Below are 56,701 nucleotides of genomic sequence, written 5' to 3'. Positions count from 1 at the left end.
AACAAGCAGCGCTAGCTCGTCAGGCAGCGGCCCAGCAGGCCGCAGCCGCCAATCAAGCTGCGATTGCGGGGGCAATTATTGCGCGAGGCCCTCCGCAGTATAATCCGGTTGCCGTGCAGCCATTCCCAAAGATTGAGCCCTACATGATACCTCCAGCGCCAAGGCCAATCACAACAGATTGCAGACGTGATCCAGTTCTCACCGGCAACGTGACCTGCACTTCTCGGTGAAAAATCAAAAAATTCCCGCGCCCCCTGGCTTCGGCATTTGCGGCTCAGCGTGGACCACTCCCCCGGGGGGTCTGCTGGGCGTTCGATCCCGCCAGCCGGATCGGCTGGAGAATTCGACGGATCGGCAAGGTGAGCCGCCGGGTGTCGGACTGCTTGGCGGAGATCGCGTTAGAGCAGCCGCGGGGCTAGATCTGGTCGATAATGCTCGTAACCTGATCATCAGCAGCAACTGATCCGGCGCTTGGGCTTCCGATCTGATGCCTATCTGATGCTTGATTGTTCGGTAGCTACTCTACCGCGTCACCAATCTAACCGTAACCCTTTGGTATCCTTGGTGGGCGATGTAGGACTCGAACCTACGACCCGCTGATTAAGAGTCAGCTGCTCTACCACCTGAGCTAATCGCCCGCCCTTTGAAGGACGTACGGCCCCGAGAAGTCCGGAGCCGACGGCGGGTTAGTACATCGCCCGCCGCCCCCCGTCTAGTGCTTTTTTAGTGCCCTGTTGACACCCGAAATCACCGCCTTGAGCGAGGCGACGACGATGTTCTTGTCGATGCCCACGCCGAACAGGCTGGAGCCGTCAGGCAGCCGGAGTTCCACATATGCGATGGCCGCCGCATTGGCGCCCATGCCGATGGCGTGCTCGCGGTAATCGGCAACATCAAAGTTGAGGCCCGATTCCCTGCGGATGGCGTCGACAAAGCCATCGACCGGTCCATTGCCATGGCCGAGGATGGTCTTGAGGTTGCCGTCCACCGTGATCTTGGCGACCACGTCCTGTTCGGCCTGGTCCGCACTCGCGGAATGCGACACGAAGCCGTAGCGACCGTTGCCTTCGAGGTACTCCAACTGGAAGGCGCCCCACAGCCTGTCGGCCGCAAGCTCCACCCCCTCGCCGTCGGCGATGGCCTGGACGACCTTCGAGAACTCGATCTGCAGGCGGCGCGGCAGCTCGATGCCATGTTCCTTCTCGAGAATGTAGGCGATGCCGCCCTTGCCCGACTGCGAGTTGATGCGGATCACCGCCTCGTAGGAGCGGCCAAGGTCCATCGGGTCGATGGGGAGATAGGGAACTTCCCACAGCGGCGAGTTCGACGCCGCCATGGCCTTGAAGCCCTTGTTGATCGCATCCTGGTGCGAGCCCGAGAAGGCAGTGAAGACGAGCTCACCCGCGTAAGGATGACGCGGGTGAATGGGCAGCTGGTTGCAGTACTCCGCCATGCGCACGAGCTCGTTGATGTTCGAGCAGTCGAGGCCGGGGTCAACGCCCTGACTATAGAGGTTCATGGCCAGCGTGACGAGATCGACGTTGCCGGTGCGCTCGCCATTGCCGAATAGCGTGCCTTCCACGCGGTCCGCACCCGCCAGCAGGCCGAGCTCGGTCGCCGCAACAGCGCAGCCGCGGTCATTGTGCGGGTGCAGCGAGATCAGCAGCGCGTCGCGCTTCTTGATGTTGCGGCAGAACCACTCGATCTGGTCGGCGTGGACGTTGGGGGTGCACATCTCAACCGTGGCCGGCAGGTTGAGGATGAGCTTCTTACTGGGCGTCGGCTCATAGGCATCGATCACCGCCTCGCAGATTTCCTTGGCGAATTCGAGCTCGGTGCCGGTGAAGCTCTCGGGCGAGTATTCATGGCGGGTCACGCCCTCGAGGCCATATTCGCGCTCGAGCTTGCGGATGAGGGTCGCACCCTTCACGGCGATGTCGATGATCCCTGCCTTGTCGAGCTTGAAGACGACGCGGCGCTGCAATTCGGAGGTCGAGTTGTAGAGATGCACGATGGCGCTCTTCACACCCTTCAGGCTCTCGAAGGTGCGGCGGATCAGCTCCTCGCGCGACTGCGTGAGCACCTGGATGGTGACGCCGTCGGGGATCCGGTTGCCCTCGATCAGGTAGCGCACGAAGTCGAAGTCGGTCTGTGAGGCCGAGGGGAAGCCCACCTCGATCTCCTTGAAGCCCATCTTCAACAGCGCGTCGAACATCCGCATCTTGCGGTCGAGGCCCATCGGCTCGATGAGCGACTGGTTGCCGTCACGGAGATCGACCGAGCACCAGATCGGCGGCTCTGTGATGGTCCTGTTCGGCCATTGCCGGTCGGTCAACTGGACCTGCGGAAACGGGCGGTACTTCTCGCGGGGGGAAATCATCATGGGAGGGTTCTTTCGGAAATGCCTGGCTTAGCTGGTTTGTCGGTGCGAGACCCCCGGAGAGCCAGGGCAGATGCCCGGCCGGCCCTCAGGGGCAGCTAAGAAGGAGGCGGCCAAGCGCAAGCGGCAGCGGCAGGGCTGCTGGACTGAACAGAATGTTCCGCGCGTTGGACATGGCCGAAACCTATAATGCAGGATGCAGAAAGGTGCAACCCGCGCCGATTTCGCGTCTTTTGGGCATCTGGCATGCCCGCCCGGCATTGCCCTCCGCAACTGATATGTTAGCATGTTGGCATGAGCTCCGAACCAGAGGGCTCCAAACCGGTCACGGGAGGACCCAGACATGCTCAAGAAGACACTCGCCTGCACCATCGCGCTTGCCGCCCTGATGGCGGCCGGGCCGGCCATGGCCGACACCAAGGACAAGAAGATCGCGCTGTCCAACAACTACGCCGGCAACTCCTGGCGCCAGGCCATGCTGAAGAGCTGGGACAAGGTGACGAAGCAGGCCGTCGCCGACGGTGTCGTCGCCGCAGCCGATCCCTTCACCACATCGGAAAACCAGGTGACGGAACAGGCCGCCCAGATCCAGAACCTGATCCTGCAGGGCTACAATGCCATCGTCATCAACGCCGCCTCGCCGGACGCGCTGAACGGCGTGGTCAAGCAGGCCTGCGACGCCGGTATCACGGTTGTCTCCTTCGACGGCATCGTGACCGAGCCCTGCGCCTGGCGCATCGCCGTCGATTTCGAAAAGATGGGCGCTTCGGAAGTCGAATACCTTGCCAAGAAGATGCCGGACGGAGGCAACCTGCTTGAGATCCGCGGCCTCGCCGGCGTGTTCGTCGATGACGCCATCTCCAAGGGCATCAACAGCGAAGTGGCCAAGAACCCGCAGTTCAAGGTCGTCGGCTCCGTGCACGGCGACTGGGCGCAGGAAGTGGCGCAGAAGGCCGTTGCCGGCATCCTGCCGTCGCTGCCGGAGATCAAGGCCGTGGTGACGCAGGGTGGTGACGGCTATGGCGCCGCACAGGCCTTCGCCGCTGCCGGCCGCCCCACCCCCACCATCATCATGGGCAACCGCCAGGATGAGCTGCAGTGGTGGAAGGAACAGAAGGACAAGAACGGCTACGAGACCATGTCCGTCTCGATCGCGCCGGGCGTGTCCACGCTGGCCTTCTGGGTCGCCCAGCAGATCCTCGACGGCAAGGAAGTGCCGAAGGACCTGACGGTGCCGTTCCTGCGCATCGACCAGGACAATCTCGAGGCCAACCTCGCCACCACCGAAAAGGGCGGTGTCGCCAACGTCGAGTATTCGCTCGAAGACGCCCAGAAGGTGATCTCAGGCAAGTAAGCGCTTGTCCGAGCAAGCAATCAGACTGGACGGCGTCGAAAAATCATTCGGCGCCGTCCGCGCCTTGGCCGGTGTTGACCTCACGGTCGCCACCGGCGAATGCCTTGGGCTTGTCGGCCACAATGGTGCGGGCAAATCCACCCTCATGCATGTGCTGAGCGGCAACCTGACACCTTCCGCCGGAACGCTTTCGATTGCCGGCAAACCCTATGACCGGCTGTGGACGGCGGCCGCAGCGCAAGCCGAGGGCGTGCGCTGCGTGTTCCAGGAACTCTCGCTCTGCCCCAACCTGACGGTGGCGGAAAACGTGCGCATCGTGCACCGGTCGCTGAAAGGCTTCGGCTGGAAGGGCCGCGCCCATGCACTGATCCGCCAGAAGCTTGACGAAATCTTCCCCAATCACGGGATCTCGCCCGACGACGAGATCGCAGGTCTCGCCATCGGCCAGCGCCAGATGGCGGAAATCGCGCGTGCCTTCACGTTGACCGACGGCAGGCTGCGCCTCGTCATCCTCGACGAGCCGACCTCCTCGCTCGATGCTGTCACCGCGCAGCAACTGCTCGCCTACGTGAAGAAGGAGACGGCGCGCGGCACCGCCATCATCCTCATCTCGCATCTCCTGGGCGAGATCCTGACTACCGCCGATCGCATCTTGGTGATGAAGGACGGCAAGACCGTGGCCGACCGCAAGGCCGCCGACTTCACCCGCAATTCGCTGGTGGCCGCCATGGGCTCCGAAGCGCGCGAGCACACGCGCGGCGTAGCCAAGAATTCCACCGCCGAGGTGATGGTCCGCGCCCAGCCGCGCAGCGGCGGGAGTGCCTCGCTCGAAGCCCGCAAGGGCGAGATCATCGGCCTCACAGGTCTCGCCGGACACGGCCAGACCCGCATGCTGCTGCAGATTTATGAGCGCCGCCAGGCAGAGGTGAAGGGCGCACTCTCCTTCATCGCCGGCGACCGGCAGTCGGACGGCGTGTTCAATCTCTGGTCCATCGGCCGCAACATCACCACGCGCTCGCTTGCGGCTCTCCGCAAGGGCGGCTTGATCGACCTGGCGGCCGAGCAAAGGCTTGCAGAGGACTGGAAGCAGCGGATGGCCATCCGCACGCCAGACGTGAACAACAACATCCTCACGCTGTCGGGCGGCAATCAGCAGAAGGCGCTGTTCGCCCGCGCACTTGCCTCCGACGCGGCCATCATCCTGATGGATGACCCCATGCGCGGCGTGGACATCGGCACCAAGCAGGAAGTCTATGCGATGATCGGTGCGGAAGCCGAAAAGGGCCGCACCTTCATCTGGTACACCACCGAGATCGAGGAACTGACCCATTGCGACCGCGCCTATGTGTTCCGCAATGGCGCCATTGTCGCAGCGCTGGGTTCCGATGAACTGACGGAAGAGAAAGTGCTGCAGGCGTCCTTCGCGGAGCATGCGGCATGAACCGGCGTTTCCTGCGGCAGGCCCTGCCCTTCCTGACACTCGCCGTGGTGCTGGCCGCCACCTTCTATGTGCAACCGCGCACCATGAGCTATTTCGGGCTCAACCTGATGCTGCAATACGCGGTGCCCATCGCGCTCGCGACCATCGCGCAGATGTTCATCATCACGGTGAACGACCTTGACCTTTCCATCGGCCCCTTCGTCGGTCTCGTCTCCTGCATCGGCGCCACGCTGCTGCTCGATAATCCGCTGCTTGGCATCCTCGCCCTGCTGGTGCTCATCGCCGCCTATGGCGCGGTGGGTGCGCTGATCCACATCCGCAACCTGCCCTCCATCGTGGTGACGCTGGGCCTCTCCTTCGTGTGGCTCGGCATCGCGGTGCTGATCCTGCCCTCTCCCGGGGGCAAGGCACCTGTCTGGTTGAAGGCCCTGATGGGCGTGCAAACGCCCTGGGTGCCCTTCCCCATCATCGCCGCCATCGTGATCGGTGTCGTCGTGCACCTGGCCCTCATGCTCTCGTCCTACGGCGTCATCGCGCGCGGTGCCGGCGGCAATCCCAAGGCGCTCACCCGTGCGGGCTGGTCCATGCTGCGGACAAAGGTCGTCATGTACATGCTGGCAGGTTTCTTCGGCGTCCTCTCCGGCCTCGCATTGCTGGGCCTCACCACCTCGGGCGATGCCCATGTGGCGGATCGCTACACGCTCTACTCCATCGCCGGGGTTATCCTGGGCGGCGGCGAGTTCATTGGTGGTCGCGTCTCGCCGCTGGGGGCTGTCGTCGGCGCCTTGACGCTGGCGCTGGCGGGTTCCTTCCTCATCTTCCTCAAGATCTCGCCCGACTGGCAGATCGGCGCACAAGGGGCGATCCTCATCATCGTGCTGGCGCTCAGGGCTCTGGTCTCTTACGGGGAGCAGAAGCGATGATCGGCAAGCTCTTGCGCCAGCCATGGGTGTTCTCCTTCGGGGCCGCCATCGCCGTGTGGCTCGCCACCATCGCCTACACGGGTGGGCAAGGTGCTGGCGCCATCCTCACCGCCGCCTTCTCGTTTGCCACATTCACCATCATCGTCGGCCTTGGCCAGATGATGGTCATCACCACGGGTCCCGGCAACGTGGACCTCTCCATCCCTGCAACCATAACCCTGTCCGGCGTCGTCGCGATGAAGGTGATGGACGAGGACAGCGGCCGCATGCTGATTGGCATCGTCGCGGCCCTTGGTGCGGCCAGTCTGGTGGGTGTTTTCAACTACGGTCTCATCCGCCTGCTGCGCATCCCTCCCATCATCGCCACACTGTCGTCGAGCTTCCTCGTGCTCTCCACCGCCATCTCCTATGGCCGCGGCATCCGCATCAAGCCGCCGGAGCCGCTGGCCGAATTCGCCACCATGCAAATCCTTGGCATCCCCATCATGGCCTTTGCCGTACTGGCTGTATCAATCGGCATGGCGCTGGTCTTGAGTCGCACCGTCTACGGCCGCAGCGTGCTGGCAGTGGGCCAGAACAGCCGTGCGGCATGGCTCGCTGGCCTCAACGTCGACCGTACCCGTTTCCTTACCTATGTGCTGAGTGCCATTCTCGCCGGTGTTTGTGGCATCCTGCTCTCAGGCTTCTCGCGCGGAGCGGCGTTGAACATGGGCGAGGAATTCCTGCTCGCCTCCATCGCCACGGTGGTGATCGGCGGAACTTCGGTGGCTGGTGGCCGCGCCAATGTGCCCGGCATCTGGGGCGCGGCCCTGTTCATGTACCTGCTCGTCACCATGCTCAACACATTCGGCGCGAGCGCGGGCATTCGCCTCATTCTCACAGGCCTCATGATCATCGGCGTCATTGTCGCGGCCGGCGGCGAGGAACAGCGCTAGAGCTTGCCAATCGCGTTGACGAAGAAGCCCTGATCATTGGCGCTGAGGTCCGCAAGGTCGTCCGAGTAGCGGCCGAAGTTGTATCCCACGCCAATGTCGAAATTGTCATTGATCTGGCGGTAGAGTGCCGCCACTGCCCCCCAATTGGCAGACTCGCTAGCGCTCTCCCACAGGCAGCGGCCTTCCAGCATCACGTCCCATTTCTTGACCACATGGAGGTCAGCGCGGACGACGCCGAGCTGGGCCGTGGAGTTCTCCCAGTCATCACCATCTTCCGGCTTCCACTCGCCGATGCGCAGGCCATATTTGCCGCCGATGGACACCATCTGCGTCAGGTCATAGGTGGCGTCGACGCTGAAGATATGGCTCTGCTGGGAGGGCCCGCCGATCTCGCCATCGATGTTCACCTGGTCTGGCCCAGGCACGTCATAGACATAGACGTATTTCGCAAGGGCGTTGAGGCGATCGTTGAGCACCGGGCGATAGGCATAGCCGATGGACGCTTCGACGAAATTGCCGCCGATGGATGAATCCGTTGCATCCGAAACCACCGCGTCGAGTGCAGCGAGCATCCGCCAGTTCTCGTTCAGTGCATTGCTGAGGCGCGCTGCGAGGTAATAGGCCGTCTGGTCACCACCATCCGCCGAATTGCCGTCGTCAAAGCGCACCTCACCCTTCACAGAGGCCGTCGTCTTGTCATTGGGGTTGTAGACAGCGGTGGCCGAGACGGCGTTGCGGTTGAAGTGGGTGTCGTCAAAGCCGAGGTCCGCCGTATCGCCCCAGACCCGGCCAGACTCGACGGCGCCGCCCAGCTTCCACTCCGGCGTGGGCGTGTAGGTCACGCCATAGACCTGGGTCAGGCTCGGCTGGTCTGACCAGAAATTATACTTGTCCTCGGCATAGACGGAAAGCCGTTCGCTGAAGCCATGCTTCACCCCGGCGATGATGCCACCCAGATCATCTGCCTGCTTGCCCGAGAGCAGATCATTGGCCACGTAGTTGCCGGGGGCCAGCGCATAGCCGATGTAATAACGGTCCGCAGCGACCGGCTGGTAGCTTAGCAGCGCCCTGCCCCCAATGCCGCCGTCGCCATAGGAGACTTCCGCCGATCCATCGATCGTATCAGTCAACTGGCGCGTGCCACCCACGCCACCACGGTTGTTGAGGTCCACATTGCCGGTGCGCGCCAGTGTCGCCTGGCCGAAGGCGTAGACGGATGACGTTTCACTCAGGATGCGGGTGAGCTTCACCGCCGTGTCGGTGCGGGTGCCGTTGATGTCATTGTCCGGATTATCGACATCGAGTTGTTGAACCCCGGCGGAGATCAGCAGGTCCCTGGCGAGCTGATAGGTGAGGTCGGCACCCGCCTGGTTCTGGGTGACGTCGCCGCCGCTCTCCAGCCGATCACCATAGAAGTTCAGCGTCAGGCGCTCGGAGAGTTCAAGGTCGCCCTTGAGGCCATATTCATAGCGATCTTCCGTCACCTGCTCGTCCAAGGTTGAGAAACCCGCCTGCTTGTAGGCGAAGCTTGCCTCAAGATCGCCCTTGGCACCGGGGATGATGTCGCCGGGGTCAAGCCGGCCCAGCACGCGATAGGCCATGGCGGGATCGCCTTCATTGCCGACGATGCCTGGATCGGTGATGGTCAGGCCGCCGTTGATCGACTCCGAGAAGCCGAAGCCCGGGCCCTCTGTCACGGCGACTTCGCCTTCGAGGAAGGTCTTCTCTGACTTGTAGACCTGAACATCGGCGCCGCCCAGCTTCTGGTCGGCAGAGCCGGTCTTTTCCAGGGCACCAGTCACGCCGAGGCGCACGTGATCGCCCACCCACTGCTGGGCACGGCCACCATAGACATAGCCATCGACGTCCCCCGCTGTCGGCACGAATTCATAGGCCGCCACGAGATACTGGTCATTGCCGCCCAGCGCCCCGTCACGCACCAGGTTTCCGGCATCGACGCTAGACGACAATGGCTCGTTGAGCAGCACAACGCCCTGCACATAGTCGATGGAATAGTCGCGGCCAAAGACCAGTGTCCTGCGGTCCACCACGCGGCCGGTGACCGGGTTCCGGATCTCGACATAGAGCGTTTCCGAGCCGGTGGTCACGGCCTGGTGGGTGAGGAAATAGGCGGAGCCCCCCGTACCGCGGAACACGTCGCGCTGCGGCAGCGTGCCGGGCTGGGCGGCATAGGCGTGGACCTCGCCGGAGCGCTCGCCCGAGGGCACCATCTTGTCCGTCTTCAATACGACGTTGGCGCCATAAAGCGCACGATCATTGCGCAGGAACTCTGTTCCGCGGATGTCTGTCTTGAAGTTGCCCCACACCACCCGACTGTCACCGCGCTCCACGCGCACATAGAACTTGCCGCTGGTGGGCGCATCCTCGATCGCCACCGAGTCATCGCCATAGACCGGGTAATAATCCTCGGGGTCGATGCGCTTGAGGAAGCTCTGCGGGTTCGTGTCGTCGAGGCCCGTCAGCATGTTCTCGACGCTGCCGTCGCCCGTGTCAGCCGCCGCGGTGAGCAGCCACGAGCCCTTGATCTTGCCCTTCAGGTAGAAGGCCACCCGGCCCTTGTCATAGACGCCGTCATATTCGCCCGGCGCCACGTCCTCGATGTGCTTGGTGCCGCTCTTGGAACCGAGCGTCAAATCCGCGAGGCCAACGTAGAACCACTCCGTCGACGGGATATTGATGCTGCGATCAAAAGCAAGGCTTCCGTCCTTGCCTGCCTTCAGCGCCACGTCAACGTCATGGTCGCCGATCGGCAGGATGCGCTGCACGACGAAGCGACCCTGCCCATCAACCGGGATCTCCTCGCCCAGAACCTTGACGGAGGCCCCCGGAGGCACGTCACGGCCTGCAACGGTGACGGCACCGCCGTCCACCCGGATGTTGCGGAAGGAGGTGTTGTCGTCGCTGAAGCCGGGTGCTGACGGTTCGTCCGCGTCAGGCGCGGTTTCGAGTGACGAGCGGCGCACCAGCGTCAGGGGCCGGGTTTCGTCGAACCGGCCCTTCGCGTCATAGACGCGCAGCACGTAGACGAAGTCATCGAAGCCCTCGGTGGCGGAGGCCTCGGGCATGGTCCAGCGCGCCAGGTTGCCCTTGCCCACGTTCACCACGGCGACCGGCGAGGCAGGCGCGTGCTTGCCGGTGGCGAAGATGCGCACTTCCTGCCGGACGATGTAGGCCGGGTAGTTGCTCGATGCGAGGATCTCCACATCCTCGCCCACCGCGAAAGAGCGGCGCGACGAGGTGGTGGCGGCATTGAGGAAGGGCTTGGCGTTGAGGCCCTCGTATTTCACCTGGATGTCCGCGGCTTCCAGTGCCTTGTCCGTCTTGCGGTTGGGGTCTGGCGTGGACGGCGTTCCGGCCACGTGCTGACCGTCCACGCTGATCGAGAACAATTCCTCGCCGGCTTCCTGTGCACTGGCAAATGATGTGCCACACAGGAGGATTGCGGACAACGCCGCCATGAGCCTCCGCCCCTTCATGGCGCACCTCCGGCAACGAGTCGCGTGTCGATGGCGAGCTCATAATGGTCAGGCACCGCCTTCCAGCGCTGCGCGACCTCGTTCTTCACTGCCCGCAACCGCGCCTTCGCCAGGGCATCGTCGCCGCGATAGGTGATTTCGAGAACGGACGTCTCCGCCGCAAGCGCCGCTATGAGCTTGTCCAGCCCGGCCTGCCATTTGGGGAGCAGATCATTCGAGCCCTTCGTGAAGACCTTGCCGTTCAGCTCCAGCTTGACGAGCCGCGAAATCGAGGCGCCGAAGTTGAGCTTCACCACCTTGCCCCGCGTCATGCGAACGCGGCGCGGGTTTTCGGTCGTCACGTGATAGCCGGTGGGCAGTGTGCGGGTGTCCAGCTTCAGGATGAAGTTGGAGCCGATGTCGGCATCCGGAATGTCTGCGCAGGGAATGTTGAAGCGGCCATCGGGATCGGTGGTGACCAGCAGGCCATTCACGGTAGCGACCCGAACGGCGGGCAAGCCTGGCTCGCCCTCGTCCTGGTAGCCATTGCGGTTCTTGTCGTCGAACACCTTGCCGATGATGTCACCGCAGTCGAATATGGCTTCCGCGAGAATGGTGACCTTCGCCTTGGCAGTGGCCACCACCTGCCCCCTCGCCGGATTCACCAGTTGCGCCTGGTTCACCGCCGTGCCGGGGTTGACCGACGCGGAAACGACCAGCGTCAGTTCCAGCTTGATGCTGCCCCCCTTGTCCGGCACCAGGCCGTCGAATATCAGTCGGCGGCCATCGACTGTGGGCGCCACCTTGCTGCCATTGGCAACGGCACTTCCCTCGATGAAGGCAAAGCCGGGTGGCATCACGTCGACGATGCGGGCCGGATTGAACGGCACCTTCTGCGCCACGATGACGTAGGGCACCTTCTCGCCGCGCTTCGCCGTGCTGATGAGCGCGGTCTTGGACAGGGTGTTCTCGTCGACCACGGCAACGACGGGCGTGGTCACTGTGGCAGTCAGCGGGCCGGTCACCGGGTTTGTCTCGGAGCTGTCGGCGCTGGCCGTATTCACGACCGATCCCGCTTGCACATCCGCAATGGTGACCGTGTAGGTGCCGGTGAGAACACAAGCCTCGTCCGGTTGCAGCACTGGGCAGGCGGTGCTGTCCGGGCTGATCATGGGGTCGCTCACAACGACATCATTCAGGGTCGCGCTGCCCGCGTTGGTGGCGGTGATCCTGAAGGTCAGAACATCGCCAAGAGTGATGCTGCCGCTGTTGTCGAGGTCGGAATATCCGGTCATCACCTTTGCGATGGTGAGCTGCGGCAGGTTGGGTGACAGCGGCACGAGATTGGAGTCGCCGCTCACGTCCGTGCCGGATTGCGTGCCGGTTCCGCTGGCGGAAGCCTTGTTGATGTAGCGCCCGCCGTTCACCACCGGCGGCAGTGGCACGGTGGGCATGACGCGGATGGCGAAGTCGATGGTGCAGCTGGCTCCCGCGGCAAGGCCCGCGCCCTGCGCGGCCGCCGTGTCGCTGCTGCCGTTGAAGCCGGCGTTCAACCCGCTGCAGGTGCCGCTGGGCGCCGTGGTGATGCCATATGTGCCGGGTGCCGTGGGGCTGGCGGCGAAGGTGCCGAACAGCGGCGGCGCACCGGCCAGCACATCGGTAACGGAAATGTTCTGCAGAGCCTCCGGGCTAGGGTTGGAGACAGTGAGGCGGAAGCCCGCGTCGAAGCTGCCGTCGCTGTTCGCCGTCGGGCCGCTGAGCAGCGCCTTGGTAATGGCGATGCCGGTGTTGGGGATCAGGGTAAAGTCGTAGCCCGCAGCTGCCTGGGTGGCGAGCGTGATCCCTATGATCTCGGTCGGCCCCTGCGCGGTGCCGCCGGCCGTTCCCGGCTTGGCAATCCCGTTGGACAGGGCCGGATCGCTGACGAGGCCGCGGGTGAGGCCATAGGTTCCGGCCGGGAGGAAGCTGAAGTCATAGTTGCCGTTGCTGGCCGTGGCGGCGGTAAGGCTCACCGGCGCGCCATCGGTAGTGGTGCCGGTGATGGTCACCGGCACCCCGGCAACCCCCGTGTCACCCGGATCCTGCACGCCGTTGCCGTTGAAATCCCGGAACACGGTGCCGGTGAGCGAGGCGGCGCTGCCGACAACCACGTAGCCCGAATTGCTGTTGTTCGAGAGGTCCTCGTCGAAGGACGTGGTGCTGACGGTGGCCACGTTGGTGAAGGTCTGCGGAACGCTGGTGAGTGCCGTGATGATCACCGGCACGGTGACCAGCACCTCGGCCCCGCTGCTGAGCGTGCCGAAGCTGCAGGAGAAGGACGTCCTGTTGCCCGCGGCGCGGCAGACATTCTCGGTGGCCGTTCCAGTGGTTACGGAGGCGCTGACCGTGCCGGCGATTTCCATGCCCGCCGGCAGCGGGTCGGTCAGCGTGACGCCCTCTGCCTCGGCGAGCTGCGGCCCGGTCCTGTTGCGCACGAGGATGGCGAAGGTGAAAGGCTCGCGCAGCGCCACGCTGGGGCTGGACGGAACCTTGGAGGCGACCTCGACATCAGCGCGCGCCCGCACCGTGGTGTCCTCGGTCACGGACTCGTTTCCGGGAAGGGTATCGAACCCAGCCTTCACCTCGTCCGACGTGACGCTCGCGGCATTGGTCCAGCGGCCGCGCTTCAGACCTTCCATCACCACCTTGATCTCGCGCGTCTGGCCGGCGGAGATCGTGTCGAAGTAACAGACCAGCGTGCCGGCCACGCTGCGGGTGACGGGAATGGTGCTGCAGCTTCCGCCCGATCCGACAATGCTGGAGGAAATGTAGAGCAGACCGTCGGTGGGCATGGTGTCCGTGACGATCACGTTCTCCGCCGCCGATGGACCACGATTGGTGGCGCGCAGCGTGTATTTGGTCGTCTCGCCCACAGCCGTGGGATCCGGCATGTCTGTTTTGTTGATGAGGAGGTCGAGAGAGGGATCGGTCACGCTCAGGGATGCAGTGGCCGTGTTGTCGGCGGTGTCATCGCCCTGGGTGGAGGTGCTCACTACGGCCGTGTTGACGAGCGGCGGCTGACCGCTGGTCGCGTTGCGCGGCCGCGCCACGATGGTCATCGAGCGCACGCCGCCCTGGGCGATGGTGCCGAGGTTGCACTTCACGATGTTGTTGCCCGGAGTTGTGACGGACCCGGCCGCCGGAGGCGCCTGGTCGACGGCGGGCGGGATGCAGGAGCCCGCCGACGGCGTGACGGAGATGAAGGTGAGATCACCGGGCAAGGTGTCGGTGACAGTCACGTTTTCGGCGGGGCCGCGGTTATCGCTCGTGGTGCGGGCATTGATCGTGTAGATGATGTTCTGACCCGCCCGCACCGTGGCGGGGTTCACCGTCTTTTGAACCCACACATTGGCGCGCGGCTCGACCTGATAGGTGGAGACGCCCTCGTTGTTGTCGAGGTTGGGGTCGGCGACCTGATTCGACACGGCCTGCGCCCTGTTGCTGCGGGTCACCGGTGTTGTCGCGGCCGTCGTCCAGCCGCGCGGCCGCACCTGGACGGTAATCAGGGGACAGTCCACCCCGGGCGTGCAGACAGGGAGCGTTGCAATGCTGCAACTGAGGCGGCGTGACGTCGAGGTGAGGGGCAACGTGCTGCACGTCATGCCGCTTGCGGAGGCGGGGACGTAGCTGACGTCTACAATTCCATCGTTGACGCCAACTTCGCCGTTGATCAGGTTCTCGACGTCGTCCGAGGCGACCAAGTCCGTCGCCACCACCGGACCGGAATTGCTGATCTCGATGGCGAAGGTCTGGATTTCGCCCGCCCCGACGGCGGGGAGAGCCGCCGTCTTGGTGGTGCGCACGTCGGCGGAGAATTCAAAGTCAGACGTGCCGGAGCCGAAGTCGATGACGTTGTTGGGGGTATAGCCGTCGGTGTAGATCGGATTCTTCGGCTGCACCTCGAGCCTGTTGTTGATCGGCGCCGTCACCGTGTCCGCCACCTTGGTCCGCAGCACCACGGGCGGGGTCTCCGCATCGATCTGCAAGGGCGCTGCCTGGGTATAGGTCCGTATGCAGGAGACCTTGGTGGGGTTCTTGACCGGCGAGGCCACCGAGGCGGGCGGAGTGCAGGACCAGCCGTTCAGCGCGCTGTAGCCTGTGACCTCCAGCCCTACCGGCAGCGTGTCCACCATCTCGATCTCGCCGACATAGGGCACCGAGGCTATGTTGGCGGAGGTGTTCCGCGTGCTGATGCTGAAGTCGTAGCTATTGCCCGGCACCACCAGCGGCGGCCCCACCTTCTGCGCCGCAAGGTCGACGATGGGCGCCTGGATCAGCGTGCCGCCGTCGGTTGCAGTGTCATTCTCGGGCCGGGGGTCGATGGGAGAGGTTGCCGATATGGTAGCGGTGTTGGTGGCCTGCCCCGTGGCCTTCACGCGGGTGCTGATGGTGATGGCGCCGAGCGACTGGTTGCCGGATCCGCCAGGCCCCGAGGCCCTGTCGCAGGTGACCGTCTGGCCCGCCGCGCCGCACACCCACTGCCCGGCGGGCGTCGCCGTCGCGCTCACGAATTCATACTGGACCGGCAGCTCGTCGACGACCTTGATGCCGGTGGGCGAGGATCCGGTGAAGCTGGCGTTGAGCGTGAAGGTCACGTCTTGGCCCAACACCAGCACGCCGGCGGGGGCGCGACTCTTGGTCAGCGCCAGGTCGGAGCCGGAGAGCACATTGGTCTTCAGCGAGGTGGTGTTGTTGCCGGGCACCGGGTCGTCGGGGTCGGAAGGAAGCGAGCCAACGGTGACCGCACCCGACATGGTGATCTGCGACGACGGCGGAACGAAAGCCTGGCCGGTGAAGGAGAAGGTGCGCGGCGCGCCGTTGGCGGCAAGCGGACCCGGCACCGTGCAGGTGTAGTTGCCACTGGCGAGGACACAGCCCGCGGGCGTGACGATGTTGGTGAGGCCCAGCGGTGCCGGCACCGTGAGGGTCAGATTGCGGGCTGCATCCGGCCCGAGATTGCTGAGCGTGTAAACATAGGTCGCCATGCTGCCCGCAGTGGCCGTTGCGGGGCCGGCGATGGTGAGTTCAACATCCGCGCCGTCGGACACGGTGGTGAGTTCTGTCTTCTTGTTATTGCCGGGGTTGAGGTCGGGATCGCCCGGTGGACTCATTACCTCGGCCGTGAAGTAGATCAGCCCGGCGGCGGTAGTCTTCACCGACGCGGAGAGCGAGGCCTCCTGGCCCGGCGCGAGCGGCGGTATCTGGCAGGTTACCGTGCCGACACCCACAGCAGGCACGGGGGTGCAGCCGGTGATGGTTCCGGTTCCGCCGGTGAAGGAGGTGGTCGCAGGGACAGAGAGGGTGATGGTGTTGGCGCTGGCCGCCACCGGCGAGCCATTGCCCACCGTGATGCTGTAGACGATCGTGCCACCAGCCGCCGTGGGGTCGTAGCCTGTGTCATCGAGGTTCAGAACCCAGTCGGCCGCGGCCGCCGGCGATGCCAACAGCACCTGCGGCACCAGCGAAGCGCACAGCAGTGCCAACAGGCCAAGCAACCGAACCGCCGCAGGCCGGCGCTGCGCGACATCCGGCCGCGCTGGCGTTGGGTTGCCCCGCGGCACTGTTCGCCGCCGTTCCGCGTCATGACTCTTTCTGGTGAAACCCTGCATGCCGTCCCGCAAACCTCGTCTGGCTTGAGGAAAAGCCTTCCTGTTGCCGGGCAATGCGAATTGCCGGCGTCCCTCAACCCTGTTCTGTCATGACTTAGACCCTGCGCACTTAGCGGCGCCTTCGCCTCAGCCCCCCGCAACCGGGACCGCATTCGGCCCTTCTTGCTTGCGCTCCAGATTGGATGTTTTTGGCAAAATGGTCAACGATAGATTGCTTTCTCTACCAGCGGGAGGATTGGCGCGGGCAGCGCGCCGGTCTATAAAGTGCCAAAGCGCTCCCATGAGGTTTTGCGAAATGAAGTCCGCCCTGCTCGTGCTTGGTTTTCTCGCCGCCCTGTCCGCCCCGGCTTTCGCTGGCCCCTGCGATACGGAACTTCCGGCCCTCAAGGCCGCATTTGCCGCCGCGACCCTGCAGCCCGATGTGAAAACCCAGGTTCAGGACATGGTGGCCCAGGCCGAGAAGCTCTGTGCAGCGGGCAACGAGGAAGAGGCGGCCGACGTCATCTCCGACGCCAGCTCCATGCTTGCGCAGTAAGGCGCTTCCTTAGGTTTCGAAGGCCAGCACGGCGAGGATGATGGCGGCCAGCGCCGACATCCACACGCCTGACACCAGCAGCTCCATACGCGGATAGAGCGACTGGTCGCCGGTTCGCATCATCTTACCGGCAGTCATGCGGGCAAGGCCGTGGCAGATGGTGAGCAGCACCACGAAGCCGATCTTCACCATGAACCAGCTGTTGGGCTCGTCCTGCGGCGGCAGGCTGTAGAACAGGCCGATGCCGGTGATCCAGATCGCCAGGATGACGATATCGCCGATGCGCGCCAGGATGCGCCGGAGGAAGGCAAGTGCGGCCCGACGGTCACCCGTTTCGCCCGCCGCGATCCGGATGTTGATGTAGTTGGCGATGCTCATGCCCGTGCCGGTGGCAATCGCGATCAGGTGGGCGATGAGCAGAATGATCTTCATGTGGCGTTCGGCCCTCCCCTTGGCCGGTGTCGCGCTGTGCCTGGTTCCCGGCTAGATGTCTAGCACGCCTGAACTGATTTGCACGGCCTGACCTGCCACCCGCACCGCAAGCAGCTTCGCACCGGCAACATCGGCTTCGAGCCACAGGTCGGAGGGGCGGCCCATCTCATAGCCCTGCTCCAGCTTCCAGCGGTGCGTGCCGTCGCCCAATGTTTCCGCAGCAAGCAGCTGCGCGGCAAGGATGGCGGTGGCGGAACCCGTCGCCGGGTCCTCCGGTATGCCGTCGAGCGGGGCATAGGCGCGGGCGCGAAAGGCCGTTCCGGCACCATCGCCGCCGCGCGTGTACATATAGGCCATGCGCGTGCCGAGATTGGCGAAGACGTTGGACCAGTGGGGCTCGATCACCCGGGCGCGTGCCAGCGCGTCGCGGCTGCCAAGCGGCACATAGAGGAAGCTGGGGCCGCCCTTGAACAGGCCCGGCCGGTGGCCGTCGAAGCCGATGTCCGAGGCCGCAAGGCCCAGTGCCTTCGCGATCTCCTCTGCGGAAGGCGCCGGACCGTCCACGGCAAAGGGCGTGACGGGTGCGGTGAACTGGGCGCGCGGCACATCGCCGATGCGCGACACCTTCACGGGCACGAGGCCCGCCACCTCCTCCAGCCTGATCGTCGTTTCGAAGGAACAGCCCGCCTTGTATTTCTTCTGCGCGAGGTGGATGGCGCAGCCCACCGTCGGGTGGCCTGCGAAGGGAATCTCGGCGGTGGGGAAAAAGATGCGCACGCTTGCCGTATTGGCGGAGTCCCTTGGCTTCATCACGAAGATCGTTTCGGAGAGGTTGAACTCACGTGCGATGACCTGCATCTCTGCGGTCGAAAGGCCATCCGCCTCCTCGACGATGGCAAGGGGATTGCCGCCGAACCGCGCGTTGGTGAAGACGTCATAGGTGGCGAAGGGGAGTTTCATGAAAGACAGAGTAGCGTGATCCAAATGCTCTTGCATCCCCTTTCAATCCCGCCCCCGAGGGTGAGGGAAATGAGTCAGGCAAAGTGCCTCAACAGCTGGGCCACATAACCCGGCATTCTTGGATCAACCTGTGAGGCATTGCGGAGGGGCTCGACCGCGGAAAGCTCGGCATGCGCATCCTGCGCCGCATGGGCGGCGAAGTGACGCTCGATCTCGGCGAAGCTGAGCGGAACGTCGAAGCGCTGGACCACGGCGAGGCGCGGACCCTCGAAGATCACCATCATCGGGCCCGGGGTGGCCTCGGCAAGATCAAGGCCCGTTTCCTCCAGCAGTTCGATGCGCATGTTCCCCAGAATGTCGACCGTTCCATCGGGCCTCACGTCCTTCGGCTCCAGCGAGCCCGAGGGCGGATAGGCCATGCCGGCATTGAGGGTGGTGGGGCTCATCACGCCAATCAGCAGCGCGCCATCCGACGCGAACACGGCGGGCACGCCGAAGCAGTTGACGACACTCTGGTCCGGCCGGCCCCAGTCGCGCCAGGCGACGAAGCTCGCATAGTCGATCTCGCTCAATTCAGCGCGGAACACGCCATGCTCCACCGTGGCACTGGTGCAGATCAGCGTGCGACCGTTCCACAGCGTGGGCTTGGCCGCCACCATCGCGTCCCAGTGGCGGGCGATCGCCGCGCGGTTGGCAGCCTCGAAGGCCCAGGGCCTGCCGGTGCAGCGCAGGTCCAGCGCGGTGACGATCTCGGCACGGATCATTTGAACAGCGCGTCGTAGATGAGTTTGAGCGAGATGATGAACAGCGCCACCTCGACGAGGCGGTAGAACAGCTGCTCGGGCAGCTTCTTCGTTCCCTTGTAGCCCACCACCGCGCCGATGATCGCAACGGGCGACAGCATGGCCGCCATCTCGAGGTTGCCGGGGTTGAACTGGCCCAGCGCCCAATAGGGCACGAGCTTCACCACGTTGATGATGGCGAAGGCGATGGTGCTGGTTCCGGCAAAAACCATCTTCGGCAGCTTCTGCGGAAGCACATAGGTCTGGAACGGTGGGCCGCCAGTGTGGCTCACGAAACTGGTGAAGCCGGTGAGGGTTCCCCAGAACAGCCCGCGCGGCACATCCGCCCGGTGCGGTGGCGCATTGGCCTTCCGGAACACAACTGTGCCGCAGTAGTACAATCCGACCAAGCCCACCAGAAGCGTCACCATCCACTCCGGCGTGATCCGGGCGGTGGCCCAGCCGACGCCGACGCCGAAGATCATGGCGGGCAGCAGGATCGCGAGGTTGCGCTTGCTGAATTCATGGCGATAGGCCCAAAGCCCAACCCAGTCGCTGACGATATAGACCGGCAGCAGAAGTGCAGCAGCGGCGACCGGAGACATGACCAGCGCCAGCAGCGGCACGCCCAAGGCCCCCACCATCGGCAGCCCGCCCTTGGAGGCGCCGACCAGGAATGCGGCGGCGCCTGCCATCAGGAAAAAACCGAGGCTGTAGTCCATCAGTTGGTTTCGGGGCCCAGCTCCAGCATCGCGTGCTCGACGCCGAGGAAGCGGCACAGCATCTCGACCACGAAGCCGTGGTCCTCCCGCTGCGGCACGCCGGAGACGGTGACCACGCCGACAACGCCCGTTCCTTTCAGGTAAATCGGGAAGCCGCCACCGGCACTGGCATAGTCCATCGGGTCCAGCCCGCGCGAGGCATCGAAGGCCTTTCCGGAAAGCTGGTATTCGCGGCCCACGCGATAGGACGACTTGTGGAAGCGATAAACCGTGTTCACCTTGCGCCGCACCCAGTCCGGGTTTTCCGGAGTCGAACCCGGAAGGGCTGTGTAGAACAGCGGCCGGTCACCGATGCGGATGTCGATGACGAAGGGGATCTTCCGCTCTTCGGCCTTGGCGCGCATGAGGGAGCCCAGCGCCCAGGCATCCGCCTCGCTGAAATGCGCGAAGCGGAGCTCTTCCTCCTGCCGCGTGATCTTTGCGATGTCGCTTTCTAGGCTCATGCGTGTTCCCCCATAATTTTTCATGCCCGTCACCCCGGCGAAAGCCGGGGACCCGCTTCTCGCTCCCAAAGCTGGGTCCCGGCTTTCGCCGGGATGACGGTCGTTGGTGTCGCTTAAAGCAGAAGGGCGGTTTCGTGGAAACCGCCCTTCATTCGTCCGTGCTATGCGGAAATGACTAGTTGCGGGCCTTGTCGACCAGCTTGTTCTTGGCGATCCACGGCATCATGGCGCGGAGCTTGGCGCCCACTTCCTCGATGTTGTGGCTGTCGTTCATGCGGCGGATGCCCTTGAAGCGGGCGGCACCGGCGCGATATTCCTGCATCCAGTCGGACGTGAACTTGCCGGTCTGGATGTCGGTGAGAACGCGCTTCATTTCCTTCTTGGTGTCTTCGGTGATGATGCGCGGGCCGGTGACGTATTCGCCCCACTCGGCGGTGTTCGAGATCGAGTAGTTCATGTTGGCGATGCCGCCTTCATAGATCAGGTCGACGATCAGCTTCACTTCGTGCAGGCACTCGAAATAGGCCATCTCGGGGGCGTAGCCCGCCTCGACCAGGGTTTCGTAGCCGGCGCGGATCAGCTCGACGAGGCCGCCGCAGAGCACGACCTGCTCGCCGAAGAGATCGGTCTCGCACTCTTCCTTGAAGGTGGTCTCGATGATGCCGGAGCGGCCGCCGCCCACGCCTGAGGCGTAAGACAGGGCAAGGTCATGGGCATTGCCCGAGGCATCCTGGTGGATGGCGATGAGGCAGGGCACGCCGCCGCCCTTCTGGTATTCGCCGCGCACCGTGTGGCCGGGGCCCTTCGGCGCGATCATGACGACGTCGATGGTCTTCTTCGGCTCGATCAGGTTGAAGTGCACGTTGAGGCCGTGGGCGAAGGCGATCGCAGCACCATCACGGATGTTCGGGGCGATCTCGTCGCGGTAGATGTCGGCCTGGAGCTCGTCCGGTGTGGCCATCATCATCAGGTCGGCCCACTTGGCGGCTTCCGCCACGGTCATCACCTTGAGGCCGTCGGCCTCCACCTTCTTGGCGGTGGGCGAACCTGCCTTGAGCGCAACCACGAGGTTGGTGGCGCCGGAATCCTTGAGGTTCAGCGCGTGGGCGCGGCCCTGGCTGCCATAACCGACGATCGCCACCTTCTTGGACTTGATCAGGTTCACGTCGGCATCACGGTCATAATAAACGCGCATTGGCTTGGTCCATCCCATTGGAATTTGAATTGGGCGGGAATAGCGCGGGGGCAGCCCCCAAGGCAAGCGGCAAAAGGCATGGGCGCCATGCCCCCGACGGCCTGCCCGGCCCCCTTCCCAGCCGCCCGGCGGGTGCTAATCTGGGCAGGAAACGGGGAGCCTTGGATGACGCCGGAACAGCAGATCGAGAAAATGGGCCTGACGCTGCCGCAAGCGGCGGGGGCGGTGGCCAATTACGTGCCCTGGGCGATTTCCGGGAACGTGGTGATGACGTCCGGCAACCTGCCCTGGCGGGACGGGAAGCTGGCCTATGTAGGTCGGATCGGGCGCGAGCTTACGGGGGAGGACGGCTACGGCTCCTGCCAGCTCTCCTGCCTCAATGCCATTGCCCAGATCAGGCAGGCGGTGGGCGAGCTTTCGAAGGTGACGCGCATCATCCGGCTCGAGGGCACCCTTTGGGTGGACGAGAGCTTCAAGGAACACCCCAAGTGCCTGAACGGCGCCTCGGACCTCATCAACGAGGCGTTCGGGGACAAGGGGCGGCACACGCGGATGATCTATACCAACCCGGTGATGCCCTTGGACTGCACTTCGCTCGTCGTGCTCTACGCGGAGATCTGAGATGGACCGCAAGGAGGAACTCGAACGCGCGCTGGGCCCGGGCCATGGCATGGTGGGCCAGCGGCTGCTGTCGGAGACCGACGCGGTGCGCGTCTGGCGGATCGAGCTCGCACCCGGCGAGCGCGTCGCTTTCCATACCCATGTGCTGAATTATTTCTGGACCGCCCTCTCGCCCGGCCGCTCGCGCTCCACCATGGGCGACGGGCGCGTGGTTGAGACCGCCTACGAAACGGGCACCACGAAGCACTTCACCTATGGCAAGGGCGAGAAGATGGTGCATGATCTCGAGAACATCGGCAACACCACGCTGGCCTTCACCACCGTGGAACTGAAACTCGGCAGCGCCAACGCACCGCTGCCGCTGGGCGTCACTCCGGAAAACTAAAGCGCGTCGCGCGCCGACCACAGCAGGCGCAGGCCGAGGCCGCCGAGGAACAAGCCCGTCACCCGGTCGATCCAGACCTTGGCCCTGAGGTAGAAGCGCCGCACCGGGCCCGAGCCGAAAAACAGTGCCACAACCGTGTACCACCACACCTCGTTGAGGCTGAAGATGGCGATCAGCGCCACCGTCATCCAGGGTGACAGCTGGGCCGGCAGCATGGCGAGGATGATGGAGCCGAAGAACACCGCGACCTTGGGGTTCGAAATCTGGGTGAGGAAACCCTTGACGAAGGGACTGCCGGTTGGCCCCTCGCCACCCTCCATGTTCAAGGGCTCCGCCGCGTGGCGGAAGATCTTGTAGGCGATGTAAAGCAGGAACAGCGCACCGGCGATCTTCATGCCGATGAACAGCACGGGCACCGCATGGAACACTGCATTCAGGCCGAGGAGAGCTGCGGTGGACCACACCACAGTGCCGGTACCGAGGCCCAGGGCCACCTTGACGCCGTCGCGATGCGACTTGGCCACGGCGGTGCGCGCGGTGATGAGGAAACTCGGCCCCGGGGAGATCACCGCGAGGAGCTGAACGAAGCCGACAGAGAGCAGCGTGAAGAGATCAGAGGTCGCCAATGGCCGTCCTGAATTTCCTGACCGTCTCGCCCATGCCGAACATCAAGGCATCGGCGACGACGGCGTGTCCGATGGAGACTTCCTGAAGGTTCGGCAGCGCCTTGACAAGGGCCGGCAGGTTGTCCCGCGTGAGGTCATGCCCGGCGTTGAGGCCGAGGCCCGCCGCTTCCGCCGCCTTACCGGTGGCCACCACTTTCGCGAATTCGCGTTCGACATCGGCGGGGGTGAAGGCGCCGCCATAGGGGCCGGTATAGATTTCCACCCGGTCGGCGCCGATGACCCTGGCGAGCGCCGGCGCCGCAGGGTCCGGGTCGACGAACAGCGAAACGCGCATGCCGCCCATGTGGAGGCGGGCGATGATGCCGGTCAGCAGCTCGCGGTTGGCGGCAATGTCCCAGCCGTGGTCAGAGGTTCCTTGCGTGGGATCATCCGGCACCAGCGTCACCTGCTCCGGCTTCTCCGCCTCGCACAGGCTGAGGAAGCGCTCGTCCGGGTAGCCCTCGATATTGAATTCCCGGCCCGGGCACTCGGCGCGCAGCAGGCGGTTGATGTCACTGACATCAGTGCGGCGGATGTGGCGCTCGTCGGGGCGGGGGTGAACGGTAATGCCGACCGAGCCATTGTCGAGCGCCACCCGGCAGAGATCGACTACCGACGGCCACGGCACGTGGCGGCGGTTCCGGAGATAGGCAATGGCATTGACGTTGACGGACAGCTTGCACGGCACGGCGGGAACGCTCCTTCGATGACACGGTTCTAGCCGAGGATGGTCCGGAGAAAAAAGCCGGTTGGAAGGAAAATGGGCAGACCGCTTTGGGGGAGTCTATACTGGCGCTTCTTGAGCGGGGGATGTGGGGGCGGACGCACCGACCCGCCTTGCCCCGCCTCCCCTCACCTCCCCCAACTGCGTTGGGGCCCCTTCCTCTCCCGCGGAGCGGGAGAGGACGAGAGGCGGAGGTACGGATTTTTTTCCTTTACTTTCTTTCTGTCCTGTGCTAGGTATGTATTCTTCACCGTGCCTGCTGCTGATTGACATTGTGAATCTGTTTTCGAGGCCACCCGGCCTCCCCTCCCGTTCCTCCGCGTGGCCGCGTGGGGGAGCGCGAGGCGGAGCTTTGGCAGAGGCTCTCACGCTCCTCCATCCGCTTTCTTTGGCGTCACCCCGGCGAGGGCCGGATTGAGGGAGTGTACGGTGGCCGCCAAAAAGAATGGCCGGGACAACCCGGCCATGACGGGTGGTGGAGGATGTGAGGACCGGGCCTCAGACCTTCATGCCCTCTGCACCGCGGGTGATGCCGGCAACGCCGGTGCGGGCCACTTCAACCAGGCCCAGCGGTACCATGAGCGAGATGAACTGTTCCACCTTGTCGCTCTTGCCGGTGATCTCGAAGATGAAGCTGGTGGTGCCAGCGTCGATAACGCGGGCGCGGAAGGCATCCGCCAGGCGCAGCGCCTCGACGCGCTTTTCGCCCGAACCCGCCACCTTGACCATGGCGAGCTCGCGGGTGACCGAATTGCCCTGCACCGTGAGGTCGGCCACGGAGTGGACAGGCACCATGCGACCGAGCTGGTTCTTGATCTGCTCGATCACCGCAGGCGTTGCACTGGTCACGATGGTGATGCGCGAGACGTGCTTCTCATGCTGCGTCTCGGACACGGTGAGCGAGTCGATGTTGTAGCCACGACCCGAGAACAGGCCGATGACGCGGGCCAGTACGCCCGGCTCGTTGTCGACCACCACGGCGAGCGTGTGGGTTTCGACCAGCGGCTTGGCGCTGTCGAGGAAGTAGGCTGAGCCCGAGGGCTGAAGATGAGCGTTCATGTCTTTTCTCCGTCCCTTAAACCAGCATCTTGCCCTTGGCGTCGATCACCGAGCCGACGTCCTCGTCGGCCACGTCCTCGCCAAGGATCATCTCGTTATGGGCCTTGCCCGAGGGGATCATCGGGAAGCAGTTGGTGAGCGCGGCCACGCGGCAATCGAACAGCACCGGATGCGGCGTCTTGATCATCTCCTTGATGGCATCGTCGAGCTCATGGGGCTTGGTGGCGCGCATGCCGACGCAGCCATAGGCTTCCGCAAGCTTAACGAAGTCAGGCAGTGCTTCCGTGTAGGAGTGCGACAGGCGGTTGCCGTGCAGCAGCTGCTGCCACTGGCGCACCATGCCCATGTGCTGGTTGTTGAGGATGAAGATCTTGATCGGCAGCTCATACTGGATGGCCGTCGACATCTCCTGCATGGTCATCAGCACCGAGGCATCGCCAGCGATGTCGATGACCAGCGCATCCGGATGAGCCTGCTGTACGCCAACCGCGGCGGGCAAGCCATAGCCCATGGTGCCGAGGCCACCCGACGTCATCCAGCGGTTCGGCTCCTCGAAGCGATAGAACTGTGCCGCCCACATCTGGTGCTGGCCCACTTCCGTGGTGATGTAGGTGTTCTTGTCCTTGGTCAGCTCATAGAGACGCTCGACCGCGTATTGCGGCATGATGACGTCGGCGTTCTTCTTGTACTTGAGGCAATCCTTGGCGCGCCAGCCGTCGATCTGCTTCCACCAGGTATCGAGCGACTTCTTGTCGAGTCTGATCGACTTGGCCTTCCACACGCGGATCATGTCCTCCAGCGCGTGCGCCACGTCGGCGACCACGGGGATATCGACGCGCACCGTCTTGTTGATGGACGACGGGTCGATGTCGATGTGGATCTTCTTCGAGTTGGGCGAGAAGCCGTTGAGGCGGCCGGTGATGCGGTCGTCAAAGCGGGCGCCGACGCAGATCATCACGTCGCAGTCATGCATGGCCATGTTGGCCTCGTACATGCCGTGCATGCCGAGCATGCCGAGCCAGTTCTTGCCGCCCGCCGGATAGGCGCCAAGGCCCATCAGCGTGGAGGTGATGGGGATGTTGGTCATCTCCACGAAGTCGCGCAGCAGCTTGGACGCCGTGGGGCCTGAGTTGATGACGCCGCCGCCCGTGTAGAGGATCGGGCGCTTGGCCGTGGCGATGAGTTCCACCGCAGCGCGGATGGCGTTCTGGTCGGCCTTGACCTGCGGGCGATAGGTCTTGTGCTCGATGTTCTTGGGGCCGACGTAGCGGCCCTTGGCGAACTGCACGTCCTTCGGGATATCGACCACGACCGGGCCGGGGCGGCCATGGGTGGCGACATAGAAGGCCTCGTGCAGGATGCGCGCGAGGTCGTTCACGTCCTTCACCAGATAGTTGTGCTTGGTGCAGGGACGCGTGATGCCGACCGTGTCGCATTCCTGGAAGGCGTCGGAGCCGATGAGATGCGTGGGCACCTGGCCGGTGATGCAGACCATGGGGATGGAGTCGAGCAGCGCATCCGTGAGGCCCGTCACCGCGTTGGTGGCGCCGGGGCCGGAGGTGACGAGCACGACGCCGCACTTGCCGGTGGAGCGGGCATAGCCTTCCGCCGCGTGGGTCGCGCCCTGCTCGTGGCGGACGAGGATGTGCTCGACCTTTTCCTGCTGGAAGATCTCGTCATAGATCGGCAGCACGGCGCCGCCCGGATAGCCGAACACTGTGTCGACCCCCTGGTCGGCCAGTGCCTTCAGCACCATTGCTGCGCCTGTCATCTCGGTGGTGGCCATCTCAGAACCTCTTCAACTTTTCCGTTCGTCAAACACGTGATTTGTCATTCAGGCAATAAAAAAGGCCCCCGAGGGAGCCTGATTTCCGCGCAACACCACCAGTTCCTGGAGGCTTAAGCCTCCCCGGCGTTGCGCGGTCCTACTACGAGAATGGTGTTCATGGGCGGCTGTTTACGCGGGCGGAACGGGGCCGTCAAGACCCCTTCCGCCCGCGGATACGTCAGTAATCGCGCTTGGCCACGAAGCGCGTCGGGCCATAGGGGCCGGCGACAGGGCGATAGACGCATTCAAGACGGTTGATGTCGTAGCCATCGCCACCGGGCACCGGCATGCGGGCCTGGGCCGGAATGAGCGTGGCCTGCCCCGGCGCTGCGCCATACATGTCGATGGTGCAGGTGATGCGGTCGCGGCTCCAGTCGGTGTTGCGGTTGCAGCGGCCGCGGTTCATGCGGATGTCGACCTGATTGCCGTTGCGCACCCAGTCGATGTCGCCGTTGCAGGAGAGCTTGCCACCCTCGACCTGGTAGCCGCCGTCGGAGCCGCGGTTGAGGCAGAAGGACAGACGATATTGGCCATAAAGCGCCTGCCTGGCCCGCCAGCAGCCCTTGACGCCGCCGCCCGCGCCGGGAACCGGCATGCGCATGTCAGGGTCGGGATAAGGTGCGGGCTGCGGCATGCGAACCTGGGCCTGCTGGAAGCCAGCCCCCATCACGGCGTCTGCCATGGCCGCCCCGGGAATGCTCAACGCCGCTGCAGCGGCGATCATCGCGATCACGAAATGTTTCATCTGAGGCCCTCCTTTTTCTCGCCGCAGGACTGCCAACCATCCTGCGCGCAAGGGTTTAATGGCGGCTCCGGCCAATGGCAATATCGGTAGATTCCTCAGGCGGCGGGGAGGTGAAGACGCCCGTGTTGTCAGCGCCAGTGCACCATCTGGCTGCGCCACCAGGTGAGTTGGCGCTTGATGAAGTTGCGGGTGGCGGTCTTGGCGTTGACGGCGGCCGCCTCGAGCGTGATCTCACCCCTGAGATGGGAGATGAGCTCCGGCAGGCCGATGGCCTTCATGGCAGGCAGCATGGGATCGAGATGGGCGAGCGCTCGCGCCTCCTCCAGTGCGCCGGCATTCAGCATGGCATCGAAGCGGGCCTCGGCGCGGGCATAAAGCTCATCGCGCGGGATATCGATAAAGATGCGCTCGACCGCGACGTCCCGGAGCGGCGCCTGGGACTGGCCATCCTTCTGCCAGTCGAGCAGCGAGCGGCCTGTTGCATCGACCACTTCCAGCGCACGGGACAGGCGCTGGCGATCGGTCGGCAGGAGCTTGGCGGCCATGGCGGGGTCACGCGAGAGAAGTTCGGCATGGAGGTCGCCCGCGAAGCTGCGCCAGTGGGCGCGCACGTCTACGGGAATTTCCGGCACGGGGGCGAGGCCCAGTTCGAGGGCACGGAAATAGAGCCCTGTGCCGCCGGTGACGATGGGGAGAAGTCCCTGCTCCCACGCGGCCTCCATCTCGCCGCGGGCTTCCGTGAGCCACGAGGCGACGGAGTAAGGCTGCTCGGCGCCGACGTGGCCATAAAGGCGATGCGGGGTGCGGGTTTCTTCCTCGGGCGTGGGACGGGCCGAGAGGATGCGCAGGGCCGAATAGACCTGCAACGCATCGGCATTGATGATGACGCCGTTCAGTCTGGCGGCCTTCTTCAGCGCCAGGGCGGACTTGCCGCTGGCGGTGGGGCCTGCAATAAGCAGCGCGCGTTTGTGGTGACTGGTGGTCATATGGAATCCGTTCTCGTCCTCATAGCAGCCCCGGGGTCCCATGCAATCGGCGTGACGACTGCGGACATGCTGCGCGACTTCGGCGCGGGCAGCCCACGCTGGCTGGCGAAGGGCGAGGCGCTGGAAGTTGCGGACTTCGCGGGCCGCGATGCTGCTGTGGCCGAGCTTGCCGCACTGCCCATCGACGTGAACGTCGTTCCCGCCGCCAACCGGCGCAAGCGACTGCTGATCGCAGACATGGATTCCACCATGATCGAGCAGGAATGCATCGACGAGTTGGGCGTGATGGCGGGGATCGGCGACCACATCAAAGAGATCACGGCGCGCGCCATGCGCGGCGAACTGGACTTCGAGGGCGCACTCAAGGAGCGGGTGAAGCTGCTGAAGGGCCTCGATGCCGGGATCATCGACACAATCCTCCGTGAACGGATCAGCTTCATGGCCGGAGGTCGCACGCTGATCGCCACCATGAAGGCCAATGGCGCCTATACCGCACTCGTCTCCGGCGGATTCACGCCCTTCACCGCGAAAGTGGCGGCGGATCTTGGCTTCGACGAGAACCAGGCGAACGACTTGATCGTGGCGGACGGCGTGCTCACCGGCGAGGTGGGATACCCCATCCTCGGGCAGCAGGCGAAGCTCGACGCGCTGCGGCGGATTTCAGCCGGGCTTGGAATTTCCACCGCTGATGCGCTTGCGGTGGGCGACGGGGCCAATGACCTCGCGATGATCGGCGCCGCCGGCATGGGTGTGGCACTCCACGCCAAGCCGCAGGTGCAGGCGGAGGCACGCTACCGCGTGAACCACGGAGACCTGACAGCGCTGCTCTATCTGCAGGGGTATGAGCAGAGCGCCTTCAGGGACTAGGGGCGGCTATTCCGAGAGCGATCTCTTGCGGCCGGTGATCATGGCGCGCACCAGGTTCTCCCTGTGGCGGACACTCGCCAGCGCGACGCCGCCGACGTGCAGCGCCACAAGGACAAGAATGCCATGCGCTGCATAGCTGTGGGTATCCTGAACCCAGGAGACACCATAATAGGCGTCGGTGGTTTCAAGCCAGCCACTGAAGGCGGTGAGCAACAGGGCGGCGAGAAGTACGAGAATCATCGCACCACCAGCCGGGTTGTGCCCAAGGTACCGCGCCTCACGGCCAACCGAGATATCCCGCAGATAAGCGATCACGGCCAGCGGCGAACGGACGAAATCGATGAACCGGGCGTGGCGCGTACCGGCCAGTCCCCAGACCAGCCGGCAAGCGACGAGAACGGCCGCCACATATCCAGCCCACATGTGGACATCATCAGACCTGGCCGCGCTGAACCAGGCAATGGCAAAGCTCGCCACGATGCCCCAGTGAAACAGCCGGACGAGCGGATCCCAGACGGCGACCATGACGTGGTCGCCGCCTGCGTCGCCCAATGCTTCGGGGTCAGTTCTCACCGGCTTCAGGATTATCAACCTTCTCGAGGGTTTCCGCATTGAAGGCCAGGTTGACCTTCTTACCGTTCTTATCGATGGCGTAAACTTCGTAGCAGCCCTTCTCCGTCTTGACACGGCGAACGTTCATGCCAGCTGCCTTCAGCTGACTTTCGAGCGTGGCCTGCGGCTGGAATTTCGCTGCAGGGCTCGTGCTGCATTGGGCGGCGGCAAAGGCGCCTGTTGACATTGCGACACTCAGGACGGCGATCGTGGCAATCAGCTTCATGGATCGATTCCTCATAAGTTTGCTGTCGTTGGATCGTGCAGCTGGCATCGCACCCGGCGCCAGGCAAAGGGCCTGGGCTCACCGTTACACTGAACATCTGCAGGACAGGTGAAACTTGACGGGCCAAACTGACCGCTTGCTGACGGCTGGGGGTGATCTCCTTCAGCTCGCCGTCAGGAATGGGAAAACTGCCGCGCCAACGCGCGCACAATCACAACGGGCGCTGCATCTGCGGGGGTATGAGAGGCGCGAGTTCGTGGCGTGAACCAGCGCCTCACGGATGCCTTGCCCCGGCTTTCGCCGGGGTGCCGGTCACTTCGTTATTTCAGCTTCAGGGCGATGAAGCGCATTTCACCCGATTTGCCGCCCTTGGCGACGAGCAGCAGGATCGAGCTCTTGCCCGCCTTCTGGGCTTCATCGACGCGCGCCGAGATGTCGGCCGCGCCCTGGACTTCCTGCTCGCCCGCCTCGGTGATGACGTCGCCCGGCTCGAGACGCTTGTCGGCCGCTGCACCGTCCTTCGCCACCTCGGTGATGACAGCACCCTTCAGGTCCTTGTCGATACCGAACTTGGTGCGGAGCTCGTCAGTGATGGAGGTCAGCGTCATGCCGAGCGCGGTGACGACGGCGGGGGCAGCGGGTTCCGGCTTCTTGGCACCCGATGCGTCAGCCAGCTTCTCGCCGTCCTCGAGGCGGCCCACCTCGGCGGTGAGCGCCACTTCCTTGCCCTTGCGCAGAACCTTGAGCGGCACCTTGTCGCCGATCGGCGTTTCAGCCACGAACTTCGGCAGGTCGCGCATGGTGTTCACCGGGCGGCCGTTGAACTCGATGATGATGTCGCCCGACTGCAGGCCCGCCTTCTCGGCCGGGCCGGTGGGCGTGACATCGGCGATCAGCGCGCCATGCGTGTTGTCGAGTGCGAGTGACTCCGCGATCTCGTCCGTCACGGCCTGGATCTTCACGCCCAGCCAGCCACGCCTGGTCTCGCCATATTGGGTGAGTTGGGCGATGACGTTCTTCGCGGTGTTGGAGGGCACCGAGAAGCCGATGCCGACCGAGCCGCCCGACGGCGAGAAGATGGCCGTGTTGATGCCCATCACCTGGCCCTTGAGGTTGAACAGCGGGCCACCGGAATTGCCCTTGTTGATGGCGGCATCCGTCTGGATGAAATCATCATAGGGACCAGCGTTGATGTCGCGGTTCCGCGCCGAGACGATGCCGAGCGACACCGAGCCGCCGAGGCCGAAGGGATTGCCGATGGCCATCACCCATTCGCCGACGCGCAGCTTGTCGCTGTCGCCGAAGGCCACGGTAGGCAGCGGATTCTTGGGCTTGACGCGGATCACCGCGAGATCGGTCTTGGGATCGCGGCCGACGAGTTCACCCTTGAGGACAGTGTCGTCGTGGAAGTGGACCTCGATCGTTTCCGCACCTTCCACCACGTGGTTGTTGGTGACGATGATGCCAGACGGGTCGACCACGAAGCCCGAGCCCATGGAGGTCATCTTCTGCTTCGGCTGCTCGCCACCCTGCCCTCGCTTGAGGAACTCGTCGAAGAAATCCTTGAAGGGATTGTTCGGGTCATCCGGGTTGCCGCTGTCCGGCGGCGTGCCGGGCGTGGCGTCCGGCGCATCCTGCTGGGTCTCGGGTGCGTCGGCGGCCGCTTCGCCGCCCGACTCGATGGTGATCTCCACCACCGCAGGCAGCAGCCGGTCAGCGAGATCGGCGACGGAGGGAAGTTCCTGCAGCGGGATCTGTGCGGTGGTGGGGTCCTGTGTCGGCTGTGCCGCGGTCTGCGCCTGCACGGCGGTTGCCGCCAGCATGCTGATACCCGCTGCCAGCACCAGGCTGCGCATTGTCACGATCTTGCCGCTCATAACCACCCTCCTCGAAATTCGTCTCAGAACATCGCCGCGTGTACCAGCCACACCGCCACAACACCGGTGGCCATGGCGGCAACGCCCCCTATACGCAACTGGTCGTCCGAAAGATTTTGCACTGACTGCATCATGGCCTTCAGCTGGGCTGGAACCAAGGCATAAAGAAGACCCTCGATCACGAGAACGAGACCGAGGGCCATCAGCACATTTGCCAGCATCACTGCGCCGGCTGGGCCGGAGCCGGCTGCGGGGCCGTGGCGCCCCCGGCCTTCTGATCGCCGAAGTAGCGGAAGAACTCCGAGTCCGGGTTCAGCACCATGGTGGTGCCGTTTCCGCCCAGCGCCTTCTGATAGGCCTGCATGGACCGATAGAAGGCGAAGAACTCCGGATCCTGCTCGAAGGCCTCGGCGAACACGCGGTTACGTTCCGCATCGCCCTGGCCGCGGACGATCTCCGCTTCCTTCTTGGCCTGGGCGAGCTTCTCGGTCACCGTGCGGTCGGTCTCGGCGTTCATGCGGGTCTTGGTCGATTCACCCTGCGAGCGGATGTCCTGGGCCAGCGCATTGCGCTCCGACTTCATGCGGCCATAGGTCTGGTCGAGCACGTTTTCGGAAAGGTCGGTGCGGCGCACCCGAACGTCGACGATCTCGATGCCGAGCCCGTCGGCTTCCTGGCGAAGCTGGTCGCGGATCTCGCGCATCATGGTGGCGCGGTCGGACGAGAGTGCTGCATCGAAGGAGCGGCGGCCATAGGTCTGGCGCAGCGCGGCGTCGAGGCGGGCACCCACGCGGGTCTCGGCCTGCAGCATGTCGGCGCCCAGCGTTTCACGGAACAGGCGGGCATCCTTGATGCGCGCCAGCGTGAAGGCGTCGACGATATAGACCTGCGAGGCCACATCCTGCACCGGGCGGCCGTTGTTCTCCCAGATCATGATGCGGTTGTCGATCAGCGACACGGTGTCGGCGAAGGGCACCTTGAAGTAGAGGCCCGGCTTCTCCACCACGCGGTCGATGTCACCAAAGCGCAGGACGAGCGCCTTGTGCGTCTGGTCCACCACGAAATAGGACATGTAGAAGAGCAGCGCCGCGGCGATGGCGAAGGCGGCGAAAATGGTCTTGGACGTGCTGTTCATGGCTCTGCTCCCGCTCAGTTCTGTGCCGCGCCCGAACGGGCCTTCAGGTCGGGTAGCGGCAGGTAGGGAACCACGCCCTGCCCGTTGGCGCCCTGCTCGATGATGACCTTGTTGGTGCCGCCCAGCAGATTCTCCATGGTCTCGAGATAGATGCGCTCGCGCGTCACGTCCTTGGCGTTCTTGTACTGCTCATAGACGGAGAGGAAGCGCGCGGCCTCGCCCTGCGCCTCCGCCACGGTGGCGGACTTGTAGGCATTGGCATCCTCAACGAGCTTCGCGGCGTCACCGTCGGTGAGGCGATACTTCTGGTTCCGGTACTGCTCGGCCTCGTTGATCGACTGCTGCTGGTTCTGGCCGGCGCGCACCACTTCGGCGAAGGCATCGGCCACTTCACGCGGCGGCTGCACGTCGCCGAGGTTGACGGACGACACGGTGACGCCCGAGCCATATTCGTCGAGCAGCTTCTGGGTGATGTCGATGACCTGCGCCTCGACGGTGTTCTTGCCGGTCGTCAGGATGGCCTGGGCGCGGGTCTGGCCCACCACCTCGCGCATGGCGCTCTGGGCCACGGCGCTGATGACGCGCTCCTGGTCGGCGACGTTGAAGAGGTAGTTCTTGGCATCGTTGATGCGCCAGAACACCGAGAAGGGAACATTGATGATGTTCTTGTCGGAGGTCAGCATCTGGCCGTCGTTGGCCTCGTTGCCAATGTTGATCTGGCGTACCGCGCCGACCTTCGGCTTCTCCATCGTCTCGACCGGCCACAGCGCGAAGTGGAGGCCCGGTTCGGCGACGCGGTTGAAGGTTCCGAAGCGCAGAACGACGCCGCGCTCGTCCGGCTGGACCTGATAGACGCTGTTGTAGACCACCACGAGGGCGATGAAACCAAGCCCCAGAAGCCAGCCGACATATCCACCGCCGCCCTGCGGCAGCACCTGCTTCAGCTTGTCCTGCCCCCTGCGGATGAGGTCATCGAGGTCCGGCGGGTTTGGCCCGCGGCCACCCGGGTTGGGCTTGCGCGGTCCGCCGCCCTGCCCCCACGGCCCCTGTCCCCAGGGACCCTGACCACCACCACCGCCTTCGGAATTCCACGGCATTCAATTTCACCCTTGTTCTTCTGATGTCGTGATACGTTCGGAACGATATAGGTACGCTGCGGCTGAATGTCCACGGCGGCCCGGAACCTTAAATTTTTGTCATGCGATCCAGGATGCGCAGGGTGAAGGAGGCCGAGTCCTTATCGCCCCGCGGATGGACCTCGCGGCCGACTTCCCGCCACTCGCCCGGCAAGACATCGGGGAAATGGGTGTCGCCCGCCACGTCGAGGTCGACCTCGGTGAGGTAGAGCCGGTCGACCAGCGGCCAGAACAGCCGGTAGATCTCGCCGCCGCCGATCACCGCCACCTCGGGCGCATCCCCGCACAGGCTGAGCGCCTCCTCGGGCGTTGCCGCCACTTCGGCCCCCTCGGGCGCAAAGCCCGCCTGCCGGGTGATGACGATGTTGCGCCGGCCGGGCAGCGGCTTCCGGGGCAGGCTCTCCCAGGTCTTTCGGCCCATCACCACGGGCTTTCCCATGGTGATTTCCTTGAAGCGCTTGAGGTCGGAGGAAATGTGCCAGGGAAGGCCACCCTCGCGGCCGATCACCCCGTTCTTCGATACGGCGACGACATAGGAAATCATGAGGCGAGCCTTTCGAGCGCTTCGCCACTGAGTTGGCAAAAGCAGTTGCCATCCTCGATAGAAGCGCCTGCGGCTTCATAAAGGCGGCGCGCGTCGGTGTTCCAGCCCATCATCAGCCACTTTACGGCACCGGCATTACGCTGCACCGCGAGTTTCGCCACTGCCTTGAGCAGCACGGTGGCAATGCCCTTCCGGCGGAAGGGTGGTAGCACCGAAATATCCTCCAGGTAGATGACCTCGCGACCGGTGAAGGTGGCATAGCTGCGCTGCCATGTGGCGCAGCCAGCGGGCTCGCCGTTCCATTCTGCGATGATCGCGCCGTTAATGGCGTTGGGGTCTGCCAGGAACCGCTCGTAGTCGGCGGGTGTGGCCGTGAAATAGGCTTCATAGTCGTGATGCACGGCGAGTTCACGCACCATGGTGATCAGGATGGGGCCGTCACCAGCCACCGCGGGGCGAATCGTAACCGTCATGACGCCAGCGCTTCCAGTTCGGCACCTGACACGCGGAACACCGTCCACTCATCCATGGGCTTGGCGCCCAGCGACTTGTAAACGGCGATGGAGGGTTCGTTCCAGTCCAGCACCCACCATTGCAGGCGCGGCAGGCCCTCCTCCACGCAGCGGCGCGCCAGGCCCTTCAGCAGCGCCTTGCCAATGCCCTTGCCACGCAGTTCAGGTTCGACGAACAGGTCTTCCAAATAGATGCCCGCCTTACCGGCGAAGGTGGAGAAATTGTAGAACCACAGCGCGAAGCCAACGGGTGAACCGTTCCAGAAGGCGAGGTCGCAATGACAGCGCGGCTCACGCCCGAACAGCCCTTCGCGCAGGTCGGCCTCGTTGGCCGTCACTTCATCGCTAAGCTTCTCATAGTCGGCGAGCTTGTTGATGAAGGACAGTACCAGCCCCTCCTCGCCGGGACGGGCCTTCCTGATTTCGAGCGTCACGGGCCGCCACCCATCTGGAAGAAGATGAGGAGCGCGTAGAAGCCATTCCAGATGCCGTGGCAGGCGATGGTCACCCACAGGCTGCCGAAGCGATACATCATCCAGCCGAAGATCAGGCCCATGACGAAGATGAGGCCGATCGACAGCCACGGCTCCGTCACATGCATGAGCGCCCACAGCAGCGCCGTCACCAGCGTGGTGCCGGCAACACCGAGCCTGGTCTGCGACAGGGCCGAGAACAGCTGGCCACGGAAGATCAATTCCTCGGCCAGCGGCGCGCCGATGGCAATCGAGGGGAAGACCAGGGCGAACAGCCATGGCTCATTGGCGATGTCGAACATCGCCTCCTTGACGGCACCCGCCGAACCGGACTTCGGCGACTGCCCATTGGGGCCCGGCGTGTATTGCGCCATGTCGATGTGGAAGATCAGCACGATCGCCATGATCGCGGCATACATGGCCGCCATGAAGCAGAGCACGAGCGCCACCCAGCCGAGCGGCGTGAGCTTCGGCCAGCGCAGGCTGAGCACCCGCGCCGGGATGCCGCCACGCCGCCCCGCCAGCCACCACGCCAGCGCGCCAACCATGAGCGAGGCGGGGAAGATCGACACGAGCGCCACCTTGGTGGTTTCCCGCGTAACAGCAGGGTTGAGCTTGAAGATCAGCATGAAGCCGAAGACCAGCACCAGCTGCAGAAGCTGGTGCAGCACCATCAGGCCGACCGCCACGGCCAGCGCATACCACAGCCCTGCCGGGTTGGACGGTGCATAGATGCGGCGGAAGAAGCCGCCCGTGAAATCCTCGCCCAGCATCTTCATACGGCGACAGGTGCTGCGATGTGGGGGTGCGACTGATAATTGGCGATCTCGAAATCCTCGAACCGGAAATCCATGATGTCCTTTACGTCGCGCTTGATGATGAGGCGCGGCAGCGGCAGCGGTTCACGCGTCAGCTGCTCGTCCGTCTGCTCGAGGTGGTTGAGATAGAGATGCGCGTCACCCAGCGTGTGGATGAACTCGCCCGCTTTCAGCCCCGTCACATGCGCCACCATGTGGGTGAGCAGCGCATAGGACGCGATGTTGAAGGGCACGCCGAGGAAGATGTCGGCCGAGCGCTGGTAGAGCTGGCAGGAGAGCTTGCCGTCCGCCACGTAGAACTGGAACAGGCAGTGGCAGGGCGGCAGCGCCATCTTGTCCACGTCCGCCGGGTTCCAGGCGGTGACGATCAGGCGGCGCGAGTCCGGGCTCTTCCTGATGCGGGCGATGACCTCCGACAGCTGGTCGATGGTGGAGCCGTCACGCGCCGGCCAGGAGCGCCACTGGGCGCCATAGACGGGACCGAGGTCGCCGTTGGCATCAGCCCAATCGTCCCAGATGGTGACCTTGTTGTCGCGCAGGTATTTGACGTTGGTCTCGCCGCGGATGAACCACAGCAGCTCATGGATGATCGAGCGCAGGTGCAGCTTCTTGGTGGTGAGCAGCGGGAAGCCCTGCGAAAGATCATAACGGCTCTGCCAGCCGAAGATCGAGAGGGTTCCGGTTCCGGTACGGTCGTCCTTGCGGTGGCCCTGCTCGCGCACGTGCTGCATCAGGTCGTGATATTGCTTCATGGGCAAAGCCTAGACGATTCCACCGGGCGATACAAAGAGGCCGAAGTTTCCCTTCCCTTGGGCGGGACGGCTGCCTATATTTCGTCCGTCACGTTCCGCAAGGGGCATGACTATGGTGATAAACGGTAATCGTAATAAACCTTTCGGACCCGGGGGCAGTACCCGGCGCCTCCACCACAGACCGCTGGCCGAGACGGCGGCCTTTGCTGGGGGCGAAATAGGATCGACGAGGGCGTAAAGGGTTGCTTTTTGCTCGTGATGGTACCGACGTTATCGGGCTAAATTTATAGTTGCCAACGACAACTATGCTCCGGTCGCGGTGGCTGCGTAAGCAGCCTGAGCAACCGAAATCAAAGTCCTTGGGCTTAGCAGCTTAAGGCGGGGTTCGCCGGCACCTGGCAACAGAAGCCGGCACTTACATTTCATCATTGCCAGCCTTGAATATGTATGCGATAATATCGCTTCGTGCTGGGATGGTTTTGCGCGATATTATCGCCATGAAGACCATCATCTTCACTCATGCAGCGGCCAAGGACCTTGATGCCCTGCCTGCGGATGGCAGGGATCAAGTCGAGGCCGGACTTGTGCGCTATGCGGCGACGGGTGACGGCGATGTGAAACAGTTGAGCGGCCGGGAAGGTTACAGGCTCCGGATCGGTCGCTACCGCGTGATTTTCGACGAGGACCGCCTCACAATCCTGGCGATCTACATCGGCAAGCGGGACACGACGACCTATCGGAGGAGATAGACCATGGGCAGACTTCAGATCATTCGCACCCCCTCCGGCGAGGAGATGGTGGTGCTGCCGCGGTCGGAATACGACGCTCTGGTTGCCGCGGCCGAGGCAGCGGATGATGATGCTGATGATGTGGCGATTTACGACGCCCGCAAGGCAGCACTCGCGGGCGCGGGCGGCGGTTTGCTTCCGGAGCCAGTCAGCGCCTTACTCCTCAAGGGCAACAGCCGCCTGAGGGCCATCCGTCTGTGGAGAGAAATGACCCAGACAGAACTGGCGAAACAGGCTGGCGTGGGCCAAGGCTATCTGTCGGACATGGAAAGCGGACGGCGACCGGTGGGCGGCGAGGCGCTTCAAGCCCTGGCCGCGCGGTTGAGTGTTCCGCCGGAGTGGATCGCCTAGACGGGACACCCCGCCGGATGACTTTGCCTCCTCCGCCCGGCTATGCTACCCCCGGGTCCCAGACTGAAACAGACGCCGGATTCGCCTGATGCCCGATGACTTGATGCGCTATGACCTGCTCGCCCAGAACGCCCTCAAGGGGGTCGTCCGCGAAGCGCTGCGCATCGCCGAGACCACCGGGTTGCCGGGTGAGCACCACTTCTACATCGCCTTCAACACGCGGGCGCCCGGCGTCGAACTGTCCGAGAAGATCGACGCGCGCTACCCGCGCGAGATGACGATCGTGTTGCAGCACCAGTACTGGAACCTGCGGGTGCATGACAATTACTTCGAGGTCGAGCTCTCCTTCGACAATGTGCCCGAGCACCTGGTCATTCCCTTCGACGCGGTGAAGGGCTTCCTCGACCCCGCCGTACAGTTCGGGCTGCAGTTCGAGACGCAGGCCCAGCATGCCCGCCCGCGCGAGGTTGAGGCGCCAAAGCCAGCCACTGCCAAGCTCGAGACGCAGCCGGTTCCGGCCATCCTGTCAGATGACACACTCGAAGAAAGACCCGCGCAGGACGAGGCCGCCAAGGTCGTTTCATTGGACCAATTCCGCAAGAAGTGAGGACGCCGATGAACAGACATCTCGTCATTGCCGCGGCAATTCTTGTCGCCGGCCTCGGCATTGGTGCTGCGTGGTCACAGTCGGCCAATGACATGCGGGCGCTGGCCGCCCTGTCCGACAAGGAACTCATGAAGCTTCCGGCCAAGAAGCTGTTCTCGAGCTTCACGACGCCGGCCTCCACCATGAAGTCGCGCCCCATCGGCTTCTATTCAAAGGGCTGTCAGGCCGGTGCGGTGGCACTGCCGGTCGACGGCCCCGCCTGGCAGGTGATCCGCCCCTCCCGCAATCGCTACTGGGGACAGCCGCAACTGGTCGACCTGCTCGAGCGCCTCGGCACCGAGGCCAAGGGCGAGGACGGCTGGAACGGCCTGCTGGTCGGCGACATGTCCATGCCGCGCGGCGGGCCCATGCCTTCGGGCCACGCCAGCCACCAGATCGGTCTTGATGCCGATATCTGGTTCAAGCAGATGCCCGACCACCAGATGACGGCGCAGGAACGCGAGAACATCGAGCCCGACGTTCTGGCACCGACGCGCCACAGCGTCGACAAGTCGCTGTGGTCGAACGCCCATGCCCGGCTTCTGAAGCGCGCCGCATCCTACCCGGAGGTGGAGCGCATCTTCGTCAACCCGCCGATCAAGGCGGCGCTGTGCAAGTGGGCGACCGGCGACCGCGCTTGGCTCGCCAAGGTGCGCCCCTACTACAATCACAACTATCACTTCCACATTCGCATCGCCTGCCCGGCGGGCGCCAAGAACTGCAGGGACCAGCCGGAGGCAAACCCGGAAGACGGCACGGGCTGCGGCAAGGAACTCGCCTACTGGATGGGCAACGGGCCGTGGAAGCGCATCGAGCACCCGCCGCCGGAGAAGAAGCCGACAAAACCGGTGAAGCCCCCCGCACCCTTGACTCTGGCATCGCTTCCTGCTGAATGCCGCGCCGTCGTGACGGCGGAATAGTCGTTCGGCAGAAACAGGGGCCAGCGCCACGGCGCGCATCCATGAATAGCACCGAAGCGCAGCCAAACGGCTCCAGCAAGGCCTCCCTCAAGCTTGCATATGCCTCGATCGGCGTGGTGTTCGGCGACATCGGCACGAGCCCGCTCTACGCGATGCGCGAGGCGCTGCACCCGGTCGTTGCCAACGGCGCAGACCTGCGCGAGGCGGTACTGGGCGTCGCTTCGCTGCTGCTGTGGGCGCTGATCCTGATCGTCACGCTCAAATACGTGTTCTTCCTGATGCGGGCCGACAACAAGGGCGAAGGCGGCATTCTCTCCCTCGTCGTGCTGGTGGAAAGCCTGCTCGGCCGCAAGGGCGGCGTCGTGCTCACGCTCGGCATCATCGGCGCGGCCTTCTTCTTCGGCGATGCGATGATCACGCCGGCCATGTCGGTGCTCTCCGCCGTCGAGGGCCTCAAGGTGGTGAACAACCATTTCGAACCCTATGTGGTGCCCCTCACGCTGGCCATCCTGATCACGCTGTTCCTGTTCCAGTACAAGGGCACGGGCGGCGTGGCGCGGCTCTTCGCGCCCATCACCATGGTGTGGTTCGCCACGCTGGGTGTGATGGGCCTGTTCCACATCTCTGACGATCTCGAGATCTTCAACGCCTTCAACCCGATGCACGGGCTGGGGATGCTGATCGACCGTCCGGGCCTGGCACTCCTCGTGTTCGGCGGCGTGTTCCTCGCCGTGACCGGTGGCGAGGCGCTTTATGCCGACATGGGCCACTTCGGCGCGAAGCCCATCCGCATGGCGTGGCTTTGCGTGGTGTTCCCCGGTCTCATCCTCAACTACCTCGGCCAAGGCGCCTTCATCATCTCGCACCCGGAAGCAGTGACCAATCCGTTCTTCCTCATGGTGGAAGGCTGGATGGTGATTCCGCTGGTACTGCTGGCCACGGCGGTGACGGTGATCGCCTCGCAGGCGGTCATCACCGGTGCCTTCTCGATTGCCCAGCAGGCGATGTCGCTGGGCCTATTCCCGCGCATGGGCATCACCCATACGAGCGAGACCGAGCATGGCCAGATCTATGTGGGCCAGATCAACTGGATGATCCTCGTCGGCGTGGTCATCCTCGTGCTGGTGTTCCAGTCATCCTCGAACCTCGCCTCGGCCTATGGCATTGCGGTCAACACCTCGATGGTGGTCGATACCATCCTGGCTGTGATCTTCTTCTGGAAGTCGCGCAACCTGCCGCGCTACATCGTGATCCCGGCCCTCGCCGTCATTTTCGTAATCGAGGCCACCTTCCTCGCCGCCAATGGCCTCAAGCTCGCCAATGGCGGTTATGTGCCGGTGCTGATGGGCGCCACCATCATCCTGCTGATGGTCACCTGGATGCGCGGCCGCCGGGCCCTGACCGACAAGCTGAAGAAGGAGTCGGTGGAACTGGTGCCGCTGCTCGAAAGCCTCGAACGCCGCCAGCCGACGCGCGTGGCCGGTGCGGCCGTGTTCCTGCAGACCGACCCGCTCTATGCACCAAGCGCGCTGATGCACAACCTCAAGCACAATCGCGTGCTGCATGACCGACTGGTGTTCATCACCGCCGAGACGACGAGCCAGCCGCGCCTCGACGGCGAGGACCGCGTGTCGGTCAAGCAGCTGCCGCTGGGCGCCTGGCTGGTGGAAGCGCGGTTCGGTTACATGGAACAGCCGGACGTGCCCAAGGCGCTGCGCGCATGCGCCGAGTTCGGCCTCGAGATCGACCCGCGGCATGCGTCATATTTCCTTGGTCGACGGGTGATACGCATGTCGGCACGCTCGTCGTTGCCGTTCTGGCAGCAACGGCTGTTCATCATGATGGCCAACCAGTCCTCGCGCGCCATCGAGTTCTTCCGCATCCCGCCCGACCGCGTGGTCGAGCTTGGCATGCAGATGAGCGTCTGACCCCAAGCCACAGGATCTCCGCATGACTCTCCTCGCCCCCTTCTCCGCACCCGGACGCTTCTGGCGCGGCAACCTGCACACGCATTCGAACCTCTCGGACGGCGCGCTGGAGCCGAAGGCCGTGGTCGATGCCTACAAGCAGGCTGGCTATGACTTCATGCAGCTCTCCGAACACTTCATCGAGCACTTCGATTTCCCCATCGCCGACACGCGCCCCTTCCGCTCCAACAGCTACACCACGCTGCTTGGCGTCGAACTGCATGCGCCGGAAACGCAGGTGGGCGAGCTCTGGCACATCGTGGCCGCTGGCCTGCCGCTGGATTTCCCGCGCAACCTGCCCGGTGAAACGGGCGCTCAGCTTGCAAGGCGTGCCCGCGAGGCCGGCGCCTTCATCGGCATTGCGCACCCCGCATGGTCGCAGCTGACGATCGAAGATGGTCGCGCCATCGACGCAGCGCATGCGGTGGAGATCTACAACCATGGCTGCGCCATCGAGAACGACCGCGGCGATGGCTGGTACTTGGCCGACCAGCTGTTCACCGAGGGCAAGCGCCTCACCGCCTTTGCCACCGATGACGCGCATTTCAAGGGGCCGGACTATTTCGGCGGCTGGGTGCATGTGAAGGCGGAGAGCCTCGACCCCGACGCGCTGCTTGAGAGCCTGAAGAAGGGCCTGTATTATTCGAGCATGGGCCCGCAGCTCCATGCCATCGAGATGAACGGCAAGGAGATCTCCATTTCCTGCTCGCCCGTCGACACCATCACGGTGGTCTGCGGCACGTCACGCAGCGCGGTGCGTATTGGCAAGGCCATCACCGATGCGAGCTTCGACCTCGCCAAGCTGGAAAAAGGCTGGCTACTGAAGAGGACGAGCCCGTGGTTCCGCGTCACCGTCATCGACGGCGCGGGCAAGCGCGCCTGGTCGAACCCCATCTGGTGGGACGAGATCGCCTGAGGTCCGCCTGGTGAATGCTCAAGCCAATAATCTAGACGTCATCATCGCCGGGCTTGACCCGGCGATCCTTTTCGCCAGACCCGCAAAGGATGCCCGGGTCAAGCCCGGGCATGATGAACGGGGTGAAACGCAGTCATTCTTTGCATGACCCGCCTGCCGCTCTGGATCGTCATCTGCGGTCTCGGGCTCACCCAGATCATTGGCTGGGGCACGACCTATTACATGCTCGGCGCCCTGTCGCAGGACATTGCGCTCTCGACCGGCTGGTCGGGCACGCTGATCTTCGGTGCCTTCTCGGGCGCGCTGCTGCTGAGCGGCGTGATCTCACGCCGCGGCGGGCGGTTGATCGACCGGATCGGCGGCCAGCGGGTGATGATGGCAGGCTCGCTCTGCGCGGCGGTGGGACTGGCGCTCATGGGCGCGTTCCCGCATCCCGTCACCTATTGTATCGGCTGGCTGCTGCTGGGCCTTGCCATGCGGTTTGCCACCTATGACGCCGCCTTCGCCAGCCTGACACAGATCGTGGGGCAAGGCGCGCGCCGCGCCATCTCCTATCTCACGCTGTTCGGCGGGCTTGCCTCTACGGTGTTCTGGCCGGTGAGCCATTACCTGGCGCTGAACATCGGGTGGTCGCACACGCTGCTGGCCTATGCCGCGCTGAACTTGTTCATCTGCCTGCCCATTCACTGGCTGGTGCTGCACGCCGCGCGCGGCGACCGCGCGGCGGAGCGCGTGAGCGACAGCGCAACACCCAGCCTCGCCGGCCGCGGGCGGCTGATGGCGATCACCCTGTTCGCCACCGCTCTGGCGCTGAATGGCCTCGTCTTCTCCGCGATCTCGGCGCATGCCGTGCCGCTGTTCCAGGGGCTGGGTTTTGCAGGCAACGAGGCCGTGTTCATGGCGGCCCTCATCGGCCCGTCGCAAGTGGCGAGCCGACTGGGCGAGATCCTGATCGGGCGGCACCTGACGCCGATGCAGCTGGGCCTCATCGCCTTCGGGCTGCTGCCCGTGGCAGTGGGTCTCTTCGCGCTGATGGGCTTCTCATGGCCTGCGGCCATCGGCTTCGCGGTGCTCTATGGCGCGTCGAACGGACTCGTCACCATCGCCAAGGGTGCCGTGCCGCTGATGCTGTTCGGAACCAAGGGCTATGGCGAGGTGCTGGGCGTTATCTCGGCACCCAACCTGATCCTCAACGCCGCCGCGCCTTTGTTGTTCTCGCTGCTGCTCGGCGTGGTGAGCCCGCAGGTATCGCTGCTGATCGCAGGTGCATCGGCGCTGGCTTCAACCCTGTTCATGCTGTGGCTGACGCGGCTTCACCCACAGCACGCCCAGTAGCGTGAGGACAGCGAAGGCGCCGCCTGCGAGGAAGGTTGCGGAAGGGCCATAGGCATCCCACAACACGCCCGCCAGCACGCTGCCGACCAGCAGCGCCAACCCGCTGGCGAGGTTGAACATGCCGAAGGCCGTGCCGCGCAATGCCTTGGGTGCCGTATCGGCCACCATGGTCGAGAGGCCACCCTGGGTGAGCCCCATGTGCAGGCCCCACAGTGCCACACCGATCATCATGGAGGTGATGGACCCGCCGAAGGCCAGGACGAGATCGGCAATGACAAGCACGATGAGCCCGGCGACCAGCAGTCCCACGCGTCCAACGCGATCCGACAACGCGCCCGCCGGATAGGACGACAGCGAATAGACGACGCTCATCACCACCATCACCATTGGCACCCAGGCATTCGACAAGCCCGCAGCGGACGCCTTGAGCACGAGGAAGGCTTCCGAGAAGCGGGCCAGCATCATGGCGGAGCCCACCGCCGTGACCTGCCAGAAGGCGGGGCCGAGTGAGGACGCCGTGCGCAGGTCGAAGCCCGGCTTCTTCTCGCCCTGGCTACGGTGTTGCACATCCTCGACGCCGAATGCGAGGAAGGCCACTGCGATGACGGCGGGGATGCAGGCCACCCACATCACGCTCCGCAGGTCGAACAGGAACAACGACATCAGGACGATGGCGATGAGCGGGCCTGCAAAGGCGCCCACCGTATCCAGCGACTGGCGAAGGCCGAAGGCGGCGCCACGCAGTTCAGGTGGTGCGATATCGGCCACAAGCGCATCGCGCGGGGCGCCACGGATGCCCTTGCCCACCCGGTCGATGAAGCGGGCAGCGAAGACCGACTCGACGGAGCTTGCCAGCGGAAACAGCGGCTTCACCACAGCCGCCAGCCCATAGCCCAGCAGCGCCAACCCCTTGCGGCTGCCCCAGCGGTCGCTGAGGACCCCGGAAAACAGCTTGGCGACTTGCGCCGTTGCCTCGGCAATGCCCTCCAGCAGGCCCAGAAGCGCGGCCGAAGCCCCCAGCGTGCCGACCACGAAGAGCGGCAGGATGGCGTGCACCATCTCGGAGGAGACATCCATGAAAAGGCTCACGAATCCCAGCATCCAGATACCGCGGGGCAGATTTTTCGGTAGCATCTGGTCAACTTCCGTCTGACTGGCGGTCAAGGGTTCGAAGTGATAATCAGCCCCCCGAAACCTTTCCGCAATAAGCAGATTTCGAGGACTGCCATGAGCAAGACCCGCACCGAGACGGACACCTTCGGCCCTATCGAGGTCGATACCACGAAATACTGGGGTGCGCAGGCGCAGCGCTCGATCGGCAATTTCAAGATCGGCTGGGAGCGCCAGCCGCTTCCCGTGGTGCGCGCGCTGGGCATCGTGAAGCGCGCCGCGGCCGAGACCAACATGGCACTGGGCCGCCTCGACAAGACCGTGGGCGAAACCGTGGTCAAGGCCGCACAGGAGGTGATCGACGGAAAGCTCGACGAGCACTTCCCGCTGGTCGTCTGGCAGACGGGATCCGGCACCCAGTCGAACATGAATGCCAACGAGGTGATCTCCAACCGGGCAATCGAGATGATGGGCGGCGTGATGGGCTCCAAGAAGCCCGTGCACCCCAATGACCATGTCAACATGAGCCAGTCGTCGAACGACACCTACCCCACCGCCATGCACATCGCGGCGGCGGAAGAGGTGGAACACCGGCTGATCCCGGCGCTGAAGCACCTGCACAAGGCGCTCGACAAGAAGGCCCATGACTGGAACCTCATCATCAAGATCGGCCGCACCCACACGCAGGATGCAACGCCCCTGACACTCGGCCAGGAATTCTCCGGCTATGCCCAGCAGGTGCGGAACGGCATCAAGCGCATCCAGATGACCATGCCGATGCTGATGGAACTCGCTCAGGGCGGCACGGCCGTGGGCACCGGCCTCAACGCGCCCGTGGGCTTCGCCGAGATGGTGGCGGACCGCATCGCCAAGATCACCGACATGCCCTTCACCTCCGCGCCGAACAAGTTCGAGGCACTTGCCGCGCATGATGCGATGGTGATGACCCATGGTGCCATCAACACGGTGGCCGTGTCGCTGTTCAAGATCGCCAACGACATCCGCCTGCTGGGCTCCGGCCCGCGCTCAGGGCTTGGCGAGCTTTCGCTGCCGGAAAACGAGCCGGGCTCGTCCATCATGCCGGGCAAGGTGAACCCGACGCAGTGCGAAGCGCTCACCATGGTTTGCGTGCAGGTATTCGGCAACCAGGCGGCGCTGAGCTTCGCTGGCAGCCAGGGCCACTTTGAGCTCAACGTCTACAACCCGGTGATGGCTTACAACTTCCTGCAGTCGGTGCGGCTGCTGGCGGATGCCGCCGTGAGCTTCACCGACAACTGCGTGGTGGGCATCGTGGCGCGCGAGGACAACATCAAGCGTGCGCTCGATAACTCGCTGATGCTGGTCACCGCGCTTGCCCCCAAGTACGGCTATGACCGCGCGGCAAAGATCGCCAAGACCGCTCACAAGAACGGTACTACGCTGCGCGAGGAAGCCGTGAAAGACGGCATCCCCGGAGACGACTTCGACCTCATCGTGCGCCCCGAGGACATGATCGGACCGAAGTGATGGGCGAGATCGTCAGCCTCAAGCTCCACCGCAAGCGCAAGGACCGCGTCGCGAGGGAAGACGCAGCCGGAGAAAACCGCGTGCAGTTCGGCCGCACCAAGGCGGAGAAAAAGCTGACGGACGCGACGAACGACAAGGCCGCAAAGGACCTCGAGCAGCACAAGCGCGAGGAGTGATGCGCAAGGACCTCAAGCGATCGCTTACCATCGAAGGCCACCGCACCTCGCTGTCGCTGGAGCCCGAATTCTGGGAGGCGCTGCAGAAGGCGGCAGCGAAGCGCAAGATGACTGTTGCCGCACTTGTCGCCGAGATCGACCAGGCCCGCGGCGAGCGCAACCTGTCCAGCGCGGCGCGGGTGTGGCTGCTGAAGGACGCTGCTACACAGTAGTTGGCTGCAAGCAGCGCAACTCTCTCCACTCAGGTCCTCTTCCGCGGACTTGATCCGCGCATCCGATGATGCGCCACAGAGAGGATGCCCGGGTCACGCCCGGGCATGATGAATTCTCAGGCAGCCCGAACCTGGACCACTACTGCGACGGCGAGAAATTCGGTGGTGGCGATATCTTCACGGGGGCGCCGGGCGGGTTCGCCAGGATCACCGGCTTCACCGTGGTGGGCTTGCGCGGTTGCGATGGCTTCGCGGCAGCGGGCTGCGGCGAAACCGCGGTACCCGGGGCTGCGTCGCTTGCGTCCGACACCTTCCGCCATGTCTTCAACTCGCGTAGGCGCTGGCGGATCTCGACCTTGTTCATCTCGGTGTTGGCGGCGCGCTCCGCTTCGATCTGGCGGCGCAAGCGGTCGGCCTCCATCACCTGCATCTCGGCCTGCACCTTGAGTTCGCGCCTTCGCAACAGCAACTCATCACGCTGGGCATAATAGGCCTGCAGCCGTGCCTCGTCTTCGATGCGCTGCTTCTCTTCTTCCTGCGCCAGCCGCGCCTGCTCCTGCTGCAGGCGTTCGAGCTCGTTGATGCCCTGCTGCATGATGGTGACGCCAAGCGAGGTGGCGATCTCCGAATTGTTCTCGCTCCTCACCAGCGCCATGGGCGGGCCGGCATAGGCAATGCTCATCGCCGGAAGATTTGGTCGGGCCTTGAGCGAGAGGCCCACGTCCATGTCGACTTCGCCCTGCGCGAGATCGGCCAGAGTCTTGACGTAGACGCCTGCATCATCATCAACATGCTGGACCGGCGAAAAGCGCATTTCACCGCCCTGCAGGCCGATGGTGCCGTTCACCGCACCGAAATCGAGCCCAATGCCGCCGCGCATCGCGGCAAAGGCAGCGCCGATGCCGCTCGCATCCTTTGCCGCTGCAAGCACCGTGGTGAAAGCGGAGGGCGTGATGCCCAAGAGCTTGAATCCCTCCAAAGCGAACTTCCCCTCGCCCTGTGCGGCGGCAAGTGCGGCACCGGGGCTGCGGCCCGCACTGGTGAAGGTCAGATCCAGCGACCCCTCGCCTGAGGCCACTGGCCCTCCGGTAACGAGCGCCAGCTGCTGGGCCAGGTCCACCGGCATGCGCATCTTGCCGGAGATATTGCGGCTCTCGTCCGTTCCCGACGAGGTGACATCGAGCAGCGCGTCACGGCCATCGGCGTCCTTGCCGCTCATCGCGACGTGAATTTCACCGGGCTTGGCCTCGATCCCAAACGAGGCGCTTTGTGCCGTGAAGTGGCGATGCACTTCCAGCGCTGAGGGCGTCAGCCACAATTGCCCCGTGAGGCCAAAGGGCAGCGCGGTGGCGAAGCCCGTTTCCGGCCCCGCCGCGGGACCCGACCAATCGACGAAGGCAGCGCCCATCAGATCACGCAGCCGCAGCGGGCCGGTATTGAGCCGCGCATCCAGCACATTGGCGGGCGTCAGGCTGGCCTCACCGCTGAAGGGTACCGTGCCGAGGCGGCCGCTGATGTCCGCCAGCGTCCACTTGCCATCGCCCCAGGCCAGCGCCGCATCACCGACCAGCACACCGCTGGCATAGTCGGCTACAGGCATGCCCGTGGCGGCGAAAAGCGGGGCTGCATCAGTGGCGCGCAAAGAAAGCTTGCCGTCGAGGCCATAGCCCTCGGCCAGCAGACTGGTGACCCCCTGATAATCGAGCCGCCCGCCCAACGCTTGAATGGTGGCAGTGGTCTGGAAGCCCAAGGCCATGCTGCCCCTGGCATCCAGCGCCAGTCCACCGGGCATCGTGTCCTGCCCGGCCGATGCAAGGCCGATCAGCGCGAGGACAGGCGACGAGCTGGGCGCATCGATGCGCGCCTTGCCACTCAGCGCGCTGTCCGGCCCGACCGTGCCGGAGGCGGACATTGTGAGCGGCCCCGCCGTGCCACCAGCCTTCAGCGTGGTGACAAGGCCACCCTCGCCCGGCTTCACCCCGAGGTCGGCGCGCAAAGCCGTGGCGCCGAGGTTCTGCGCCCAGCCGGGAAGACCATCGCCGCTGGCCAGGCCGAGGAGCCTGATGAGGCCGCCCGGATCATCCGCCTTCACATCGACGCTGATGGAGCCGTCGGCCCCCTTGCCATTGTCGAGGATGAGGCCAGAGGCCGTGACATTGGCACCGCCCACCGAGCCGATGTTCAGCGCGCGGAGATCGAGGCCATTGGCGCCGGACTGCAGGTCAAGCGCAACGTCCTGTGCGGTGACCGTGTTCATCAACAGTTCGTCAGCCTTCACCTTGAGGCGCAGGTCCGGTGCATCGGGGCGCGGCAGCAGGAAGCCGAGCACACCGCCCGCACCCTGCTTCGCTGCAGCCTCGAAGGCGGGGATGCCCTGCGGCGCATAGGCATCGAGATCGAAGCGGCCACTCTCGACGTCGAGATCAACCGCGCCGCGGCCCGCCGATGTTACGGCGAGCGCCCCCTTGCCGGGTTCGCCATCGAGCTCGAAGTCGCTGCCCGTCAGGCGCAGGCCCTGCGGCGTGACGCTGAGGCCCGTTTGCAGCTTGAGGCGGCCGCGGTTTCCCGTCCACAGTGACCCGAGGCTCTCGCGCAGGCCGGGCCAGAGCCACAGGGTGAACTCGCGCAGGTCATTGGCTTCGAGCCCAAGATCGCCCGACAACTCGCCGCCGCCGGGTGCTGTAAAATAGCGGCCCTTGAACAGCATCTCGCTGCGGCCCGGCAGTCCGGAGGAGAACCGGTTGACGGTGAGGCGGTCACGGTCGGCCGCAATTGCCAGTTCGACATTGTCGAAGCTCTGGCCCTCGCTCTTGAGCGAGGTGACCTTGATGCGGCCGTCGAGGCTCATGTCACCAGGCAGCAGTGCCAGCAAACCGTCGATGACGGCGAGGCTGCCCGCCTTGCGCAGCACGTCACGCGACTTGGCCCCGGCTAGTTCGTCAAGGTCAAGCAGCGAGGCAGAGAGATCGGCCTTCGCATCGATGTGACTGCCTAAACGCAGCGAGGCAGAACCGGTGGCGATGGCGCTGGCGTTGGCGGGATCATCGCGGCTCACCTGAATGTCGGCGAAGTCGAGCTGGTCGAAATTACCCTTGGCCTTGGCGGTGAAGACGAGCGGGCGGATCTGGCCCTCGGCATCACCCTTGCCGTCATCGCTCTGGGCGGGCGCCACCTGAACGTCGCCCGCAGCGACCCCATCCTTGTAGGTGCCATCGAAGCTGTAGACCTTGCCGGAGTTATCCGCCGCCTGGACCTTGAGGCCGAAGAGAAAGGGCTGGCCCTTCACGTAAGCGGCAGTGTTCAGTGCAACATTGACCGGCCTGTCATTGTAGATGGCGCGGGCCCGCAGCCGCCAAGGACCGATGACGCCCGGCGAGGCCACGTCGGCGTTGATGTCGTCGAGCGTCACCGTCTCGCCGCGGCGGTGGTCGCGAAAGTTCACCGTGGCACCGGTGAGCGTAATCTTGTCCAGCTTCACCCGCGAGAGGATGTCGCTGTTGACGAGGTCGGCCGAGGGTTGGAGAATCCAGTTGCTTTCGCCTGACTCCAGCCGTTCGAAATTCACTTCCGGGTCCTGGATGGCGATGCTCTCGACGTCGATGCCGCCCTGCAGGAGGCCCTGCAACGTCATGTTGACGGTGAGGCGCGCGGCGGAGGCGAATTCCTTGGCGTCCATGCCATCAGGGCTGGCGACGCGGACATTCTCAACGGTGAGGCGCGGCCACGGGAAGAGTCGTGCCGAAACCGGTCCCTCGACGATCACGTCGCGGCCCGTCAGCTTCTTGCCATAGGCCTCGAGGTCGGCGCGGTAGCCGTTCCAGTCGATGACGAAGGGCGCCACCAACAGGCCAACAACGGCGATGACCAGCAGGATGCCGAGATACAGGACGGGTGACTTCCACATCTTCATGGACCCGGATCTTTGGCGCTTACCTGGAGCCATCAGATGGCGGCGTTCTTGCCGGGGTTCATGATGTTCTTCGGGTCCAGCGCGCGCTTGATGTCGCGCATGAAGGCGAGTGCCGGCCCATGCTCCTTCTCGAGATAGGCGCGCTTGCCGGAGCCGATGCCATGCTCGCCGGTGCAGGTGCCGCCCATGGCAATGGCGCGGTCGATCATCCGGCCATAGACCTCCTTCACGCGGGCGTATTCAGCTGTGTCCGAGCGGTCGCAATAGAGCACCACGTGGAAATTGCCGTCGCCCACGTGCCCGACGATGGGGCCATAGAGATTGTTGGCGGCAAGGTCCGCCTGGGTTTCGGTCACGCAGTCGGCGAGCCTGGAGATCGGGACGCAGACGTCCGTTGCCAGCGACTCCTTGCCCGGCATCAGCGCCTTGGTGGCCCAGAACGCATCATGGCGGGCCTGCCACAGCTTCTGCCGGTCCTCTTCCCTGGTGGCGATGCTGTATGGGCCGCCGCCCAGTTCCTCGGCAATGGCCGCGAAGGTTTCAGCCTGCTCATGCGCCGAGGCCTCGGTGCCGTGGAATTCGAGGAACAGGGTGGGCGTGACCTTGAGATCGAGGTTGGAATAGCTGTTGAAGGCCTTCACATGCTCGGCGTCGACCAGCTCGATGCGGGCCACCGGAATGCCCATCTGGATCGCGGTGATCGTCGCCTTGCAGCAGGCCTCCACGCTCGGGAAGGGGCAGACGGCCGAGACGATGGATTCCGGGATGCCATAAAGCTTGAGCGCCACCTCGGTGATGACGCCAAGGGTGCCTTCGGAGCCGACGAGAAGCCGGGTGAGGTCATAACCGGCAGACGACTTCTTGGCGCGGCTGCCAGTGCGGATGATCTCGCCGTTCGCCATGACCGCGGTGACGTTGAGGACGTTCTCCCGCATGGTGCCGTAGCGCACGGCATTGGTGCCCGAGGCGCGCGTGGCCGTCATGCCGCCGAGGCTGGCATCGGCACCCGGATCGACCGGGAAGAACAGGCCCTGGTCGCGCAGATGCGCGTTGAGCTGCTTGCGCGTGACACCTGCCTCCACCCGGCAGTCGAGGTCCGAAGCATTGACCTCAAGGATGTGGTTCATTTGCGACAGGTCGATGGAGATGCCGCCGAAGGGAGCGGAGAAGTGCCCTTCAAGCGAGGTGCCGGTGCCATATGGAATGACCGGGGTGCCGTGCCTGGCGCAGGTGGCGACGATGCGCTGCACCTCCTCCGTGGTCTTCACGAAGGCCACGGCGTCGGGCGGGGCGCCGGGGTTCCATGTCTGGTCCTTGCCGTGCTGCTCGCGCACGGCAGGCGCAGTGGAAAGCCGGTCGCCGAGCCATGAGCGGAGGTCGGCCACGGTCTGGGTTGTGCTGTTCTTGGGAGGCGGAGTATCCATGGTGGGGAAATTAACCGGAAACCGGAGTTTTTGCGATGGGTTATCCTGCCCCTTTTGTGGGCCGCCTGCTGAAGGTGGAGGACCAGTGGGTCGACTACAATGGCCACTTCAACATGGCCTATTACAACGTGCTTTTCGACCGGGCGGGCGACGAGGCCTTCGAAGCCATCGGGCTGGGGCCGGACTACGTGAAGGAGCGCAATGCCTCCTTCTTCTCGCTGGAGTGCCACAACACCTACCTGCGGGAGCTGCATGCCGGTGATTCGGTACGAATCGAGACGCAGATTCTCGATTGCGATGCAAAACGGGTTCATTACGTGCAGCAGATGTTCCACGCCGCCGAGGGCTGGCTTGCCTGCGTGACCGAAATCATCGTGATGCACGTCGACATGGCGCTCAAGAAATCCGCCCCCTTCCCGCCCGATGTCATGGAAAAGATTGAGGCAATGCGCGAGGCACACCGCCATCTTCCGGTTCCGCCGCAAGTTGGGCACAAGATCGGCATCCCGAAAAAGGCGTGAGCGCAAAAGACGTCACATTCACGCAACATTAACGGCGCATTCAAACTCCATAGATGGTGAAATACCAACGAAGGAGGCGAAAATCATGAACAACGGTCTCAACCTGTTCGCGGAAGCGCTTGTTTTCGTTCATGGCAAGGGTGCCGAATCGGAAGCCGCCAAGCACGCCCAGATCTGCGAGCGACTGGGCGACATGGAAACGGCGGAGACGTGGCGTCAGCTTCAGGGCGCAGTGCGCACGCTGAAGCGCCCGGCAGACTGCGTGAACCTCCGCGCCGCCTGAGGTTTCGCATTTCGTTCTCATCGTTGCTATATAGGACCGAAGGATTCGGACCTTTTCGATGAGCAGCAAGAATTTTGACCTGAACGACTTCGGTGACGAGCAACCGGCCCCCGCGATCAAGCCCGGGGGCCTGGCGGCGCGTGCCTTGGGCGGCCAGGCCGAGCCGCCCTATCTGAAGGGCCTCAACCCCGAACAGCGGGCAGCCGTCGAGAATACCGACGGCCCCCTGCTCGTGCTGGCGGGTGCCGGCACCGGCAAGACGCGGGTGCTGACCACAAGGCTTGCCCATATCCTCGCCACCGGCAAGGCATGGCCTGGCCAAATGCTGGCGGTGACCTTCACCAACAAGGCGGCGCGCGAGATGCGCGACCGTATCGGTGCGCTGATTGGTGGTGCCGTCGAGGGCATGACCTGGCTCGGCACCTTCCATTCGATTGGCGTGAAGATCTTGCGGAACCATGCCGAACTGGCGGGGCTGCGCTCCGGCTTTTCGATCCTCGATACCGATGACCAGATCCGGCTCTTGAAGCAACTGCTCGAAGCCCATGACGTGGACGAGAAGCGCTGGCCGGCCCGGCAATTGGCCTCCCTGATAGATGGCTGGAAGAACCGCGGGTTGACGCCCGACCGCGTGCCTGCGGGCGAGGCCTCGGCCTTCGGCCATGGGGGCCTCGGCGGCAAGCTCTATGCCGAATACCAGCAGCGGCTGAAGGTGGTGAACGCTGCTGACTTCGGCGACCTGCTGCTCGAGGTGCTGCGCATCTTCCAGGAACACCCGGACGTGCTGAAGGAGTATCAGCGCCGCTTCAAATACATGCTGGTGGACGAATACCAGGACACCAACGTGGCGCAGTATCTGTGGTTGCGCCTGCTGGCGCAGGGCCACAAGAACATCTGCTGCGTGGGTGACGACGACCAGTCGATCTATGGCTGGCGCGGTGCAGAAGTCGACAACATCCTGCGCTTCGAGAAGGACTTCCCCGGTGCCAAGGTGATCCGGCTGGAACGCAACTACCGCTCGACGCCGCAGATATTGGGCGCGGCATCGGGCCTCATCGCCAAGAACGAGAGCAGGCTCGGCAAGACGCTGCACACCAACCGCGAGGACGGCGAGACCGTCACCGTGCGCGCCCACTGGGATGGCGACGAGGAAGCCCGCGTCATCGGCGAGGACATCGAGAACTTCCAGCGCAAGGGCGAAAAGCTGAACGACATGGCGATCCTGGTGCGCGCCTCGTTCCAGATGCGCGCCTTCGAAGACCGCTTCATTACCCTCGGCGTGCCCTATCGCGTCATCGGCGGCCCGCGCTTCTATGAACGCGCCGAAGTGCGCGATGCGCTGGCCTATCTGAAGATCGTCGCCTCGCCCGACAATGACCTGGCCTTCGAGCGCATCATCAACACGCCCAAGCGCGGCATCGGCGACACCTCGGTCAAGCGCATGCATGGCATTGCCCGCGCTCAAGGCATCTCGCTCTACCGCGCGGCGGAGGCAATCTCGCTGACTGACGAACTGCCCGCCAAGACGCGCGGCGCGCTACGCAAGCTCGTCGAGAGCTTCGGCCGCTGGCGGCAGATGGCGCAGGGCATTCCGCACACGGAACTGGCAGAAATCGTTCTGGACGAGTCCGGTTACACCGAGATGTGGCAGACCGACAAGAGCCCGGAGGCGCAGGGCCGCCTCGACAACCTCAAGGAACTCGTGCGCTCCATGGGCGATTTCGAGAACCTCGCTGGATTCCTCGAGCATATTTCACTTGTCATGGACGTCGAACAGTCGGCCGAGGAAGACAAGGTCTCGATCATGACCATGCACGGCGCCAAGGGGCTGGAATTCGGCACGGTGTTCCTGCCCGGCTGGGAGGAAGGCCTGTTCCCCAGCCAGCGCTCGCTCGACGAGAAGGGCCGCGCCGGGCTGGAGGAGGAGCGCCGCCTCGCTTACGTCGGCATCACCAGGGCCAAGCGCCGCGCCACCATTTCCTTCGCGCAGAACCGCCGAGTGCATAACCTCTGGCAAAATGCACTGCCCTCGCGCTTCATCGACGAATTGCCGGAGATGCATGTGGAGGTGGCCCCGATGGCCACAAGCTATGGCGGCTTCGGCCTCGGCACCTATGGCAAGAGCCGATTCGATGAGGAGCCCAAGCCTTTCGGCAACACCTATGCCACGCCCGGCTGGCAGCGCGCCCAACAGCGCTGGTCGGAAGGCAAGGCCACGCGCTCCACGCCGCACTTCATCGAAGGCGAGATGGTGGCGCGCAGCGCCGATGCCGTGAAATACGCCAAGGGCGAGCGCGTCTTCCACGAGAAGTTTGGTTATGGCGTCATCAGCGCGGTCGAAGGCAACAAGCTGACGATCGACTTCGACAAGGCCGGCGAGAAGCGCGTGATCGACAGCTTCGTGACGCGGGCGGACGCAAAATAATCATACAGACTTGACGCTGCGCGATCTCGCCAAGAGCAGGCGAATCACGGCGACTGATGCCATGTCCAGTTCAGCCGCAATCGTTCACCAGATCCTGCACGGCGAAGTCGCAAATAGAACTCCACTCGGAGTGGACGGCTTTCAGCCCCAATCCCGAACGCTGCGTGCAATCCTTCGCATCACGCGTGGCATGGAAACGATGTGGGCGCGCGTCACGCGCCACCGCTGATACCGCCAGTCTAAGCCTCAATCCTCTTGCCGCTCACCGCTTCACCCGCACCGGGTGACAGCGTCAGGAACTGAATGCAGGCCGTCACCGAGCATGCCGCCACGACGGCGAAGGCGATTGTGAAGTCCATCGGCGTCAGCGCCATCTCGCTGCGGAACCACTGCGCGGCTTCAAGCACGAAGGCGGCGAGCACCACGCCCATCGACAGCGAGAGCTGCTGCACCACAGTGTAGAGGCTCGTCGCGTAGCTTGCCTGCTGGTGGTCGACGTCAGAGTACGACATGGCGTTCAGTGCGGTGAACTGCAGCGAGCGCAGGAAGCCGCCGACGAAGAGCAGCGAGATGGCGATCAGATAGGGAGTCGACGACGACAAGAGCCCCATGATCGAGATCGAGACGCTGGCAAGCAGGCCGTTGACCAGCAGCAGGCGGCGGAAGCCGAAGCGGCGGATCATCTTCGCCGCCCCGAGCTTCATCGAGATGGCACCGGCTGCTGCCACGAAGGTGATCATGCCGGACTGGAAGGCGCTCATGCCATAGGCCAGCTGGAACATCAGCGGCAGCAGGAAGGGCACGGCCCCCACGCCCACCCGGAACAGGCTGCCGCCGACGACGCCCGCCCGCTGGTGCACCTTGACGAGCCGTTCGATGCGCTTCACGAGGGCGGATGTCTTGCCGGCACCCTCAACCGGGAGGCCAGCCAGCGCGAGCGTCCGATGGGTCTCTGTGACG

General features: G+C 64.3%; 52 protein-coding genes, 1 tRNA gene and 1 other RNA gene (1 of these 54 cut by a window edge). 23 read left to right on the top strand and 31 right to left on the bottom strand.

Annotation, left to right across the window (positions count from 1 at the left end):
• Positions 1–230, top strand: the end of a protein-coding gene (locus tag WCJ41_RS01085) for a hypothetical protein (RefSeq protein WP_336903964.1). Its footprint begins 274 nt before the window's first position; only the last 230 of its 504 coding nucleotides appear in the window; the start codon falls outside the window, past its left edge; it ends in the stop codon at positions 228–230.
• Positions 231–562: 332 nt separating this feature from the next.
• Here WCJ41_RS01085 and WCJ41_RS01080 read toward each other — a convergent pair.
• Both WCJ41_RS01080 and leuA read right to left on the bottom strand, forming a co-directional pair.
• Positions 563–638 (bottom strand) — tRNA-Lys (locus WCJ41_RS01080).
• Between the two features lie 74 nt (positions 639–712).
• Positions 713–2,383, bottom strand: a complete 1,671-nt coding sequence (leuA, locus tag WCJ41_RS01075) for a 2-isopropylmalate synthase (protein ID WP_336903963.1) — start codon at positions 2,381–2,383, stop codon at positions 713–715.
• Between the two features lie 340 nt (positions 2,384–2,723).
• Between leuA and WCJ41_RS01070 the strand changes: the two genes are divergently transcribed.
• The 4 genes from WCJ41_RS01070 to WCJ41_RS01055 are packed head-to-tail and all read left to right on the top strand — an operon-like array spanning position 2,724 to position 7,033.
• Positions 2,724–3,734 carry an ABC transporter substrate-binding protein gene (locus WCJ41_RS01070; RefSeq protein ID WP_336903962.1) on the top strand — a complete coding sequence of 337 codons (1,011 nt, stop codon included), beginning with the start codon at positions 2,724–2,726 and terminating at the stop codon, positions 3,732–3,734.
• Between the two features lie 4 nt (positions 3,735–3,738).
• On the top strand, positions 3,739–5,175 hold the full coding sequence (locus WCJ41_RS01065) for a sugar ABC transporter ATP-binding protein (RefSeq protein ID WP_336903961.1): 1,437 nt from the start codon (positions 3,739–3,741) through the stop codon (positions 5,173–5,175).
• Positions 5,172–6,098, top strand: a complete 927-nt coding sequence (locus WCJ41_RS01060) for an ABC transporter permease (RefSeq protein ID WP_336903960.1) — start codon at positions 5,172–5,174, stop codon at positions 6,096–6,098. The genes WCJ41_RS01065 and WCJ41_RS01060 overlap by 4 nt, the downstream gene beginning before the upstream one ends.
• Positions 6,095–7,033 carry an ABC transporter permease gene (locus WCJ41_RS01055; protein WP_336903959.1) on the top strand — a complete coding sequence of 313 codons (939 nt, stop codon included), beginning with the start codon at positions 6,095–6,097 and terminating at the stop codon, positions 7,031–7,033. The genes WCJ41_RS01060 and WCJ41_RS01055 overlap by 4 nt, the downstream gene beginning before the upstream one ends.
• On the opposite strand, the gene WCJ41_RS01050 is transcribed toward WCJ41_RS01055, so the two are convergent.
• Both WCJ41_RS01050 and WCJ41_RS01045 read right to left on the bottom strand, forming a co-directional pair.
• Complete coding sequence (locus WCJ41_RS01050; protein WP_336903958.1) at positions 7,030–10,530, bottom strand: TonB-dependent receptor; 3,501 nt, start codon at positions 10,528–10,530, stop codon at positions 7,030–7,032. The two genes, WCJ41_RS01055 and WCJ41_RS01050, sit on opposite strands and share 4 nt — an antisense overlap.
• On the bottom strand, positions 10,527–16,031 hold the full coding sequence (locus WCJ41_RS01045) for an SdrD B-like domain-containing protein (protein WP_336903957.1): 5,505 nt from the start codon (positions 16,029–16,031) through the stop codon (positions 10,527–10,529). The genes WCJ41_RS01050 and WCJ41_RS01045 overlap by 4 nt, the downstream gene beginning before the upstream one ends.
• Before the next feature lie 421 nt (positions 16,032–16,452).
• Here WCJ41_RS01045 and WCJ41_RS01040 point away from each other — a divergent pair, with 421 nt between their 5' ends.
• Positions 16,453–16,692 carry a hypothetical protein gene (locus tag WCJ41_RS01040; protein WP_336903956.1) on the top strand — a complete coding sequence of 80 codons (240 nt, stop codon included), beginning with the start codon at positions 16,453–16,455 and terminating at the stop codon, positions 16,690–16,692.
• A 9-nt stretch (positions 16,693–16,701) separates the two neighbouring features.
• On the opposite strand, the gene WCJ41_RS01035 is transcribed toward WCJ41_RS01040, so the two are convergent.
• From WCJ41_RS01035 to ilvC, 6 genes are all read right to left on the bottom strand, one after another.
• A complete protein-coding gene (locus WCJ41_RS01035; protein ID WP_336903955.1) occupies positions 16,702–17,124 on the bottom strand; it encodes a hypothetical protein in 423 nt (140 codons plus the stop codon).
• Between the two features lie 51 nt (positions 17,125–17,175).
• Positions 17,176–18,084 (bottom strand): PhzF family phenazine biosynthesis protein, encoded by a 909-nt coding sequence (locus tag WCJ41_RS01030; RefSeq protein WP_336903954.1) that lies wholly within the window; start codon positions 18,082–18,084, stop codon positions 17,176–17,178.
• Between the two features lie 74 nt (positions 18,085–18,158).
• On the bottom strand, positions 18,159–18,848 hold the full coding sequence (locus WCJ41_RS01025) for an NUDIX hydrolase (RefSeq protein ID WP_336903953.1): 690 nt from the start codon (positions 18,846–18,848) through the stop codon (positions 18,159–18,161).
• Positions 18,845–19,591, bottom strand: coding sequence for a sulfite exporter TauE/SafE family protein (locus WCJ41_RS01020; RefSeq protein ID WP_336904048.1), 747 nt, complete (start codon positions 19,589–19,591; stop codon positions 18,845–18,847). The genes WCJ41_RS01025 and WCJ41_RS01020 overlap by 4 nt, the downstream gene beginning before the upstream one ends.
• Complete coding sequence (locus WCJ41_RS01015) at positions 19,588–20,091, bottom strand: heme-degrading domain-containing protein (RefSeq protein ID WP_336903952.1); 504 nt, start codon at positions 20,089–20,091, stop codon at positions 19,588–19,590. The genes WCJ41_RS01020 and WCJ41_RS01015 overlap by 4 nt, the downstream gene beginning before the upstream one ends.
• Positions 20,092–20,266: 175 nt before the next feature.
• Entirely contained in the window at positions 20,267–21,286 is a 1,020-nt protein-coding gene (ilvC, locus tag WCJ41_RS01010) for a ketol-acid reductoisomerase (RefSeq protein WP_336903951.1), read from the bottom strand.
• 165 nt (positions 21,287–21,451) lie between these two features.
• Between ilvC and WCJ41_RS01005 the strand changes: the two genes are divergently transcribed.
• Entirely contained in the window at positions 21,452–21,907 is a 456-nt protein-coding gene (locus WCJ41_RS01005) for a RidA family protein (RefSeq protein ID WP_336903950.1), read from the top strand.
• A 1-nt stretch (position 21,908) separates the two neighbouring features.
• Positions 21,909–22,292: a hypothetical protein gene (locus WCJ41_RS01000; protein ID WP_336903949.1), complete on the top strand. Its 384-nt coding sequence runs from the start codon at positions 21,909–21,911 to the stop codon at positions 22,290–22,292.
• On the opposite strand, the gene WCJ41_RS00995 is transcribed toward WCJ41_RS01000, so the two are convergent.
• The 6 genes from WCJ41_RS00995 to miaA all read right to left on the bottom strand — a co-directional run bounded on the left by WCJ41_RS00995 (position 22,289) and on the right by miaA (position 28,299).
• Positions 22,289–22,918, bottom strand: a complete 630-nt coding sequence (locus tag WCJ41_RS00995) for a LysE family translocator (RefSeq protein ID WP_336903948.1) — start codon at positions 22,916–22,918, stop codon at positions 22,289–22,291. The genes WCJ41_RS01000 and WCJ41_RS00995 overlap by 4 nt on opposite strands.
• Positions 22,905–23,645, bottom strand: coding sequence for a pyridoxine 5'-phosphate synthase (locus WCJ41_RS00990; RefSeq protein ID WP_336903947.1), 741 nt, complete (start codon positions 23,643–23,645; stop codon positions 22,905–22,907). Before WCJ41_RS00990 ends, WCJ41_RS00995 begins: the two co-directional genes overlap by 14 nt.
• A gap of 534 nt (positions 23,646–24,179) precedes the next feature.
• Complete coding sequence (gene ilvN, locus WCJ41_RS00985; RefSeq protein ID WP_336903946.1) at positions 24,180–24,740, bottom strand: acetolactate synthase small subunit; 561 nt, start codon at positions 24,738–24,740, stop codon at positions 24,180–24,182.
• Between the two features lie 16 nt (positions 24,741–24,756).
• Positions 24,757–26,526: an acetolactate synthase 3 large subunit gene (locus WCJ41_RS00980; protein ID WP_336903945.1), complete on the bottom strand. Its 1,770-nt coding sequence runs from the start codon at positions 26,524–26,526 to the stop codon at positions 24,757–24,759.
• Positions 26,527–26,746: 220 nt separating this feature from the next.
• Complete coding sequence (locus WCJ41_RS00975; RefSeq protein WP_336903944.1) at positions 26,747–27,313, bottom strand: hypothetical protein; 567 nt, start codon at positions 27,311–27,313, stop codon at positions 26,747–26,749.
• Between the two features lie 128 nt (positions 27,314–27,441).
• Positions 27,442–28,299 (bottom strand): tRNA (adenosine(37)-N6)-dimethylallyltransferase MiaA, encoded by an 858-nt coding sequence (gene miaA, locus WCJ41_RS00970; protein WP_336903943.1) that lies wholly within the window; start codon positions 28,297–28,299, stop codon positions 27,442–27,444.
• Here miaA and serB point away from each other — a divergent pair, their 5' ends adjacent.
• Positions 28,300–29,166: a phosphoserine phosphatase SerB gene (serB, locus tag WCJ41_RS00965; protein ID WP_336903942.1), complete on the top strand. Its 867-nt coding sequence runs from the start codon at positions 28,300–28,302 to the stop codon at positions 29,164–29,166.
• A gap of 6 nt (positions 29,167–29,172) precedes the next feature.
• Here serB and WCJ41_RS00960 read toward each other — a convergent pair whose 3' ends face one another.
• From WCJ41_RS00960 to WCJ41_RS00910, 11 genes are all read right to left on the bottom strand, one after another.
• The gene (locus tag WCJ41_RS00960; protein WP_336903941.1) at positions 29,173–29,739 is read right to left on the bottom strand and encodes a cytochrome b/b6 domain-containing protein; all 567 of its coding nucleotides are present in this window, start codon (positions 29,737–29,739) and stop codon (positions 29,173–29,175) included.
• The gene (locus WCJ41_RS00955) at positions 29,729–30,004 is read right to left on the bottom strand and encodes a PepSY domain-containing protein (protein ID WP_336903940.1); all 276 of its coding nucleotides are present in this window, start codon (positions 30,002–30,004) and stop codon (positions 29,729–29,731) included. Before WCJ41_RS00955 ends, WCJ41_RS00960 begins: the two co-directional genes overlap by 11 nt.
• Before the next feature lie 320 nt (positions 30,005–30,324).
• Positions 30,325–31,881: a DegQ family serine endoprotease gene (locus WCJ41_RS00950; RefSeq protein WP_336903939.1), complete on the bottom strand. Its 1,557-nt coding sequence runs from the start codon at positions 31,879–31,881 to the stop codon at positions 30,325–30,327.
• 23 nt (positions 31,882–31,904) lie between these two features.
• Complete coding sequence (locus tag WCJ41_RS00945) at positions 31,905–32,084, bottom strand: DUF2065 domain-containing protein (RefSeq protein WP_336903938.1); 180 nt, start codon at positions 32,082–32,084, stop codon at positions 31,905–31,907.
• A gap of 17 nt (positions 32,085–32,101) precedes the next feature.
• Positions 32,102–33,016, bottom strand: a complete 915-nt coding sequence (gene hflC, locus WCJ41_RS00940; protein WP_336903937.1) for a protease modulator HflC — start codon at positions 33,014–33,016, stop codon at positions 32,102–32,104.
• Positions 33,017–33,030: 14 nt separating this feature from the next.
• The gene (gene hflK, locus WCJ41_RS00935) at positions 33,031–34,113 is read right to left on the bottom strand and encodes an FtsH protease activity modulator HflK (RefSeq protein WP_336903936.1); all 1,083 of its coding nucleotides are present in this window, start codon (positions 34,111–34,113) and stop codon (positions 33,031–33,033) included.
• Between the two features lie 88 nt (positions 34,114–34,201).
• Positions 34,202–34,696, bottom strand: coding sequence for a dihydrofolate reductase (locus tag WCJ41_RS00930; protein WP_336903935.1), 495 nt, complete (start codon positions 34,694–34,696; stop codon positions 34,202–34,204).
• Positions 34,693–35,169 carry a GNAT family N-acetyltransferase gene (locus tag WCJ41_RS00925; RefSeq protein ID WP_336903934.1) on the bottom strand — a complete coding sequence of 159 codons (477 nt, stop codon included), beginning with the start codon at positions 35,167–35,169 and terminating at the stop codon, positions 34,693–34,695. The genes WCJ41_RS00930 and WCJ41_RS00925 overlap by 4 nt, the downstream gene beginning before the upstream one ends.
• A complete protein-coding gene (locus WCJ41_RS00920) occupies positions 35,166–35,642 on the bottom strand; it encodes a GNAT family N-acetyltransferase (RefSeq protein WP_336903933.1) in 477 nt (158 codons plus the stop codon). The genes WCJ41_RS00925 and WCJ41_RS00920 overlap by 4 nt, the downstream gene beginning before the upstream one ends.
• Entirely contained in the window at positions 35,639–36,460 is an 822-nt protein-coding gene (locus WCJ41_RS00915) for a CPBP family intramembrane glutamic endopeptidase (RefSeq protein ID WP_336903932.1), read from the bottom strand. The genes WCJ41_RS00920 and WCJ41_RS00915 overlap by 4 nt, the downstream gene beginning before the upstream one ends.
• The gene (locus tag WCJ41_RS00910; protein ID WP_336903931.1) at positions 36,457–37,251 is read right to left on the bottom strand and encodes a thymidylate synthase; all 795 of its coding nucleotides are present in this window, start codon (positions 37,249–37,251) and stop codon (positions 36,457–36,459) included. The genes WCJ41_RS00915 and WCJ41_RS00910 overlap by 4 nt, the downstream gene beginning before the upstream one ends.
• 48 nt (positions 37,252–37,299) lie before the next feature.
• Between WCJ41_RS00910 and ssrA the strand changes: the two genes are divergently transcribed.
• The 8 genes from ssrA to WCJ41_RS00870 all read left to right on the top strand — a co-directional run bounded on the left by ssrA (position 37,300) and on the right by WCJ41_RS00870 (position 44,174).
• Positions 37,300–37,667: a transfer-messenger RNA gene (gene ssrA / locus WCJ41_RS00905) on the top strand.
• Between the two features lie 81 nt (positions 37,668–37,748).
• Positions 37,749–38,000 carry a plasmid stabilization protein gene (locus tag WCJ41_RS00900; protein ID WP_336903930.1) on the top strand — a complete coding sequence of 84 codons (252 nt, stop codon included), beginning with the start codon at positions 37,749–37,751 and terminating at the stop codon, positions 37,998–38,000.
• Between the two features lie 3 nt (positions 38,001–38,003).
• A complete protein-coding gene (locus tag WCJ41_RS00895) occupies positions 38,004–38,390 on the top strand; it encodes a helix-turn-helix transcriptional regulator (RefSeq protein ID WP_336903929.1) in 387 nt (128 codons plus the stop codon).
• Positions 38,391–38,478: 88 nt separating this feature from the next.
• The gene (locus tag WCJ41_RS00890) at positions 38,479–38,997 is read left to right on the top strand and encodes a ClpXP protease specificity-enhancing factor SspB (protein ID WP_336903928.1); all 519 of its coding nucleotides are present in this window, start codon (positions 38,479–38,481) and stop codon (positions 38,995–38,997) included.
• Positions 38,998–39,005: 8 nt separating this feature from the next.
• A complete protein-coding gene (gene mepA, locus WCJ41_RS00885) occupies positions 39,006–39,956 on the top strand; it encodes a penicillin-insensitive murein endopeptidase (protein ID WP_336903927.1) in 951 nt (316 codons plus the stop codon).
• A gap of 41 nt (positions 39,957–39,997) precedes the next feature.
• A complete protein-coding gene (locus tag WCJ41_RS00880) occupies positions 39,998–41,884 on the top strand; it encodes a potassium transporter Kup (RefSeq protein ID WP_336903926.1) in 1,887 nt (628 codons plus the stop codon).
• Positions 41,885–41,906: 22 nt separating this feature from the next.
• Positions 41,907–42,839: a CehA/McbA family metallohydrolase gene (locus WCJ41_RS00875; RefSeq protein WP_336903925.1), complete on the top strand. Its 933-nt coding sequence runs from the start codon at positions 41,907–41,909 to the stop codon at positions 42,837–42,839.
• Positions 42,840–42,983: 144 nt separating this feature from the next.
• Positions 42,984–44,174 carry an MFS transporter gene (locus WCJ41_RS00870; protein WP_336903924.1) on the top strand — a complete coding sequence of 397 codons (1,191 nt, stop codon included), beginning with the start codon at positions 42,984–42,986 and terminating at the stop codon, positions 44,172–44,174.
• On the opposite strand, the gene WCJ41_RS00865 is transcribed toward WCJ41_RS00870, so the two are convergent.
• Positions 44,121–45,263, bottom strand: coding sequence for an MFS transporter (locus WCJ41_RS00865; protein ID WP_336903923.1), 1,143 nt, complete (start codon positions 45,261–45,263; stop codon positions 44,121–44,123). The genes WCJ41_RS00870 and WCJ41_RS00865 overlap by 54 nt on opposite strands.
• A 138-nt stretch (positions 45,264–45,401) precedes the next feature.
• Between WCJ41_RS00865 and fumC the strand changes: the two genes are divergently transcribed.
• The 3 genes from fumC to WCJ41_RS00850 are packed head-to-tail and all read left to right on the top strand — an operon-like array spanning position 45,402 to position 47,178.
• Entirely contained in the window at positions 45,402–46,790 is a 1,389-nt protein-coding gene (gene fumC / locus WCJ41_RS00860) for a class II fumarate hydratase (protein ID WP_336903922.1), read from the top strand.
• On the top strand, positions 46,790–46,966 hold the full coding sequence (locus tag WCJ41_RS00855) for a DUF4169 family protein (protein ID WP_336903921.1): 177 nt from the start codon (positions 46,790–46,792) through the stop codon (positions 46,964–46,966). Before fumC ends, WCJ41_RS00855 begins: the two co-directional genes overlap by 1 nt.
• A complete protein-coding gene (locus WCJ41_RS00850) occupies positions 46,966–47,178 on the top strand; it encodes a ribbon-helix-helix domain-containing protein (protein WP_336903920.1) in 213 nt (70 codons plus the stop codon). The genes WCJ41_RS00855 and WCJ41_RS00850 overlap by 1 nt, the downstream gene beginning before the upstream one ends.
• Before the next feature lie 139 nt (positions 47,179–47,317).
• On the opposite strand, the gene WCJ41_RS00845 is transcribed toward WCJ41_RS00850, so the two are convergent.
• Together WCJ41_RS00845 and WCJ41_RS00840 are read right to left on the bottom strand one after the other, a co-directional pair.
• Positions 47,318–51,088: an AsmA family protein gene (locus WCJ41_RS00845; RefSeq protein ID WP_336903919.1), complete on the bottom strand. Its 3,771-nt coding sequence runs from the start codon at positions 51,086–51,088 to the stop codon at positions 47,318–47,320.
• Between the two features lie 32 nt (positions 51,089–51,120).
• Positions 51,121–52,512 (bottom strand): FAD-linked oxidase C-terminal domain-containing protein, encoded by a 1,392-nt coding sequence (locus WCJ41_RS00840; RefSeq protein ID WP_336903918.1) that lies wholly within the window; start codon positions 52,510–52,512, stop codon positions 51,121–51,123.
• Between the two features lie 35 nt (positions 52,513–52,547).
• On the opposite strand from WCJ41_RS00840, the gene WCJ41_RS00835 reads away from it, so the two are divergent.
• The 3 genes from WCJ41_RS00835 to WCJ41_RS00825 all read left to right on the top strand — a co-directional run bounded on the left by WCJ41_RS00835 (position 52,548) and on the right by WCJ41_RS00825 (position 55,741).
• The gene (locus tag WCJ41_RS00835; RefSeq protein ID WP_336903917.1) at positions 52,548–53,033 is read left to right on the top strand and encodes a thioesterase family protein; all 486 of its coding nucleotides are present in this window, start codon (positions 52,548–52,550) and stop codon (positions 53,031–53,033) included.
• Positions 53,034–53,118: 85 nt separating this feature from the next.
• Positions 53,119–53,316 carry a hypothetical protein gene (locus tag WCJ41_RS00830; protein ID WP_336903916.1) on the top strand — a complete coding sequence of 66 codons (198 nt, stop codon included), beginning with the start codon at positions 53,119–53,121 and terminating at the stop codon, positions 53,314–53,316.
• A 58-nt stretch (positions 53,317–53,374) separates the two neighbouring features.
• Complete coding sequence (locus WCJ41_RS00825; RefSeq protein ID WP_336903915.1) at positions 53,375–55,741, top strand: UvrD-helicase domain-containing protein; 2,367 nt, start codon at positions 53,375–53,377, stop codon at positions 55,739–55,741.
• 239 nt (positions 55,742–55,980) lie between these two features.
• Here WCJ41_RS00825 and WCJ41_RS00820 read toward each other — a convergent pair.
• The coding region (locus WCJ41_RS00820; protein ID WP_336903914.1) for an MFS transporter at positions 55,981–56,701 on the bottom strand (721 nt) is incomplete at its 5' end.

This window comes from Aestuariivirga sp., from assembly GCF_037139295.1.
In the GTDB taxonomy this organism is placed as follows: domain Bacteria; phylum Pseudomonadota; class Alphaproteobacteria; order Rhizobiales; family Aestuariivirgaceae; genus Aestuariivirga.
This window is presented reverse-complemented; position numbering and strand designations above follow the sequence as displayed.

Excerpts from the sequence above, each read along its gene's own strand:
- hflK (WP_336903936.1), bottom strand. The coding sequence starts at position 34,113 with ATGCCGTGGAATTCCGAAGGCGGTGGTGGTGGTCAGGGTCCCTGGGGA.
- WCJ41_RS00895 (WP_336903929.1), top strand. The coding sequence starts at position 38,004 with ATGGGCAGACTTCAGATCATTCGCACCCCCTCCGGCGAGGAGATGGTG.
- WCJ41_RS01015 (WP_336903952.1), bottom strand. The coding sequence starts at position 20,091 with ATGAGCCTAGAAAGCGACATCGCAAAGATCACGCGGCAGGAGGAAGAG.
- WCJ41_RS00825 (WP_336903915.1), top strand. The coding sequence starts at position 53,375 with ATGAGCAGCAAGAATTTTGACCTGAACGACTTCGGTGACGAGCAACCG.
- WCJ41_RS00840 (WP_336903918.1), bottom strand. The coding sequence starts at position 52,512 with ATGGATACTCCGCCTCCCAAGAACAGCACAACCCAGACCGTGGCCGAC.
- WCJ41_RS00900 (WP_336903930.1), top strand. The coding sequence starts at position 37,749 with ATGAAGACCATCATCTTCACTCATGCAGCGGCCAAGGACCTTGATGCC.
- WCJ41_RS00915 (WP_336903932.1), bottom strand. The coding sequence starts at position 36,460 with ATGAAGATGCTGGGCGAGGATTTCACGGGCGGCTTCTTCCGCCGCATC.
- WCJ41_RS00875 (WP_336903925.1), top strand. The coding sequence starts at position 41,907 with ATGACTCTCCTCGCCCCCTTCTCCGCACCCGGACGCTTCTGGCGCGGC.
- hflC (WP_336903937.1), bottom strand. The coding sequence starts at position 33,016 with ATGAACAGCACGTCCAAGACCATTTTCGCCGCCTTCGCCATCGCCGCG.
- mepA (WP_336903927.1), top strand. The coding sequence starts at position 39,006 with ATGAACAGACATCTCGTCATTGCCGCGGCAATTCTTGTCGCCGGCCTC.
- WCJ41_RS00830 (WP_336903916.1), top strand. The coding sequence starts at position 53,119 with ATGAACAACGGTCTCAACCTGTTCGCGGAAGCGCTTGTTTTCGTTCAT.
- WCJ41_RS01035 (WP_336903955.1), bottom strand. The coding sequence starts at position 17,124 with ATGAAGATCATTCTGCTCATCGCCCACCTGATCGCGATTGCCACCGGC.
- WCJ41_RS00945 (WP_336903938.1), bottom strand. The coding sequence starts at position 32,084 with ATGGCCCTCGGTCTCGTTCTCGTGATCGAGGGTCTTCTTTATGCCTTG.
- ilvC (WP_336903951.1), bottom strand. The coding sequence starts at position 21,286 with ATGCGCGTTTATTATGACCGTGATGCCGACGTGAACCTGATCAAGTCC.
- WCJ41_RS00890 (WP_336903928.1), top strand. The coding sequence starts at position 38,479 with ATGCCCGATGACTTGATGCGCTATGACCTGCTCGCCCAGAACGCCCTC.
- WCJ41_RS00910 (WP_336903931.1), bottom strand. The coding sequence starts at position 37,251 with ATGAAGCAATATCACGACCTGATGCAGCACGTGCGCGAGCAGGGCCAC.
- WCJ41_RS00950 (WP_336903939.1), bottom strand. The coding sequence starts at position 31,881 with ATGAGCGGCAAGATCGTGACAATGCGCAGCCTGGTGCTGGCAGCGGGT.
- WCJ41_RS01005 (WP_336903950.1), top strand. The coding sequence starts at position 21,452 with ATGACGCCGGAACAGCAGATCGAGAAAATGGGCCTGACGCTGCCGCAA.
- WCJ41_RS00850 (WP_336903920.1), top strand. The coding sequence starts at position 46,966 with ATGCGCAAGGACCTCAAGCGATCGCTTACCATCGAAGGCCACCGCACC.
- WCJ41_RS01070 (WP_336903962.1), top strand. The coding sequence starts at position 2,724 with ATGCTCAAGAAGACACTCGCCTGCACCATCGCGCTTGCCGCCCTGATG.
- leuA (WP_336903963.1), bottom strand. The coding sequence starts at position 2,383 with ATGATGATTTCCCCCCGCGAGAAGTACCGCCCGTTTCCGCAGGTCCAG.
- WCJ41_RS01050 (WP_336903958.1), bottom strand. The coding sequence starts at position 10,530 with ATGAAGGGGCGGAGGCTCATGGCGGCGTTGTCCGCAATCCTCCTGTGT.
- WCJ41_RS01030 (WP_336903954.1), bottom strand. The coding sequence starts at position 18,084 with ATGAAACTCCCCTTCGCCACCTATGACGTCTTCACCAACGCGCGGTTC.
- WCJ41_RS01060 (WP_336903960.1), top strand. The coding sequence starts at position 5,172 with ATGAACCGGCGTTTCCTGCGGCAGGCCCTGCCCTTCCTGACACTCGCC.
- WCJ41_RS01040 (WP_336903956.1), top strand. The coding sequence starts at position 16,453 with ATGAAGTCCGCCCTGCTCGTGCTTGGTTTTCTCGCCGCCCTGTCCGCC.
- miaA (WP_336903943.1), bottom strand. The coding sequence starts at position 28,299 with ATGACCACCAGTCACCACAAACGCGCGCTGCTTATTGCAGGCCCCACC.
- WCJ41_RS00880 (WP_336903926.1), top strand. The coding sequence starts at position 39,998 with ATGAATAGCACCGAAGCGCAGCCAAACGGCTCCAGCAAGGCCTCCCTC.
- WCJ41_RS00925 (WP_336903934.1), bottom strand. The coding sequence starts at position 35,169 with ATGACGGTTACGATTCGCCCCGCGGTGGCTGGTGACGGCCCCATCCTG.
- WCJ41_RS00975 (WP_336903944.1), bottom strand. The coding sequence starts at position 27,313 with ATGAAACATTTCGTGATCGCGATGATCGCCGCTGCAGCGGCGTTGAGC.
- WCJ41_RS00955 (WP_336903940.1), bottom strand. The coding sequence starts at position 30,004 with ATGAAGCTGATTGCCACGATCGCCGTCCTGAGTGTCGCAATGTCAACA.
- WCJ41_RS00855 (WP_336903921.1), top strand. The coding sequence starts at position 46,790 with ATGGGCGAGATCGTCAGCCTCAAGCTCCACCGCAAGCGCAAGGACCGC.
- WCJ41_RS01025 (WP_336903953.1), bottom strand. The coding sequence starts at position 18,848 with ATGATCCGTGCCGAGATCGTCACCGCGCTGGACCTGCGCTGCACCGGC.
- fumC (WP_336903922.1), top strand. The coding sequence starts at position 45,402 with ATGAGCAAGACCCGCACCGAGACGGACACCTTCGGCCCTATCGAGGTC.
- ilvN (WP_336903946.1), bottom strand. The coding sequence starts at position 24,740 with ATGAACGCTCATCTTCAGCCCTCGGGCTCAGCCTACTTCCTCGACAGC.
- WCJ41_RS00930 (WP_336903935.1), bottom strand. The coding sequence starts at position 34,696 with ATGATTTCCTATGTCGTCGCCGTATCGAAGAACGGGGTGATCGGCCGC.
- serB (WP_336903942.1), top strand. The coding sequence starts at position 28,300 with ATGGAATCCGTTCTCGTCCTCATAGCAGCCCCGGGGTCCCATGCAATC.
- WCJ41_RS00980 (WP_336903945.1), bottom strand. The coding sequence starts at position 26,526 with ATGGCCACCACCGAGATGACAGGCGCAGCAATGGTGCTGAAGGCACTG.
- WCJ41_RS00845 (WP_336903919.1), bottom strand. The coding sequence starts at position 51,088 with ATGAAGATGTGGAAGTCACCCGTCCTGTATCTCGGCATCCTGCTGGTC.
- WCJ41_RS01000 (WP_336903949.1), top strand. The coding sequence starts at position 21,909 with ATGGACCGCAAGGAGGAACTCGAACGCGCGCTGGGCCCGGGCCATGGC.
- WCJ41_RS00870 (WP_336903924.1), top strand. The coding sequence starts at position 42,984 with ATGACCCGCCTGCCGCTCTGGATCGTCATCTGCGGTCTCGGGCTCACC.
- WCJ41_RS01055 (WP_336903959.1), top strand. The coding sequence starts at position 6,095 with ATGATCGGCAAGCTCTTGCGCCAGCCATGGGTGTTCTCCTTCGGGGCC.
- WCJ41_RS00835 (WP_336903917.1), top strand. The coding sequence starts at position 52,548 with ATGGGTTATCCTGCCCCTTTTGTGGGCCGCCTGCTGAAGGTGGAGGAC.